At 43.8% G+C, this 57,671-nt stretch carries 46 protein-coding genes and 2 riboswitches (1 of these 48 cut by a window edge); of the genes, 23 read left to right on the top strand and 23 right to left on the bottom strand.

Features of this window, described 5'->3' with window-relative positions; all coding sequences use genetic code 11:
* Positions 1-105: 105 nt before the first annotated feature.
* Positions 106-265: riboswitch (glycine riboswitch) on the bottom strand.
* 54 nt (positions 266-319) lie between these two features.
* Positions 320-457: riboswitch (glycine riboswitch) on the bottom strand.
* Between the two features lie 235 nt (positions 458-692).
* The 5 genes from ACT3S4_RS00700 (at position 693) to ACT3S4_RS00680 (ending at position 6,139) form a co-directional block, all read left to right on the top strand.
* Positions 693-1,013, top strand: a complete 321-nt coding sequence (locus ACT3S4_RS00700) for a YcgL domain-containing protein (protein ID WP_045451381.1) — start codon at positions 693-695, stop codon at positions 1,011-1,013.
* Between the two features lie 307 nt (positions 1,014-1,320).
* Positions 1,321-1,962, top strand: a complete 642-nt coding sequence (locus tag ACT3S4_RS00695; RefSeq protein WP_444760188.1) for a hypothetical protein — start codon at positions 1,321-1,323, stop codon at positions 1,960-1,962.
* A gap of 370 nt (positions 1,963-2,332) precedes the next feature.
* Positions 2,333-3,196, top strand: coding sequence for an AAA family ATPase (locus tag ACT3S4_RS00690; RefSeq protein WP_444760187.1), 864 nt, complete (start codon positions 2,333-2,335; stop codon positions 3,194-3,196).
* 86 nt (positions 3,197-3,282) lie between these two features.
* Entirely contained in the window at positions 3,283-4,506 is a 1,224-nt protein-coding gene (locus tag ACT3S4_RS00685) for a vWA domain-containing protein (RefSeq protein WP_201560053.1), read from the top strand.
* Positions 4,507-4,942: 436 nt separating this feature from the next.
* Positions 4,943-6,139, top strand: a complete 1,197-nt coding sequence (locus tag ACT3S4_RS00680) for a globin domain-containing protein (protein ID WP_444760186.1) — start codon at positions 4,943-4,945, stop codon at positions 6,137-6,139.
* A 132-nt stretch (positions 6,140-6,271) separates the two neighbouring features.
* Here the strand turns inward: ACT3S4_RS00680 and ACT3S4_RS00675 are convergent, their stop codons facing one another.
* The 5 genes from ACT3S4_RS00675 to ACT3S4_RS00655 all read right to left on the bottom strand — a co-directional run bounded on the left by ACT3S4_RS00675 (position 6,272) and on the right by ACT3S4_RS00655 (position 13,252).
* On the bottom strand, positions 6,272-7,087 hold the full coding sequence (locus tag ACT3S4_RS00675) for a phosphodiester glycosidase family protein (RefSeq protein WP_444760185.1): 816 nt from the start codon (positions 7,085-7,087) through the stop codon (positions 6,272-6,274).
* A 64-nt stretch (positions 7,088-7,151) separates the two neighbouring features.
* On the bottom strand, positions 7,152-8,960 hold the full coding sequence (locus ACT3S4_RS00670; protein WP_444760184.1) for an FMN-binding glutamate synthase family protein: 1,809 nt from the start codon (positions 8,958-8,960) through the stop codon (positions 7,152-7,154).
* 207 nt (positions 8,961-9,167) lie between these two features.
* Positions 9,168-10,271: an RNA 3'-terminal phosphate cyclase gene (rtcA, locus tag ACT3S4_RS00665; RefSeq protein WP_201560050.1), complete on the bottom strand. Its 1,104-nt coding sequence runs from the start codon at positions 10,269-10,271 to the stop codon at positions 9,168-9,170.
* Positions 10,272-10,348: 77 nt separating this feature from the next.
* The gene (locus ACT3S4_RS00660) at positions 10,349-11,980 is read right to left on the bottom strand and encodes an LA2681 family HEPN domain-containing protein (RefSeq protein WP_201581605.1); all 1,632 of its coding nucleotides are present in this window, start codon (positions 11,978-11,980) and stop codon (positions 10,349-10,351) included.
* 39 nt (positions 11,981-12,019) lie between these two features.
* The gene (locus ACT3S4_RS00655) at positions 12,020-13,252 is read right to left on the bottom strand and encodes an RtcB family protein (RefSeq protein ID WP_201560048.1); all 1,233 of its coding nucleotides are present in this window, start codon (positions 13,250-13,252) and stop codon (positions 12,020-12,022) included.
* 296 nt (positions 13,253-13,548) lie between these two features.
* On the opposite strand from ACT3S4_RS00655, the gene rtcR reads away from it, so the two are divergent.
* Positions 13,549-15,258: an RNA repair transcriptional activator RtcR gene (gene rtcR, locus ACT3S4_RS00650; protein WP_201560686.1), complete on the top strand. Its 1,710-nt coding sequence runs from the start codon at positions 13,549-13,551 to the stop codon at positions 15,256-15,258.
* A 73-nt stretch (positions 15,259-15,331) separates the two neighbouring features.
* Here rtcR and ACT3S4_RS00645 read toward each other — a convergent pair whose 3' ends face one another.
* A complete protein-coding gene (locus tag ACT3S4_RS00645) occupies positions 15,332-16,159 on the bottom strand; it encodes an IclR family transcriptional regulator (RefSeq protein WP_201560687.1) in 828 nt (275 codons plus the stop codon).
* A 175-nt stretch (positions 16,160-16,334) separates the two neighbouring features.
* Here ACT3S4_RS00645 and ACT3S4_RS00640 point away from each other — a divergent pair, with 175 nt between their 5' ends.
* From ACT3S4_RS00640 to ACT3S4_RS00630, 3 genes are all read left to right on the top strand, one after another.
* Positions 16,335-17,519 (top strand): acyl-CoA dehydrogenase, encoded by a 1,185-nt coding sequence (locus ACT3S4_RS00640; RefSeq protein WP_444760183.1) that lies wholly within the window; start codon positions 16,335-16,337, stop codon positions 17,517-17,519.
* Positions 17,520-17,697: 178 nt separating this feature from the next.
* Positions 17,698-18,906, top strand: coding sequence for a CaiB/BaiF CoA transferase family protein (locus ACT3S4_RS00635; RefSeq protein ID WP_201560689.1), 1,209 nt, complete (start codon positions 17,698-17,700; stop codon positions 18,904-18,906).
* Positions 18,907-18,961: 55 nt separating this feature from the next.
* Complete coding sequence (locus ACT3S4_RS00630; protein WP_201560690.1) at positions 18,962-20,011, top strand: histone deacetylase family protein; 1,050 nt, start codon at positions 18,962-18,964, stop codon at positions 20,009-20,011.
* Between the two features lie 56 nt (positions 20,012-20,067).
* On the opposite strand, the gene ACT3S4_RS00625 is transcribed toward ACT3S4_RS00630, so the two are convergent.
* On the bottom strand, positions 20,068-20,838 hold the full coding sequence (locus ACT3S4_RS00625; RefSeq protein ID WP_201560691.1) for an IclR family transcriptional regulator: 771 nt from the start codon (positions 20,836-20,838) through the stop codon (positions 20,068-20,070).
* 262 nt (positions 20,839-21,100) lie between these two features.
* Here ACT3S4_RS00625 and ACT3S4_RS00620 point away from each other — a divergent pair, with 262 nt between their 5' ends.
* From ACT3S4_RS00620 to ACT3S4_RS00610, 3 genes are all read left to right on the top strand, one after another.
* Entirely contained in the window at positions 21,101-22,576 is a 1,476-nt protein-coding gene (locus ACT3S4_RS00620) for an NAD-dependent succinate-semialdehyde dehydrogenase (protein WP_201560692.1), read from the top strand.
* Between the two features lie 183 nt (positions 22,577-22,759).
* Positions 22,760-24,022 (top strand): 4-aminobutyrate--2-oxoglutarate transaminase, encoded by a 1,263-nt coding sequence (gene gabT / locus ACT3S4_RS00615; protein WP_250162745.1) that lies wholly within the window; start codon positions 22,760-22,762, stop codon positions 24,020-24,022.
* A 310-nt stretch (positions 24,023-24,332) separates the two neighbouring features.
* Entirely contained in the window at positions 24,333-25,775 is a 1,443-nt protein-coding gene (locus ACT3S4_RS00610) for an APC family permease (protein ID WP_045445480.1), read from the top strand.
* A gap of 97 nt (positions 25,776-25,872) precedes the next feature.
* Here ACT3S4_RS00610 and ACT3S4_RS00605 read toward each other — a convergent pair whose 3' ends face one another.
* From ACT3S4_RS00605 to ACT3S4_RS00580, 6 genes are all read right to left on the bottom strand, one after another.
* The gene (locus ACT3S4_RS00605) at positions 25,873-27,246 is read right to left on the bottom strand and encodes an NAD-dependent succinate-semialdehyde dehydrogenase (protein ID WP_444760182.1); all 1,374 of its coding nucleotides are present in this window, start codon (positions 27,244-27,246) and stop codon (positions 25,873-25,875) included.
* Positions 27,247-27,277: 31 nt separating this feature from the next.
* Positions 27,278-28,444, bottom strand: a complete 1,167-nt coding sequence (gene aguA, locus ACT3S4_RS00600; RefSeq protein WP_444760181.1) for an agmatine deiminase — start codon at positions 28,442-28,444, stop codon at positions 27,278-27,280.
* A 52-nt stretch (positions 28,445-28,496) separates the two neighbouring features.
* The gene (aguB, locus tag ACT3S4_RS00595; protein WP_444760180.1) at positions 28,497-29,366 is read right to left on the bottom strand and encodes an N-carbamoylputrescine amidase; all 870 of its coding nucleotides are present in this window, start codon (positions 29,364-29,366) and stop codon (positions 28,497-28,499) included.
* Positions 29,367-29,485: 119 nt separating this feature from the next.
* A complete protein-coding gene (locus ACT3S4_RS00590) occupies positions 29,486-30,979 on the bottom strand; it encodes a Na+/H+ antiporter NhaC family protein (RefSeq protein WP_020443104.1) in 1,494 nt (497 codons plus the stop codon).
* A gap of 203 nt (positions 30,980-31,182) precedes the next feature.
* Positions 31,183-32,559, bottom strand: coding sequence for an NAD(P)/FAD-dependent oxidoreductase (locus ACT3S4_RS00585; RefSeq protein WP_444760179.1), 1,377 nt, complete (start codon positions 32,557-32,559; stop codon positions 31,183-31,185).
* A 1-nt stretch (position 32,560) separates the two neighbouring features.
* Positions 32,561-33,904, bottom strand: coding sequence for a glutamine synthetase family protein (locus tag ACT3S4_RS00580; RefSeq protein WP_444760178.1), 1,344 nt, complete (start codon positions 33,902-33,904; stop codon positions 32,561-32,563).
* A 467-nt stretch (positions 33,905-34,371) separates the two neighbouring features.
* Here ACT3S4_RS00580 and ACT3S4_RS00575 point away from each other — a divergent pair, with 467 nt between their 5' ends.
* Together ACT3S4_RS00575 and ACT3S4_RS00570 are read left to right on the top strand one after the other, a co-directional pair.
* A complete protein-coding gene (locus ACT3S4_RS00575; protein ID WP_198330824.1) occupies positions 34,372-35,112 on the top strand; it encodes a gamma-glutamyl-gamma-aminobutyrate hydrolase family protein in 741 nt (246 codons plus the stop codon).
* Positions 35,087-35,845, top strand: coding sequence for a cupin domain-containing protein (locus tag ACT3S4_RS00570; RefSeq protein ID WP_201560696.1), 759 nt, complete (start codon positions 35,087-35,089; stop codon positions 35,843-35,845). The genes ACT3S4_RS00575 and ACT3S4_RS00570 overlap by 26 nt, the downstream gene beginning before the upstream one ends.
* Before the next feature lie 164 nt (positions 35,846-36,009).
* Here the strand turns inward: ACT3S4_RS00570 and ACT3S4_RS00565 are convergent, their stop codons facing one another.
* From ACT3S4_RS00565 to carA, 8 genes are all read right to left on the bottom strand, one after another.
* On the bottom strand, positions 36,010-37,359 hold the full coding sequence (locus tag ACT3S4_RS00565) for a glycosyltransferase (protein ID WP_444760177.1): 1,350 nt from the start codon (positions 37,357-37,359) through the stop codon (positions 36,010-36,012).
* 149 nt (positions 37,360-37,508) lie between these two features.
* Positions 37,509-38,381: a TIGR03915 family putative DNA repair protein gene (locus ACT3S4_RS00560; RefSeq protein WP_444760176.1), complete on the bottom strand. Its 873-nt coding sequence runs from the start codon at positions 38,379-38,381 to the stop codon at positions 37,509-37,511.
* 57 nt (positions 38,382-38,438) lie between these two features.
* The gene (locus ACT3S4_RS00555; RefSeq protein ID WP_201560698.1) at positions 38,439-39,707 is read right to left on the bottom strand and encodes a putative DNA modification/repair radical SAM protein; all 1,269 of its coding nucleotides are present in this window, start codon (positions 39,705-39,707) and stop codon (positions 38,439-38,441) included.
* Positions 39,708-39,831: 124 nt separating this feature from the next.
* Positions 39,832-40,446: a hypothetical protein gene (locus ACT3S4_RS00550; protein ID WP_201560699.1), complete on the bottom strand. Its 615-nt coding sequence runs from the start codon at positions 40,444-40,446 to the stop codon at positions 39,832-39,834.
* 184 nt (positions 40,447-40,630) lie between these two features.
* Positions 40,631-41,599, bottom strand: a complete 969-nt coding sequence (locus tag ACT3S4_RS00545) for a hypothetical protein (protein ID WP_227676036.1) — start codon at positions 41,597-41,599, stop codon at positions 40,631-40,633.
* Between the two features lie 484 nt (positions 41,600-42,083).
* Positions 42,084-42,560: a transcription elongation factor GreA gene (greA, locus tag ACT3S4_RS00540; RefSeq protein WP_045445504.1), complete on the bottom strand. Its 477-nt coding sequence runs from the start codon at positions 42,558-42,560 to the stop codon at positions 42,084-42,086.
* Between the two features lie 395 nt (positions 42,561-42,955).
* Entirely contained in the window at positions 42,956-46,225 is a 3,270-nt protein-coding gene (gene carB / locus ACT3S4_RS00535; RefSeq protein ID WP_314884702.1) for a carbamoyl-phosphate synthase large subunit, read from the bottom strand.
* Between the two features lie 161 nt (positions 46,226-46,386).
* Complete coding sequence (gene carA, locus ACT3S4_RS00530; RefSeq protein ID WP_444760175.1) at positions 46,387-47,619, bottom strand: glutamine-hydrolyzing carbamoyl-phosphate synthase small subunit; 1,233 nt, start codon at positions 47,617-47,619, stop codon at positions 46,387-46,389.
* Between the two features lie 437 nt (positions 47,620-48,056).
* On the opposite strand from carA, the gene ACT3S4_RS00525 reads away from it, so the two are divergent.
* Positions 48,057-48,593 (top strand): gamma carbonic anhydrase family protein, encoded by a 537-nt coding sequence (locus ACT3S4_RS00525; protein ID WP_055123928.1) that lies wholly within the window; start codon positions 48,057-48,059, stop codon positions 48,591-48,593.
* Between the two features lie 89 nt (positions 48,594-48,682).
* Here the strand turns inward: ACT3S4_RS00525 and ACT3S4_RS00520 are convergent, their stop codons facing one another.
* Positions 48,683-49,189, bottom strand: a complete 507-nt coding sequence (locus ACT3S4_RS00520) for a hypothetical protein (RefSeq protein WP_372862308.1) — start codon at positions 49,187-49,189, stop codon at positions 48,683-48,685.
* A gap of 211 nt (positions 49,190-49,400) precedes the next feature.
* Between ACT3S4_RS00520 and ACT3S4_RS00515 the strand changes: the two genes are divergently transcribed.
* From ACT3S4_RS00515 to ppnP, 3 genes are all read left to right on the top strand, one after another.
* Positions 49,401-50,102, top strand: coding sequence for an HAD family hydrolase (locus ACT3S4_RS00515; protein ID WP_444760174.1), 702 nt, complete (start codon positions 49,401-49,403; stop codon positions 50,100-50,102).
* Positions 50,103-50,218: 116 nt separating this feature from the next.
* Positions 50,219-51,314 (top strand): peptide chain release factor 2 gene (gene prfB, locus ACT3S4_RS00510; protein ID WP_157292386.1). Its coding sequence is split into 2 segments (ribosomal slippage): positions 50,219-50,290 and positions 50,292-51,314, totalling 1,095 coding nucleotides; the frame shifts between segments, so codons are not numbered across the junction.
* A 36-nt stretch (positions 51,315-51,350) separates the two neighbouring features.
* Entirely contained in the window at positions 51,351-51,635 is a 285-nt protein-coding gene (ppnP, locus tag ACT3S4_RS00505; protein WP_045445514.1) for a pyrimidine/purine nucleoside phosphorylase, read from the top strand.
* A 108-nt stretch (positions 51,636-51,743) separates the two neighbouring features.
* Here the strand turns inward: ppnP and ACT3S4_RS00500 are convergent, their stop codons facing one another.
* Complete coding sequence (locus tag ACT3S4_RS00500) at positions 51,744-52,196, bottom strand: GNAT family N-acetyltransferase (RefSeq protein WP_109590821.1); 453 nt, start codon at positions 52,194-52,196, stop codon at positions 51,744-51,746.
* Between the two features lie 187 nt (positions 52,197-52,383).
* Here ACT3S4_RS00500 and ACT3S4_RS00495 point away from each other — a divergent pair, with 187 nt between their 5' ends.
* From ACT3S4_RS00495 to clpB, 5 genes are all read left to right on the top strand, one after another.
* Positions 52,384-53,514: a DNA topoisomerase IB gene (locus ACT3S4_RS00495; protein WP_443548732.1), complete on the top strand. Its 1,131-nt coding sequence runs from the start codon at positions 52,384-52,386 to the stop codon at positions 53,512-53,514.
* Positions 53,515-53,727: 213 nt separating this feature from the next.
* Positions 53,728-55,452, top strand: a complete 1,725-nt coding sequence (locus tag ACT3S4_RS00490; RefSeq protein WP_444760173.1) for an AMP-binding protein — start codon at positions 53,728-53,730, stop codon at positions 55,450-55,452.
* A gap of 75 nt (positions 55,453-55,527) precedes the next feature.
* Entirely contained in the window at positions 55,528-56,319 is a 792-nt protein-coding gene (locus ACT3S4_RS00485; protein ID WP_109590815.1) for an SDR family NAD(P)-dependent oxidoreductase, read from the top strand.
* A 143-nt stretch (positions 56,320-56,462) separates the two neighbouring features.
* On the top strand, positions 56,463-57,053 hold the full coding sequence (locus ACT3S4_RS00480; RefSeq protein WP_444760172.1) for a L,D-transpeptidase family protein: 591 nt from the start codon (positions 56,463-56,465) through the stop codon (positions 57,051-57,053).
* A gap of 436 nt (positions 57,054-57,489) precedes the next feature.
* Positions 57,490-57,671 carry the 5' portion of an ATP-dependent chaperone ClpB gene (gene clpB / locus ACT3S4_RS00475; protein ID WP_444760171.1) on the top strand. 2,416 nt of this gene lie beyond the right edge of the window, so the window shows 182 of its 2,598 coding nt (coding positions 1-182); the start codon lies at positions 57,490-57,492; its stop codon lies beyond the right edge, outside the window.

Here is a 57,671-nt window from a genome sequence, read left to right as displayed (position 1 = left end):
TCATAGTAGCGAGAAGCAATATTGCAAGGTGCAAACATTGCAACCAAGGGTAGCACAGAAAAATAGCGCAATCCGCCAAACAGACGCTGAACGTCGGTTTAAGCAAAAGCCCTATCTGTCCTGTAACCTGAGATTTTCAACACGAACCATCATTGCACGTTTTTAAAAGCATCAGCCTTAAAAAACCAAATTAAATGATGTCGCATTTTCTCCCCTTCGGTGGGTAAGGTGTCGTCCGTCCTTACCGCTCTCCAGATTTGTTATGCCTTATGTTTGGGTGTGCTACGCAATTGACGGTAGACAGCGAAACAGTCGTGACATGTGTTTTTCAGTCCTTTTACCTGAGCGATTGGCAGGGTGGATGCGCCTTCGGTGGTCAAGTAGCAATTATCAGCGCCAGCTCATTAATATGAACGCACTTAATATTGTGCTCAAGACTCTCTCCTGAAAAACGCTTTTATTATGAAAGGTTCAAGGCGCTTTTACAAGTCATCTACGCGATTAAAATGAATAATTTTGGCAAAAATGATTTTTTGTGAGAATAATCAATACCGTATCGATAAGTAAAGCGTTTTACGGTTGGTAGGCAGTAGTCAATTTAGCATGAATGCCTATTGCAAAACGTAAAGCGACTACTGATATTCACCCAAAATATGCTAATCTATGGCGATAGTTTCTGATAGGTCATTATTATGCATTGTGATATTTATAAATTCCCCAAACATAACGATATGTATGTCTATATTGCCCGTCCTGATTATCCTGACGATACCGATGAGATTAAAGATTGGCTTGGCGTATTACCAAAAGATTTCCGTGCCAGTTTAGGGCGCAGTAAATTTGTGATGCACTTGGACTTAGCCAATACACCGACACTTGCGCGCGTTGATAAAGCAGAGGTACTGGCAAAATTACAGTCGCAAGGGTATTTTGTACAAATGCCTCCGCAAGATGTGATGCGCCGCCAAGCGGAATTACGTGCGCGTGAAGCACAAGACAATATTTATGATTAATGGGTATTTTTGAAGCGAGTTTTTAATCAGCCTCTTTTGGCTATGTTGCATGACAGCCAGCAAGAAAAAGTTTACGACACATTTGCGCTCATGCATTTTGGTAGAAAGTCGTGATAAACTAGCAGGCTATATGAGTGACAAGACAAAAAATACGTGGCGAGGCAAAAGGTCGTGTTTCAAGTGCTTATGTCTTAAGGGCTTTTGAAGATAATGTATTCGATATTATGGTTCGTTGAAACAGCACATTGTCTATCGTTAAGCGCGTAAACGCGCTGCACAATTTATAAACGCAGGTAACTACACACGCATGGACTGGTTAAAAGGTATTATAAACAGCTTACCGCTGGAAGCCATTAGTGATATTCTCGGCGAAATTGCTATTTGGTGGGGACAGCTGGTAAAAGACGTGCCACCCGCAGACTTACCGATGTATGCGTATCTGGGTGGTGCCGTTATTGTGTTGGTATTGTGGTTGCTGGTCGCTCGTATGCTGCCGCGGCCGTTGGGCGGTATGAGTTGGATGATATTGTTTGCTGTGTTATTGGCACCAGGTACTGCCCTTGGCGATCCAAGTGTGATTGCCCCCGCTAGTATCGCCGTGGTTTATGCGATTATGATGAAGGACACGGCTGGCGCGATTACCAATATGCTGCCGATACTCGTCGTGTTAGTGGTCGGCTTGTTTGTAGGCTTCGTTTGGCAGCTTATTCGCGGTGCTTTTGAGTCAAGTCTAGACAAAGCGCGTAGTCGTACTGCAGAAGATACACAATCTACCATGCAGCTGACGACTGGTAATTATTTGACAGAAGGCACGACTTTAACCGATCAAGCCACTGTTGCTGAACCGTCTAATAAAACGCCTTTAGCGGCTAATTCTAAAGCAGACGTTAGCTTAAAAAAAGACAGCAGTTTAGCTAAAAAGCCTAATATGGAAAAGCTTGATAAGTAGTAAAGTAATATTAATAAAGTGCCATCAGTAAAGTGATATTAAAATTTCGCTAGCGATGATTGGCTCTGTGCTTTGGGTTTATTGTAGCTACATAAAAGACGCTATCAATAAAAATACTGTGAATGAAAAGCACCATAAAAAAGACACCATGCGTGTCTTTTTTTATGAAAAAACGTTTTATGACTGTGCCGACCAACCGTCAATAGGCGTTCAAGGTATCTATTATTTTTCAACAACTGCGAACGCATGAGTATTTTGGCAATCAATCATGCTGTGCTAATCTAAATGATTATTTATTTGCCATCAATTGCCTTTAATTCTTTTCTGGCTCTTGATAGCCCTAATCTATAACAATAACTGAGACTTGATTATGAGCACGACTGATAAAACGAAAAAAAGCTTTACTGGTACGCAAAATTATATTGCCACTGACGATTTGCAGTTGGCGGTCAACGCCGCGATGACGTTACAAAAACCATTATTGATTAAAGGCGAGCCGGGCACCGGTAAGACATTATTGGCGGAGGAGGTCGCTGAAAGCTTAGGGATGCCGCTGATTACGTGGCACATCAAGTCAACCACTAAAGCGGAGCAAGGGTTGTATGAGTACGATGCCGTATCGCGCTTGCGTGACTCGCAACTGGGTGATGATAAGGTGTATGAGATTGGCAACTATATCAAGCCCGGTAAGTTATGGGAGGCATTTACCAGTAACGAGCGCAGTGTGTTGCTGATTGATGAAATTGATAAAGCCGATATCGAGTTCCCAAATGACTTGCTTCATGAGCTCGATAAAATGTCTTTTTATGTTTATGAGACAGGTGAGACCATTACCGCGGCACAGCGTCCAGTGGTTATCATCACCTCGAACAATGAAAAAGAGCTGCCAGATGCCTTTTTGCGTCGTTGTTTTTTCCATTATATTGACTTCCCAGAAGAAGAAACCATGCGTCAAATCATTGACGTGCATTTCCCTGATATTCAAGAAAAGCTGGTCAACGATGCGCTCGATATTTTTTATAAGCTGCGCAATGTTCAAGGGCTTAAAAAGCCACCATCAACGTCTGAGCTGGTTGATTGGTTAACGCTCCTACTGGCTGATGATATGGCACAAGCAGAGCTGGAAGAAAATTTGCGTGGTGAAAAATCCATTCCACCGTTATATGGCGCACTGCTTAAAAATGAAGCCGATGTGAGCTTGTTGCAACGCTTTGCTAATATAATGCGCCGTTAAACGAAAGACTATTTTCAAAATGATGACACGCCCTAATAAAACGGCTTCACTTGTCACCATATCAGCCAATAAGCGATGCGACTCTTATGTTTATCAAATTGTTCTATACCTTACGTACTTATGGTGTGCCAGTCAGTACGCGTGAGCTGCTTGACCTAAATGCCGCGTTAGATCAAGGGCTGATGATGCAGCCGCATCCTGAAAATCCAGAGCTGTCTACCTTTGCCAGTCGTGAGGATATGTACCGACTGATTCGGCTTTGTATGGTCAAAGACGAGCGCCATTTTGATAAGTTTGACCGAGCAATGGCAGATTATTTTGAAGGCGTCGACAGCCTGGATATGGATGAGCTATTGGCTAAATTAACGGACATTCCTAAAGAGTGGCTTGACTTAAAATTAGATCCAAAAAACTTAACCGAAGAGCAGCGCCGACTGCTCAAAAAATACGGCTCGTTAGAGGAGCTAATGAAAGCGCTTGAAGAGCGTCTTAAAGAGCAAAAAGAGCGGCATCAAGGCGGTAGTAAGTGGGTTGGTACAGGCGGTACATCGCCATTTGGTGCCTATGGTGACCATCCAGAAGGCGTGCGCGTTGGCGGTGAATCGCGTAAACGTAGCGCGGCTAAAGTCTGGGAGCAGCGTAAATACCGCAACCTTGATGATGACAGTCAGCTTGGTACCCGTCAAATTCAAATGGCACTACGAAACTTGCGCCAGTTTGCCCGTACTGGTAGCGCCGATGAGCTAGACATTCATGAGACTATTAAACGCACGGCAAAAAAAGGCGTGCTCGATATCCATATGCAAGCTGAGCGTCGTAATCGCGTCAAAGTATTGATGCTGTTCGATGTGGGCGGCAGTATGGATGTCCATGTTGAAGCCTTAGAAAAGCTATTTTCAGCGGCTAGAAATGAATTTAAAACCTTAGAGTTTTTTTATTTTCATAACTGTTTGTATGACTATGTCTGGAAGGACAATAACCGTCGCCATAGTGCGCCGATGCCTACCTTTGAGCTGCTCAATAAATACGGTCGCGAATATCGCGTTATCTTCGTCGGTGATGCGTCAATGTCGCCATATGAGCTGATGACAGTTGGTGGCAGCGTTGAATATATGAACAATGAGGCGGGTACTGTTTGGCTTAAGCGGGTGCTCGCGCATTTCGATAAAGTCGCTTGGCTCAACCCTGAAGATCCAACATACTGGCAATATACCCAAACCATCGTTGAAATTAAGAAACTATTCGACAATAAAATGTATCCGATGACCTTACATGGGGTAGAAGAGATGACCAATTATCTAGCGCGTTAGTTTTGACGTTTGGATAAAGATACGCCCTAATTTATAAAACCTGTTAATCCACATATTTTTTGATAATAGCAGCCGTTATGACAGCATAGCGGCTGCTTTTTAGTCAAAAATAATCAGTTTTGCAGTCATACGGCATTGGTATAAGTAGCAAAATATGATAACATTCATTTTAAATGAATCTTATAGAAGCGTTTTGACTGGTTCGGCGAAAAATTTGATGACAAGAATTTGATAATCGTTTGTAAAAATCAGTCGTCGTTGCTTATTTAAGCACTTCATTTTCATATGTTAATCAACCAATCAATGTAATGAACTTATGCCATTTTCAACCATTTTAGTAGCAAAAAAGCGCGTGCAAGTACTACATTCAGTAGACTACACGAGTTTGACGGTGCTCCTCAGATATTTTGGAATTGGTATTAATAAGAGAGACAGTATGGCTTCATCAAAGACTTTAGAAATCGTCACCGCAACTGTTCCCGTCCTTGAAGAGCATGGAACGGCAATCACCACGGTGTTTTATAAAAATATGTTTGAAGAGCATCCCGAGCTGTTGGACATCTTTAACGAAACCAATCAAAAATTGGGTCGTCAACAGACGGCTCTGGCGACGACCGTGTTAGCCGCTGCTAAGCACTTGGATAAATTGGCGACGTTATTGCCACAAGTCACGCAAATCAGCCACAAGCATCGCGCGTTACAAATTTTGCCTGAACATTATCCTATCGTTGGTAAGCATTTAATCGGCGCAATCAAGGAAGTGCTGGGCGAGGCTGCCAATGACGATATCATCAATGCTTGGACTGAAGCTTATGATGAGATTGCCTCAGTATTTATTCAGATTGAACATGGCATGTATGAGGAGGCGATGTGGCAGGGTTTTGCGCCTTTTGTAGTGACTAAAAAGGTAGCAGCTGCTACGGATATTGCGGCTTTTACAGTTGTACCAGCCAAGGATAATGCAGAAAGTCATCAACAGATCGACCTGAGCAAATTGACTTTAACAGCAGGTCAGTACATCACGGTGAAAACAGATCCAAAAGACAGTGACCATGTTGCGCTACGTCATTACTCTTTGTACTCTGCTAGTACCGATGCAGGCATTCAGTTTGCGGTCAGACGCGATAATCGCAATGAGCATCATGGTTTGGTCTCAAACTATATGCACGACCAATTAGAAGTGGGTGATACGGTTTTATTATCGGCACCAGCAGGTGACTTTGCGCTCAATCAAGACTTGTTACAGCAGAATGAGATTCCGCTAGTATTGATGAGTGCGGGTGTTGGTGTAACTCCTGTGCTATCTATGTTGGAGGCACAAGTATTAGCCAATCCAAAACGACCTATTATCTGGGTTTATGCTTGCCAAAATGATGCGCATCACGCTTTCAATACTGAAGTGGAGACGCTGTTAGAAAAGGCTGAGACTGTAGAAAAGCATATTTTCTATTTTGAGTCTGGACAACTATTAGATGAGGCGTGGCTTGCTCAATTACCTAAGCCTGCTGATATTTATGTCTGTGGCTCGATGCCATTTATGGAAAGCATGATCGATGGGCTAGTGACGCTAGATCACGGTGTTGATAACGTTCATTATGAACCGTTTGGTCCCAAGATGAGTTTGGGCGGTTAATTTTAGCTATTGTTAGCCATTAACTGTTGCTATTAATAAAAAAAGCACTTGGATGACAAAGTCGTCTCAAGTGCTTTTTATTCAGTGCGATTTATCTTATTTTTATCACTATTTGAAAAATGGATACATCGCCTAATCTTTATTGTCAACCAATCCAACCATCACACCCATCTCTTTTTTATCATGCTTATCAATGCTGGGCGCATATAATGCCGAAGCAATCCCGCCATCTAAAAACAGAGCATTCGGACAGTTTAAGTCATTCTTAAACAACGATGCAAATTGATAAAATGTCACCGGTTCATCGCTACTGACAAATTTTATGTGACCGTCATCACAAACACCTGCGCCATTACGAATCTTGAGTGAAGTACTATCAGGATTAAATTGCGGATGTATCTCGTTATTGATAACCAACATAGGACCTGATTGGGTGGCATACCAAGGCTGTGCCTTACTACTGTTAAGCTGATCGTCAAAGGCGTTACTTTCCGTAATTTGCACGTTGCCCAATTTATCCCACCACATCACGCCATTGGGCAGTAAATGAAAATTGCCACCGCCTTCTTTGAGATTTAGCGATTTGATCTCTTCACCATCAATGATGGTATAACCAATCGGTGCATAATTTTCGTTATACATACCTGCATTCATAGCAAAGTTAAGTGCTTGATTTTTTGGTAAAGTCGCTAATAACGTATCAAAGGTAAGTAATGGCTGCGTACTATCAGGCTGCTGCCAAAATAATTTTAATGAGTAGCGACCACCTATCAAGGCTTGAGCGTCAATGCTACAAACACTATAAGAAAATGGTGCATCCTGAGTCTGGCACGACCAGTTTTGTGTCTTGTTGTCAGCAGCATCAGTGCTTATCGGTTGGCAAGCACTGACACTTAGCAAGAGTAGGACGACTGCTCCTAAAGGTAAGGGAAGAGCGAAATTTGGCATCAATCATCTGTCTTTTTGATAAAGAGTAAAATATAAACGCTCATGGATAGTGAAATACTAATCACTATTGCTCATCATTGCTAAGTGGAACATCGCGAAAAGTATTGTTGACGTTACCGATTAACTGCCCACCGCCAGTGATACTCGCAAAGTTGCCAAGGCTCTGTTCCACCGATGTGGTGGTTTCTCTGCCTTTATCCCGTGAGTCTTTATTATAAGCAATGAGGGCGTCATCATTGGCTAAAAAGCTATCTGGGTTCGCCATGACCCACATCTGATTAAACACATCTGCGCGGGCGCTATTATTGAGTAGCGCTCCCTTATCGGTAAAATAAAAGAACTTTGACAATAGTTTTATCTGCCCATCATCGAGGCGGCGCGCGATATGATACGGTTGTAATTGGCTTGGGTGTTGTAAGCCGACTGCGCCAACGATACTGGCCAGGGATTTCAGAGTGTTTTTATGGAAGCTTGCGACGCGCTCAGCTTTGCCCGGTACATCCAGCGCCTTTTGACGATACGGGTCTTGGGTGGCAACGCCCGTCGGGCAAGTGTTGGTATGGCACGAGCGTGATTGAATACAGCCAACGGCAAACATAAAGCCGCGCGCTGAATTACACCAGTCTGCGCCCAAGGCAATCATACGGGCAATATCGAAACCAGAAACGATTTTACCGCTCACGCCAAGTTTGATCTTATCGCGAATGCCTGCGCCGACCAAAGTGTTGTGTATTAATAAAAATCCTTCAACCATCGGCATGCCGACATTGTCCATGAATTCGACAGGAGCCGCGCCAGTACCGCCTTCTGCGCCATCGATGACGATGAAATCAGGGTAGTTATCGGTTTCAATCATGGCTTTCACAATGGCCATAAACTGCCAAGGCTGACCAACACAAAGTTTGAAGCCCACAGGTTTGCCGCCTGACAACTCGCGCAGTTGTTGCCAAAAAGCGACCAATTCTCGCGGGGTACTAAAGGCTGTATGCGACGAGGGCGACACACAATCTTGACCTGTCGGTACTTGACGGGTATCAGCGATTTCTTGGGTGATTTTCTCCGCGGGTAGCACGCCACCTTTACCAGGTTTTGCCCCTTGAGATAATTTGATTTCAATCATTTTTACTTGTGGATCAACCGCTTTTTCGGCAAAAGAATGCGGGTCAAAATTGCCACTATCATCACGGCAACCAAAATACCCTGTACCTAGCTCCCAAATCAAATCACCACCGAACTTGCGATGATAAGGGCTGATAGCCCCTTCACCCGTATCATGAGTAAAGCCGCCCATTTTTGCGCCTTGATTGAGCGCCATAATCGCGTTAGCCGATAAGCTACCAAAGCTCATCGCCGAGATATTAAATACCGACATATCATGCGGCTGTTGACAACGCTCACCGCCAACCATAATACGAAAATCTTTGTTTTCTAGAGGTTGGCTAATCGCTGATTGTAAAAACCATTCTTTACCATTGGTGTATAAATTATCTAACGTACCAAAGGCGTTAGTGTCGCTAACGTTCTTAGCACGTTGGTAAATTAGCGCCCGCTGCTGGCGTGAAAACGGTACTTGCTCTTTGTCATTTTCTAGTAAATATTGACGAATTTCAGGACGAAAATCTTCAAGCACATAACGAATATGTCCGGCAACTGGATAGTTTTTCAAAATAGCATGCTTTGATTGTATGACGTCATAAATCCCCAAGCATACCCCAAATCCACCGAGAATAATTAACCACCAATTTAGCAATAGTAGACCTGCTAAAAATATTAATATAGCAGCGCCAAAGGTGCTATAGCGCAGCAATAAGCCGACCAAATACGGAGAGTTGGTTTTAGGTTCAGGATTTAGATTGGTACGAGATTGGGGCATGGCTACACTCAACAGTAATACATAAATATTAAAAAGGTGACAATGATTCAAAGAGAGAGTAGGGCAAAAACCACCCTCTTATGACCATTATTGTTAGACACTGACAAAGCGCTCAGATTTATCGCCTACATCATACACATATGATATCACTGCATAGCAGTAATTGGGTAACAGAGTGCTACTGTTGATGTTGCTAGTGGCGTGATTTTAACAGACAACTTGTACCAAAGTTTTCTGCTCATCGATCACTGTAAGCTGAATCTCAACGGGCAAAAATTGCTGAATGAGCCATGCTTGGGTTTCAGCGTGCTTACTAACGACACGCGCGGTAAACTCGCCACCGCCTGCCAACGCCAACGGTAAGAGTAATTGGTCGGTTAAGTATTCATCGACCAGTGAGTCGGTGTTAAATACATAACGTTTGACTAAGCCTGATAAACGACAACCTATCTTTTCCGCCGAGCTGCGTTTTTCTCCTAGTAAAGTGAACACCTCGGCATGATGTTCTTTATGATTTCGGGTGTCAGAAACCTCATGAGTGACTTGTGCATAGCAGCTATTGCCTTCACCGATACCTTGTAATTTAAAACTTTTAGTCGTAATTAGTGTCTTATCAATACCTGCTTCAACCAATGATGCTTGAGCACTGGCAAGCTCACGTTTGCAAATATCGTATTCTAAATTTAATGTATTCGCAGCCAGCTCTATGCCGATAAGCTCTCCACGCTTGGTTAGCTGTAAGGGTGGCGTATTCGCACGGCGCATAAATGGCGTTATCGTCGCTTTAATCATGCCGCCACCAATAGGCGCAAACCCTGCTTGCACGCATTCGATACCCACGTGCATACCCAATTTCGCTAATGCAGGGACGAACGCTTGCTGTAGGAAGTCCGTGGTTGGCGCGAGTGGATTGTGCGTGCCGCCTTTTATTGTTACGGTTGATACCGTTTGTGTGTTGGTATTGGCAAAAAGTAGGGCAGGGAGTAGCGTTTGTAGCACGAGACTTGTACTGCCAGCTGAACCAATATCAAAATGGTAATCACCAGATTGAATCGCATTAGGTGCAAAGCGAAACGATGAGCTACCCAACGCTGCACCTGCCACGGTAGCGTCTGATATTTGCTGCGAGGCTTGTACGCACATCAAGTGCTGACGCATCAATCCAGATTTAGCTCTTCCAGCACGAATATTGGTGATCTCGATTGGTGTGCCTGTGAGCATCGATAATGATAGGGCAGTGCGAATGATTTGCCCGCCACCTTCGCCTGTACTGCCGTCGATTTTTAGGGTTTTGGGCTTTGTTTTAGTCATGAGTATTTATTATCTTTATTGGCAAATGAGTAGGGCCTCTGCGAGCTTCATTTTGGTACTCTCTTATTCTTCATTTTCTAAGTATATTTTTTTTGTTCAAGAAACTTATTTTGAATTAAAATATCAGGGATATTGTTAAGAGCTTCCCTCTCGGCTTTGATCCTAACTGCAAAGACGAAGGAAAAAATGGCTGAACGTGTCAATTGCAGGACATGCTCGGCGCTCTCAACAAATTCGGACTCTGAAATAAAAACTGGTTCTTCATAATAGGCTAATGAGGTTTCAATATCTTCAGGTTTTTCATTCTCATAAACAAATACAAAACTATGCTCCAAGGCATTTCGCCACTGCTTGTAAAAACTAAGCTCACCTTCTAGCTTGTGATTTAAATCACAAGCTATGCTATATAAACCAATCAAACCTTCATTATCATAAGCTTCGAACTTTTGACGTCTGTCTTCGTTTTCAAGTTCCCAAAAGGTATGAAAGTATGAGGGCCTGACTTTACCTTTATTGGTTTTAAGTTGTAAATCAAACAACAAAGCAATGGCATTACCTATCTTATCTAGTATACCAAAGCAAATTCGAAAAGCAGTACGAAGCTTTTCGATGTTTGTTCCTAGCAGCTCGTTGTCATATAGCTCCGCATAGCAAGCATCATCGTCAATATCGTTATCTTTCTTATCAGATTGATGTTCATACAACATTAATCTGGCAAGACCAAATTCGGATTTAAGCCTATTTAGTACCTTCTCCATCGGTAATATAAAATCTCCAGCAACTGCTCTAGTGGGCACTGGGATATTCAAGTTATCACGCGCACTTCCATGACACTTACAATATAAACCATGTTCACTAAGGCTTAAAAAATTATCTAAACACCATCTACGATATTCTGACAAAGATTGATATTCCTGTTCGTCTAAATGTTTGTCATCTTCTATATCTATACCCAAATCCAAACAATAATCTTCGATCTCTTTTTTCGTGTGTTTAGCCTTATTGAAAAAGTTATTTTGCCAGTCATAAGGAAATTCACTCGAAACACTAGCATGATAATAGCCTTGAGCTACCTCTTTATATTGTTGGATCGAGAATACTTCTGTAATCTGATTTAATAGTGCTAAACATTCACTGCGATTTACCCAAGATTCTGGAATGTCTAATCCCATACAATTGACCTTGTCAAACAAACTTAATGCTTCTGAAAATCTATACTGCAGATATAGATTTATTCCCATATTAACCATAACCTGTGGCGACAAAACATCTTTATTTTTTCTACGAATCATAGTTGCTTTGAGAAGTAATGACCCTACTTCTGAAAATCTTTCTATCTTACTGACATCAGTTTTACAGTAGTTATTGGAATCACTTTGAGTCAAATTACCTTTAGCGTTTGCTAAGCAGTAGTAATAACTATCACGAGTTAAACAGTGTTCAAAGCTATTAGACTCCATTATTTCCAATCCGATTTGAGAAGACTCTAGGTTGGAATCCCTATTACCTAAATCAACAAATAGTCCAGCAAGTCTAAAAAATGCGTAGGAAAAACTAGGGTCACTGAGATCATGGACTTTTTCTAGAAGCTCCTTTAAATATAAGCATAACTTATAGCTTTGTTCAAACTGCCCTTTATTAATCATTTCAGATGCATTATCTAACTGCAAGTTTGTATATATAAGCTTAGACTGGATGGAATCTTCCATAATTTTATCCTTGTGATATTAGAAAATAATAGTTCCTACCTATCCTTTAACACAAACCACCTGACGCAAGGTATGTACCACTTCTACCAAATCACTTTGTGCTTGCATCACGTCATCAATATTTTTATAAGCCGCTGGAATCTCATCAATCACATCCGCGTCCTTTCGGCATTCTACGCCCTCGGTCTGCGCGATTTGATCGGCGACCGTAAATACCTTTTTCGCCTCGGTACGTGACATGATACGACCTGCACCATGTGAGCAAGAGCAAAACGATTCTTCATTCCCTTTACCGCGCACGATGAACGATTTGGCACCCATTGACCCCGGAATGATGCCGTACTCACCAACGCGGGCACGGACAGCACCTTTGCGGGTCACAAATACTTCCTCGCCATAATGTTGCTCTTTTTCCACATAGTTATGATGACAGTTCACCGCTTTTACGGCTGCATCAAACGGCTTAGGTATGATTTGGCGTAGCGCTTTGATGGCTTTTTCCATCATGATTTCACGGTTTTTAAAGGCAAAACGCTGCGCCCAACCCACCGCAAACCAATAGTCATCGAAATGCTCTGTACCCTCGGCAAAGTAGGCCAAATCTTTATCTGGCAAGTTGATAAACCACTTGCGCATGTCCTCACGTGCCAGCTCAATAAAGTAGCGACCAATGGCATTACCCACACCGCGTGAGCCTGAGTGCAGCATGATCCAAACTTGGTCAGTTTCATCAAGGCACACCTCGACGAAATGATTCCCCGTACCCAGCGTACCCAAATGATTAAGGTTATTGGTATTTTTTAGGCGAGGGTGCTTTTGGGTTATATAATTAAAGTCATCAACCAGCGTTCCCCAACCGTTCATTACGGTATCATCAGGGTTTGCCCATGCGCCAACATCACGGCGTGACCCGCGACCACGCGTTTTACTACGACCATGTGGAATGGCTTTTTCTAGTTCGGTACGCAGACCAAGCAAGCTATCTGGCAAATCGTTTGCGGTTAGGGTGGTTTGTACAGCCATCATTCCGCAGCCGATATCGACGCCAACGGCTGCCGGAATAATCGCTTCTTTGGTGGGCAGTACGGTACCAATAGTTGCACCAATACCGACATGTACATCGGGCATCACCGCAAGCCATTTATATACAAACGGCATTTTTGATGCTTTGATCAATTGGTCGTGCGCTTTTGGATCAACAGGCACGCCCTTGGTCCAAAGTCTGATAGGCGTTCCGCCGTCTTGAATGATGTTATGAGTGGTTGGTTGCATGTCGTTGTCCTTAGCAGTGCAAAGTTTGTTTATTATGAAAGATGATGCTTACTTTATATAATGCTAAGGGTGTGCCAAGTTTTTAATATACTCAAAATTTAATCGTAAGTATTTGATATTAATGTTTTAAATAATATTATTTTTATACATCTAAAGTAGGTTAGTGAAAATATTGAAAAATAAATTTATAAAATATTCTATTAGTATAGTATTTATTCTATATATTAATATTTTTATCCTATAACGCTCATACTAAATTTTCGTACATGCACCAATATTTTGGATGATTGAACCTTATGTCTAACAAAACCGCCGTCATCGGCTTCCTCGGCACTACCTTAGACAATGGCTTTAATGATAAGCGTTGGCAACGTTGGCGACCAACCGTCAGTTTGGGGCTGCATGACGAGCTACTGGTCGATGAGCTGCATATCTTATATAGCAAGCGCGATAAGCGCCTGTTTAAAATAATTGTCGATGACGTGGCACAAATTAGTCCGAACACTACCGTTATTGGTCATCATGTGGCGCTGACTAGTCCGTGGGATTTTGCAGACGTTTATGCTGAGTTGTATGATTTTGCCGCAGGGTTCGATTTTCAGGATAGTACCGACTACTTACTGCATCTGACCACAGGTACGCATGTGGCGCAGATTTGCTGGTTCTTGTTGGTAGAGGCGGGCTTTATTCCCGCTGATTTGATTCAGACTTCCCCTTGCTCAAGACCTGACCAAGCTGATCCGCAAGGTCGCTATCAAGTGATTGATTTGGACGTCTCGCGCTATGATGGCTTGCGTGAACGTTTTGAGGCAGAAAAACAGCAACATTGGCAAACCTTGCAAGCCAACTTAGTCACCCAAAATGCCGCTTATCAAAAGCTCATCTCCGATATCGAAAAGGTCGCCACCCGCTCAACTGCACCCATATTATTGATGGGCGCAACAGGGGCGGGCAAGTCGCAACTGGCAGGCCAAATTTACGCGCTCAAAAAAGCCAAAGCCAGCAGTACGCAAGGCAAAAATACGCTTGATATATTCGTGGAAGTAAACTGCGCCACCCTGCGTGGTGACACCGCCATGAGTGTGTTATTTGGTCATGTCAAAGGTGCCTTTACGGGCGCTGCGACGAGTCGAGATGGGCTGCTAAAATCAGCTGATGGTGGATTGTTGTTCTTAGATGAAATCGGTGAGTTGGGGCTTGATGAGCAAGCGATGCTACTAACCGCACTGGAGGAACAGTGTTTTTATCCGCTTGGCAGTGATACGCCGATTAGTGTGTCGTTTCAGCTAATGGCAGGCACTAATAAAGATTTGCGACAAGCAGTCGCTAATGGTGAGTTTCGGGCAGATTTATTTGCGCGTCTCAATACATGGACGTTTTTTTTGCCATCACTCAAAGATAGGTTGGAGGATTTACCTGCCAATATCGATTATGAATTGGCGCGCTTGGGCAGCGAGCAGCAGCAGCACTATCGATTTACCCCAGAAGCAAGACAGCGTTATGAAGCTTTTGCAATGAGTGCGGATGCGACATGGCAAGGGAACTTTCGTGATTTGACCGCCAGTATGATTCGTTTGACTACACTTGCTGAGAGTAAAGTCATTCGCAATGATGACGTACAAGCGGAGATTGAACGCTTAACGCATCTTTGGGAATTGCCCGACATTTTAAATGGCTCTAATAGCTTAAATAACGGTAATGTTAGGACTAAAAATAGCCTAAGCAATAACAGCCCCGATACTAGTTTAAATAGTGACACCATTGAGCAGGGTAGCCATCATATTTTACTCCAATATCTCGATGAAGAGATTCTGACAACTATCGATCCGTTTGATGCGGTGCAATTGGCATATGTGATTGAAGTGTGTATCAGCCATAAAAACCAAGCGGCGGCTGGCCGCTATCTGTACGCCAACTCACGCGATAAGCTAAAAAGCCCAAACGATAGCGATAGATTGCGGAAGTATCTGCTGAAGTTTGGTTTGAAGTTTGATGAGCTAAAATAAAGCATCTTTCATAAGACAAAACCCATCACCTAAGCCATGATGCTTGTACTATAGATTTATCATTTGTTCTCTTTTAAACACCACTGCCAATCCGCTCCGCCAACGCCTGCAATTTTGGCACAATCATCGCTGCATATTCTTCTGATTCCCAGTTGGCACTTGGTACACTGGCATTGAGCGAATATGCATATTGTCCAGTCGCAACATCAAAAACTCCAACCGCTACTGCCAATATATCAGTAGAAAACTCCCCATCTGATATCGTATAGCCATGCACTGCATAATGCCCTGCAGCGCTGGCTAGGGCGGTTTGCGCATGGGTGTAATCTTCTGTAGATAAATGCTCTTGTAAATTATTATGAATCACCGCCTGTCTCGCTGGCGAGCTAGCCGCATAAAAAGCGCGTCCAATAGCAGTGCGAGCGACGGGCACAGCTGAGCCAACTTGCAAATTGACTGATAAGCGAGCAGGGCTACGACAACAAGCGTGATAGCGCATTTCTCCTTCAACCTCGGTTGCCAAGTTTACTGATACTTCATTCTTACTAGCGAACTGCCGTAGCAACGGCTCAGCTACCGCTACCATGTCGTGGCGACTCCATGCGGTAGCACTTAGACGTACAGCACTACTGCCTAGTTGATACTGTCCGTGCTCGGTCATGCGTAAAAATCCAAGCGTTATTAATGTGTGAATCAGGCGAGTGATGGTCGCTTTTGGTAGGGTAGTCATCTGACATAACTGTTGATGACTAAGCTGCTCATGATGCTCAAAGGCTGATAACAAAGTCAGTCCACGCCCCAATGCAGTCACGAATTGTCGGTCATTATCTTCTTTACTCTGCTCAAGGATGCTATTCATTCGAGTCAGTAATGGTAGAGCTGCTGATATATTTTTTGTCATTTTATGCTCATTTTTTTGGATAAAGGTTTACAGCGACCCGAAACTTTGTTTTAATGAATTTAAATTATGAAACTAAGTTTCGCACAGCGGAATTAGTAAGTCAATAAACTATTAAGTTAATTTATTCATTAATTACTAATCGTCGGTCAGGATGACTGATATCAAGGAGATCCACATGGCAACATCTAAGCGTCCAAGTTTCGATTGGGAAGATCCGTTTTTATTACGCGACCAGCTGACTGATGAAGAGCGCATGGTCACGGACAGCGCTCGTCAGTTTTTTCAAAAAGAGCTGATGCCTGGCATTATTGAGGCCAATCGTAACGAGAATTTTGACCGTAATCTCATGCGTCAAATGGGTGAAATGGGTCTGCTTGGTGTGACGATTGAAGGTTATGGTTGTGCCGGTTTATCTAGTGCTGCTTATGGTTTGATTGCTAAGGAAGTAGAAGCAGTCGATTCAGGTTATCGTTCGGCGATGAGTGTGCAATCAAGCTTGGTGATGCATCCTATCCATGCATACGGTACTGAAGAACAAAGAGAGAGATATCTGCCTAAGCTTGCGACTGGCGAATATGTCGGCTGTTTTGGTCTAACTGAGCCAGATTCGGGGTCAGATCCAGCCTCAATGTCGACTCGCGCACGAGCGGTTGACGGCGGTTATGAGCTGACGGGTAATAAGATGTGGATTACCAACAGTCCTATCGCTGATGTGTTTGTCGTTTGGGCAAAAGACGATGCTGGTGAAATTCGTGGTTTTATCTTAGATAAAGGTATGAAAGGCTTATCAGCGCCGAAGATTGAGGGTAAGTTTTCACTACGTGCTTCAGTTACCGGTGAGATTGTGATGGACAAGGTATTTGTCCCTGAAGCCAATGCTTTCCCAGATATCCGTGGTCTAAAAGGACCGTTTGGCTGCTTAAATAAAGCGCGTTACGGTATCGCTTGGGGTGCAATGGGCGCAGCTGAATTCTGCTGGAAAGCAGCACGCCAGTACACGCTAGATCGTAAGCAATTTGGTCGCCCACTTGCCGCAACGCAGCTGGTACAATTGAAGCTTGCCAATATGCAGACTGAGATTACCTTAGGTCTACAAGCGGCGCTACGTGTTGGTCGTCTGATGGATGAAGACAATGCTGCGCCTGAGATGATTTCACTCATTAAGCGTAATAATTGTGGTAAGGCGCTCGATATCGCGCGTATTGCTCGTGATATGCATGGCGGTAACGGTATTTCGGATGAGTTCCACATTATTCGTCATGTGATGAACTTAGAAGCGGTTAATACCTATGAAGGTACGCACGATATTCATGCGCTCATCTTAGGTCGTGCGCAGACAGGCATTCAAGCGTTTTATTAATTAATGCTGGTGAATAAGTGCTAGTCAGTTTTTAGGCTATCAACGTACGTTACTGTTTAGTTTTGTGATAAGCAATAGCGTACGTTCTTCAGTTGTTCTTCATGATTTAACTACTGAAAAATTACATCCTGAAGAACAATTTTATTGTCAAAAATACGCGATACAATAAGGGATTATTATGATGGATATGGCTAATACACCAGAGGGCGCATTGCATGGTATCAAGGTGCTTGATTTGTCGAGAGTGCTGGCTGGCCCTTCTTGTACTCAAGTACTTGCTGATCTTGGTGCCGAAGTCATCAAGGTTGAGCGTCCTCATATCGGTGATGAAACGCGTCATTGGGCACCGCCAGTATTCAGTGATGATACCTCCGCTTATTACGCCACCATCAACCGCAATAAAAAATCCCTCACTGTTGATATCACCACGCCAGCAGGGCAGACCATCATCAAGCAACTCATTGCTGATAGCGATATTGTCGTTGAAAACTTTAAAGTAGGCGGTTTAAAAAAATACGGCTTAGATTATGACAGTCTAAAACAAGACAATCCCCGCCTGATTTATGCGTCATTGACAGGGTTTGGTCAGACGGGGCCAGATGCCGCGCGCCCTGGTTACGACTATATTATTCAAGGGTTGTCAGGACTGATGAGTATCACTGGGCCAAGTGATGGCGAACCGCATAAGGTTGGCGTGGCAGTGGTTGATTTGTTTGCAGGCTTACAGCTGACCATTGGTATCCAAGCCGCTCTATTGGCGCGTCAACATACTGGACTTGGACAGCATGTCGATGTGGCATTACTTGATAGTGCGCTTGCCATGCTGGCTAATGTTGGTATGAATCATTTGGCATCAGGTGAAATCCCACCAAGACTGGGCAATCAGCATCCTAATATTGTGCCTTATCAAGTGTTTGCAGGTCAGGGGGAGGCGCACTTTATCTTAGCTTGCGGCAATGACAGTCAGTTTGCCAAACTTTGTGATGTGCTTGCAGTTGATTGGCATACCGATGAGCGCTTTAGGACCAATCCACAACGCGTTGCCAACCGCGAGCTGCTGTGTGATGAGCTGAGTAATAAATTTGCCGAGCAACCACGCACTTATTGGTTAGAGGTGTTGGATCAAGCAGGTATTCCATGCGGAGCGATTCATAATGTCGCTGAAGCATTGGCCATGCCGCAAGCACTGGCACGCGAGATGGTAATTGATTTTGCCAAACAAGGCAGCCCTGTTCGAGCACTTGGTAGTCCAATCAAACTATCTGCATCACCCGTCACTTATCGGTCACCGCCACCGAAGTTGAGCGAGCATACTAATAGTACGCTTGCTGATTTGGGCTATGACAGCGAGATGATAGCCAAGCTTAAAGCCGATGGGATTGTTTAGTTAGGCATCAAGAAAAGCGCCATTGGAAAAAATGTTGAACAAAGGAATGTTAAGCATGAAGATATATAGCCATGAAAATCTAAGTCTACATAGACCATTACCTTATTTCTCTTATGGAAAGATGCATGAGCCGTTAGAGATACCAGAGCGTATGGTTGAGTTCTTAAAAGCACCAGCAGCGTTAGGGTTAGAGGTGACGACAGCTACTGATGTCGGCATTGGGCCTATATTAGCGGTTCACGATTTTGGTTATGTGGCTTTTCTCAAGCATGGCTATGATGACTGGATGGCAATTGAAGAAGATCTAGGCGCGCAGGTACAGACGGGGATTTTTGTGCCGTATGACAATCCCGGTATCGGTATCATGGCAAAAGCAGCAAAGTATCAAGCGGATGATAGCGCGCCTATCAGCGAGCATTCTTGGACATCTATTTATTGGTCTGCGCAGACTGCACTCAATGCGGCTGAAGCATTGCTGAACGATGATTTGTCAGATACCGAGCGTGCCGAAAGTCATATACAGCTTTGCTTCTCACGGCCGCCTGGTCATCATGCTCGCAAAAGCGCCGCTGGCGGATTTTGCTATCTAAATAATGCAGCCATCATCGCTGAACATCTGCGGCAAAAATATGCAAAAATCGCCATCATAGACACCGACATGCACCACGGACAAGGTATTCAAGAGATATTTTATGATCGCAGCGATGTTCTTTATACCTCGGTTCACGGTGATCCGGTTAACTTCTATCCCGCAGTGACAGGGCATGCGTTTGAAAGGGGCACAGGCGTGGGTGAAGGCTATAACATTAACTTCCCGATGCCGCACGGCACCGATGAAGCTGGGTTTTTTGAGTATGTTGATAAATCTATCGAAGCGATGACGCTATTTGACCCTGATGTCATTGTGCATGTCTTAGGTTTTGATGTTTATGAGAACGACCCAGAAGCGAGATGTGCGGTGAGTACGAAAGGATTTAAAATATTGGCACAAAAGATGAAAGCGCTAAACAAACCACTGATTGTTTTAGTCGAGGGCGGTTATTACTTGCAAAAGCTCAATGACAATTTGCAAGCATTTTTATCAGGGCTTATTTCAGAAGATTAACAGTTATCACCAAAATAACTGAAAGAGTTTGAAGTAAGCAAGAAACTAGCAGCGTTTTAACTTGATTTATTATCGATAAAACCCAAACGCTGCTCAATTTGCTGCGCCAATTCAATCAATACTGCGCTGACCTCAGCACGCTTGGACTCATATTCGCCTTGCAAAAAGCTAACCGCCATACCCGCAACGGCATTGCCTGACGCATTGCGAATATAAGTACCCAAACAATACATCCCTTCGCGAAGTTGTCCATCATCGAGTGAGATGCGACTGTTTTGAATGGCGGTCAACTCGGTGGACAAATCGCTAAAGTTATCGACACCGTGTTGGGTAATAGGTGCGGGGAAACCAGTAGCGTAGATAGATTTTATACTGTCCATAGAGAATGTTGAGAGCATGGCCTTGCCCGTGGCAGAGAATACCGCTGGTACGCGAACACCAGCGCGAAAGGTAAAGCCAAGCGGGGCAGGCGCTTCATGACAGGCCAAAAATACCACTTCACCTAAATCAAGCTTAGATAAAGTAACTGTATGTTGAAGAAGAATTGGATACTGGACAATGAGGTCTTTAAATAACTGGATGACGCCTTGCTGCTGTTCATACTTACCTGCCCAATACATCAAATAAGAGCCTAAATGAAAGCGGCTATCGCTGTCTTTATAGATGACATGCTTAGCCAAAAGACTTTGCAAAATATTGTGGGTTGAGCTACGTGGTAGATTGAGCTCTTTAGCAATATGAGCTGCGGTTAAAGGCTGCGCACTATCAGTAATTAAATCTAAAATCTGAAAGGTTTTGTCCAAGGCAGGAACGGCAGTTGAGCTCATAAGGAACCTATAAAAGTCAGTAAAATTGGGAAAATATAAAAATAACGCGATAAATCATCATTAAAATGAGAATAGGGGTTGCAAATGGCTGGCTATCATTCTTATAATGATGTCTCATATATAGAATAGATGTTCAGTATATTGAACGCTTAACAAGTTATCAATAATTATTTAAATCATAACCTTCTATTGATTGTTATTCACTTATCGCTATAAATCTGCGAATCCTATTTGCAAACCTCAATTGACAAGGAGCGTCACAATGTCACAACTGTCACAGTCTACGCTACAGCTATCGAACCCAGATCTACTTAAACAGCAGTGTTTCATCAAAGATGGCTGGTATGCCGCTAGTGATGACTCGACTATTGATGTGAGCAATCCTTTCAACGGCGATATCATCGGTACGGTACCAAGCCTAACGACCGACGATGTGAACGACACGGTTACCGCCTCTCATGAAGCCCAGATCCTTTGGGCAGCCAAAACCCCGAAAGAGCGTGCTGAGCTACTACAAAAGTGGGCAGACCTCATCGATGCCAATAAAGAAGACTTGGCTATCATTATGACCGCTGAGCAAGGCAAACCTCTAAACGAGTCGCGCGGTGAAGTGGGCTATGCCAATAGCTTTATCCGCTGGTTTGCTGAAGAAGGCAAGCGTGTTTATGGCGATGTTATCCCTGCCAATCAGTCACAACTGCGCCATGTGGTACTCAAACAGCCCGTTGGCGTTTGCTCGGCGATCACGCCTTGGAATTTCCCAGCAGCGATGATTACCCGTAAAGCCGCGCCAGCATTGGCAGCAGGCTGCACGATGATTATTAAGCCTGCGACTGAAACGCCATTTTCTGCATTAGCACTGGCTGCCTTGGCTGAACAAGCAGGTATTCCAGCAGGCGTTATCCAAGTAGTGACGGGCAAATCATCAACCATCGGCGATATCCTAACGGGCGATGTACGCATTCATAAGCTTTCATTCACAGGCTCTACCGAAGTCGGTCGTACCTTGATGGCTCAATGTGCGACAACCATCAAAAAACTATCGTTAGAGCTGGGCGGTAATGCGCCATTTATCGTCTTTGATGACGCTGATCTGGAAAAAGCAGCTGAAGGCTTAATCGCCTCTAAATATCGTAACGCTGGTCAAACTTGTGTTTGTGCCAACCGTGTCTATGTGCAAGACAGCATTAAAGATGAATTCCTAGATGTGTTTGTGAAAAAAGTCGCTGAATTAAATGTCGGTAACGGCATGGATGAAGGCGTGGATATTGGTCCTTTGATTAATCAAAAGGCGCTAGAAAAAGTGCAAGCGCTACTTAAAGATGCTTTAGACAAAGGCGCGACGCTTATCGCTGGCGGCAGCACCAATGACGCCTCAGAGCTTACTTACAATCCAACGGTCATTACCGATATCAGTGCTGAGATGGATATCGCGCACGAAGAAATCTTTGGCCCTATTGCGACTATCTTTACCTTTAAAGATGAAGCAGACGTCATTCGTCAAGCCAACGACACGATTTATGGCTTAGCTGCCTATTTCTACAGTGGCAATTATGCACGTTCATGGCGCGTCACTGAAGGTCTTGAATACGGCATTATTGGTCATAATACTGGTCTGATTTCTACCGAGGTCGCCCCATTTGGCGGTGTCAAGCAGTCTGGCTTTGGCCGCGAAGGCTCAAAATACGGCATCGAAGAATATGTCGTGACTAAATACTGGTGCTCTGACGTCAGCTAATCGTTTAGCGACATGCGCTCTCTTTTAAGGTTTTAATTGTCACACCGTATCGAACGGGATTCAGCACCATGAATCCCCTCTATAGCTAGCAACTAGCAACTGTTAACTATTAGATAAACCATTCCTCAAAACCGCCATTCAATCACTGGCACTTATGTTAAAAATAAAGAAAAGGACATTCCCATGACGACTACCAATAAATCACTACTTGAGCGCCGTAAAGCTGTGTTACCAACAGGACTTGGCGTTGCCTATCCCATCTTTGCAGAAAAAGCCAAAAACTCAGAAGTTTGGGATGTTGAAGGCAATCGTTATATTGACTTCGTTGGTGGTATCTCAGTACTGAATACTGGTCACAGCCATCCAAAAATTACCCAGCGCGTGCATGAGCAACTCGACAAGTTTACCCATACTGCGGCGCAAATGATCAACTACGAATGCTATGTGGATCTTGCCGAAAAACTTTGTGAAAAAGCGCCTATCAGCGGTGAGAAAAAAGCCTTCTTTTTAACGACTGGTGCAGAAGCCGTCGAAAACTGTATCAAGATTGCTCGTGCGAAAACTGGTCGTCCAGGTATCATCTCTTTCGTTGGTGGTTGGCATGGTCGTACTTTAATGTGCATGAGTTTGACAGGTAAAGTGCTGCCGTACAAAAAGAACTTTGGTCCAATGCCAGGCCCTGTATTCCATGCGCTATTCCCAGCTGAAGAGTTGAATGTCACAGAAGCACAAGCGCTGCATAGCCTTGACATGATTTTCCAAGCGGATATCGATCCTAGCGAAGTGGCGGCGATGATTATCGAGCCAGTACAAGGCGAGGGTGGTTTCCATCAAGTAACCCCATCATTTGCCAAATCTCTACGCGATATCTGTGACGAGCATGGCATTGTCTTGATTTTTGATGAAGTGCAATGTGGTTTTGCCCGTACGGGTACGTTGTTTGCCACCGAGCAGTTGGGCGTTGAGCCAGATCTAATGACCAGTGCTAAGAGCTTGGCAGGTGGTTATCCTATCTCTGCCGTTATCGGTCGCGCTGATATCATGGATGCGCCGCAAGTCGGCGGTTTGGGCGGTACATACTCTGGTAATCCACTGGCTTGTGTGGCTGCACTCGCTGTCATGGAAGTCATCGAAGAAGAGAACCTACTTGAGCGCAGTATTGAGATTGGCGACAAAATCGAAGCCTTCTTAAAGGGCTTAAACTTAAGCAGTATCGGTCATATTCGCCATAAAGGCGCGATGCTCGCGTTTGAATTAATCGATAGTGATGGCAAGCCTGATGTGGAAGCGACGACTAACCTAAAAGCAAAATCATTTGAGAAAGGTTTATTATTAGCGTCTTGCGGTATGTATGGCAATGCCATTCGCGTGATGGTGCCATTGACGGTTGAAGATGAAGTGCTCCAAGAAGGTCTAGATATTATCAAAGGTATCCTAACCGCTTAATAAGTATTCAGTATTTATTTATAGTGAAATACATCACTTTTAATCAAGCCTCGATCTTGGTTAGAAGGCTATTTTTAATAGCACAGCAAGATTGCCCATATGGCACTCGCTTTGAGTACATTTTTTACAACGGCGCCTTGCAAGTCAAGACGCCGTTGCTGTTTGTACTATTTGAATATGAAACAAGTAGTGCCTAACAGCTTCGATCAAAAGGTATATATGATAATTATGATGGGTACTATCCCACTAAACAAAAGATAGTGTGACCGTCAAGGGTTAACACGGATGACACACAGACAAGGAGCAGGTTATGTCTGAATTAAAAAAATCGTTAGGGACGCTAGATATTATCGCCTTAGCATTCGGTGCTATGGTTGGTTGGGGCTGGGTAGTCTTGGCTGGTGGCTGGATTTTATCTGCCGGGACGTGGGGCGCAATGCTGGCGTTCTTGATAGGCGGTTTGGCAGTGATACTGATTGGTGTGACGTATGCCGAGCTTGCCGCATCGATGCCGATTACGGGCGGCGAGCATACCTATACGCATAGAGCACTGGGGGTAAATGTCTCCTTTATCTGCTCATGGAGTATTTTATTTGGGTATTTTTCGGTGGTCGCGTTTGAGGCGGTTGCCTTGCCGACAGTCGTAGAGTATTTTATCCCTAATTACAATCAAGGATATCTCTGGACCATCGCTGGTTGGGATGTTTATGCCACTTGGGTGGGCGTTGGGATGCTGGGCTCAGTCATCGTCACTTGGCTAAATATCCGCGGTATGGAAGTCAGTGCCTGGTTCCAAAAGACCGCCGTATTGGGCATCTTATTTGTTGGTACGTTGCTGTTCATTGGCGCAGTCATGTTTAATCCTGAAGGCTCAAACTCAGTACAAGCACCTGCATTTATCGGTGGTATTGGCGGTATGATGGCCGTTATTGTCATGGTGCCGTTTATGTTTGTCGGCTTTGACGTTATTCCGCAAGCGGCAGAAGAAATTGATCTGACTCGTCCTAATATTGGTAAATTTTTGATTTTATCGATTGTCGTTGCGGTAATGTGGTACGTGGGTATCGCTTGGAGTGTTGGCACGACCTTGCCACTCTTACAAGCCGAAAACTCAACGCTCGCCACTGCGGATGCGATGACCAATGCTTGGCATGGCAAGTGGGCAGGTATTTTATTAGTCATTGGCGGTGTGCTGGGTATTTTATCAAGCTGGAACGCCTTTTTGATTGGTGGTAGCCGCCTACTTTATGCCATGTCAAAAGCACGTATGTTGCCCGCATTTTTAAGCAAGCTGCATCCAAAGTATAAGACGCCGTCGAATGCCATTTTATTGATCGGTGGCTTGGCGACACTAGCACCCTTGTTTGGTCGTAAAATGCTGGTGTGGATCGTAGATGCTGGTGGCTTTGGTATCGTTATTGCTTATACCTGTGTCGCTATCTCATTCTTAGTACTCCGCTACCGCGAGCCTGATATGGTACGCCCATTTAGAATACCAGCAGGTAAGCTTGTTGGCATGGTCACGATTGCGCTAAGTTTTGGAATACTCATGCTGTATATGCCAGGTATGCCATCCGCGCTAACCCCTATCGAGTGGTGGATTTTCTTTGGCTGGACAGTCTTAGGTATTGCGCTATATGGTTATGCAAGGGTGAAATATCCAGGTATTAGCGAGTCAATTATGGCAGAAGAACTACGTGAATTAAAAATCGTCAATCAGTTGTGGTTAAAAGACAACCCACCTAAGCAATAGTTTTTTCGATGGGTTATTTTTTAATAACATCAACTTTCAAAAAAAAGCCTAACAGTCAATGTTAGGCTTTTTATTGTTCTAAAAATCGCTCTGTCGATTACGACTTATCACGAATCAGTTTATAATTTAAAAACTCAGTGATACCAAGGGTGCCAAGCTCGCGACCAAAGCCTGAGCGTTTAACGCCGCCAAACGGGGTATTGGCTTCGCTACCAGAAGGCGCATTGATAGTGACCATACCGACTTCTAATTGCTCAGCAATCTCAGCGGCTAGCGCAGCATCTTGCGTTTGAATAGAAGCACCAAGTCCGAAAGGCACATCGTTAGCTATCTTGATGGCATGATCGATATCACAAGCTTTATAGACGACCGCCACAGGACCAAATAGCTCCTCACGATAAACATCCATGGACTCAGTTACATCTGTCAATACCGCAGGCTTAAACCACGCACCCGGCTTGTCTTTGACCATGCCGCCTTCGACCAATACGGTTGCGCCTGCTTGAATGGCGCTATCGAGCTGTTCTTGCAAGTTAACTGCGGCTGCCTTTGAAGACATTGGACCAATGAAAGTACCTTCATCAAGTGGATCAGCAAGTGTCATATTGCTTACGGCATTAGTAAACCCTTCAACGAATTTATCATAAACAGATTCGACGACGATAAGGCGTTTGGCAGCATTACACGCTTGTCCTGTATTGCCAAAACGACCAGAAATAGCCCCTTTTATAGCTTGTTCGATATCAGCATCAGCTGCAACGATAAAGGCGTCTGAACCGCCAAGCTCTAGCACGACTTTTTTCAGCGCGCCGCCTGCTATTTTAGCAACTGCTTGCCCAGCTCGCTCTGAACCTGTTAGCGAAACGCCTTGTACGCGGCTGTCTTCGATGATTGTTGCCGCTTGCTCATTGGTGGCAAACACATTGTTATAGACACCCTCAGGTAAGCCGGCATCTTTTAGGATATCAGCGATGGCTTCTGCAGTCTTAGGACATTGCGGCGCATGCTTTAGAATAACGGTATTGCCTGCCATAAAGTTTGGCGCGACAAAACGTGCCACTTGATAGTGCGGGTAGTTCCACGGCATGATACCTAATAAAGCGCCCACAGGACGTTTTTCTACCGAAGCTGACCCTGAATCAACATCAATGGTACTAGGTGCTAGTAGCTGCTCAGCGTTGTCTGCATAGTAGCGATAGATATCGGCAACTAGACCGATTTCACCTCTTGCTTGTGCAACGGGCTTGCCCATCTCATTGGCAACGACGCGGGCCAGCTCATCTTGACGTTCAAGATAGATATCGGCAATTTTATGAAGTATGGCACTGCGTTCATCCAATGAAACCTGACGCCAGTCTTGATAAGCGGTATCGGCTTGTGCAATAGCGTTCTGGATGTCCTGCTCAGTTGCCGTAGGGTAGGTGGCTTCTACTTCGCCAGTGGCTGGATTATTAACTTGATAATCGCTCATAGCTATGTCCTTTTTTAAAATATTATTGGGTTCAAAATCCATTTGGGTCTATATTTTTATGCGGGTGCTTTTGGTTAATGTTTTTAATTGATGATTTTGGCTGCTGCTGAGTAATACAGTGAATATTACCACCGCCAAAGACAACCTCCTTTGTGCGTACTCCCACTACCTGATGCTGAGGAAATACTTTTTCAAGCTGCTCGATGGCTAATGAATCATTTTCATCATCATATTGCGGTACGATGATAGCCTCATTACAAATTAAAAAATTGGCATACGAGGCGATACAAACATCACCAGTCTGACGCGCCTTGGCATCATCAGACTGCTCAATATCATAGTTCTCAGGTAAAGTAACAGGTTGCTTGGTACAGCAAAGCTTATGGACTTTTAGGCGGCGACCTTTGGCATCGGTCATATTTGAGAGCTGCTCATAGGCTTTTTGTGTTGCTTTATAAAATGGATGCTCAGAATCATCAGTGTATAAACAAACCACTTCACCAGGGCGCGCAAAGCAGGCAATATCATCAATATGACCAGTGGTTTCGTCAGGATCGATACCGTCATCAATCCACAGTACTTTTTGCACATTGAGATAGGCTTTTAACTTGTCTTCAATTTGATCTTCGGTTAGGTGCGGGTTACGCCCAGGGCTGAGCAGACACATGCGCGTGGTCAGAACCGTGCCTTCACCATCGACATGAAATGCACCGCCTTCCATCACAAAGTCATCCGTTCGATAGCGTTTGATACCTAGATGGTCACATAAGCGTTCAGCCAGCTTATCATCGTAATCCCACGGCGAGTATAGTCCGTCATAGTCGCCGCCCCATGCATTGAATGTCCAATCACAAGCGCGTAGCTCACCTTTATCATTGATTAAAAATGTCGGGACAGTATCACGCGCCCACGCATCGTTGCTGGGTATGGATATGACATCGATGTCAGCAGGTAGACTATCGCGGCATGATTGATAATCATCAGGATTGACCAGTACGCCAACCTCACAAAATCTGTTGATTGCCAATGCAACATCAGCATAAGCTTTCTGAGCAGGAGCGGCTTGCTGTCGCCAGTTATCAGCACGATATGGCCATACCATCCATATTTTTTGTATAGGCTCAAATTCTGCTGGCATGTAAAAGCCGTCTTGTTGTGGTGTTGAGCCAGTGATTAATCGGTTCGGTAATAATGACATATAGAGCACCTTATTTGACGATAGCGCGAGTGAGCTTGCTTGTTAACAAACTTTATCCATGAGTCAGCAACGTGCCATACGTCGATGGACGACGATCACGGAAAACGCCCCATTGCTGACGTTCGATAGTCAGTTGATCTAAGTCAAAAGTCGTACTAAGTATCTCTTCTTTATCTTTAGATGCTTCTTGGATGATCTCACCGCGAACATCCGTGATAAATGAGCTACCGTAGAATGCCATGACGCTATCGTTTCCGTTTTGAGTAATTGTCTCAGTGCCAATACGATTGGCTGCTACGACTGGCATGAGATTAGCGGCAGCATGACCTTGCATACAGCGCTGCCAATGACCTTTTGAGTCGATGTCCAATGTTGGCTCATCACCAATCGCAGTCGGATAAAACAGTATTTCTGCACCCATTAATGCCATGCTACGAGCACACTCCGGGAACCATTGATCCCAGCAAATACCGACACCGATTTTGGCATACTTGGTTTGCCAAATCTTGAATCCAGTATCGCCGGGGGTAAAGTAGAATTTTTCGGCATAAGGAATGCCATCTGGTATATGCGTTTTACGATAAGTGCCAAGTATCTCGCCATCGGCATCAATCACGGTCACGCTATTAAAAAAGGTATTGCCTGATTTTTCATAAAAGCTAATCGGCAATACTACCTCTAAGTCTTTAGCCAACTGTTTGAAGTGATTGATGGCCGCATTATCCTCAACTGTGGTCGCAAGGGTAAAGTAATCAAAGTCATGAACTTGGCAGAAGTAAGGCGTTTCAAACAACTCTTGTAGCAAAATGATATTGGCACCAGCGTTGGCGGCTTTGGTGACCAACTCAGTCGCAGTGGCAATATTTTGTTGTATATCCCAACCACATGCCATTTGAGTCGTAGCAACGGTAACATTTCGCATGATTAAATCCTTATCGTATTTATTAGTGAGTACCATATAAAAGGCTTGTTTTTATTGACTAACGAATAATCTCTCATTGCCCGTTAGTCAATGATTACAATAATAGCGTTAAGGTTGGCTTAAGCCATCATATAACCCAATCCTAAGAAGGTGACGACGGATAAACCCGCACCGAGCATGGCATAGGGGAACTGGGTAAAAGCGTGCTGCATGGGGGAGCAGCCAGCGCCTTGCGCGGCAAGTAGCGATGAATCACTAAAGAAACAAGCATGGCTACCAAATGATGATGCTGATAACAATGCGCCAATCATAAGAGGAGTGCTAACGCCTAGTGCAATAGAGATTGGAAAGACAATCGGCATGGCAAGGACATACAGCCCCCAGCTTGATGATGTGGCAAAAGTTAAGAAAGCCATGACGGCAAAGATGACGGCAGGGAAAATAATAATCGTCATATAAGGCGTGATAGCTTCAATCACATATGAGGTCATGCCAAGCTCATCATTGATGGCTTTTAAGAAAAAACCGCCGATGACAGTTGAGAGCGGATAAAGCATGACTTTAAAGCCTTTAAAGATGGCTTCAACTTGCGTCTCAAAACTTAAAATGCCTTGCATCCAATAGACAACGACGGTCACAAAACAGGTCAATAATGCACCGCGTAAGAGATCGATTTCGAAGTAGACCGTCGAGACAATTAACAAAATCATTGGGAAAGCAAAGTTTGCGATATTGGCTTTGAACGACAGCTTACGCTTGGCTTGGACGTTTGAGATCAGTTGCTCTTCGACAAAGGCTTCAGGAACAGGATTACCCGCTTTGGCGCGTGCCTCGGCTTTTTTCATCGGACCCCAGTCACCCAAAATGCCATAGGCGACCAAGAATACAATCAAAAGTGCAAACCAAGCATATGCCATATAAGGAATCGCGCTGATATAAAGCCCAATACCTTCGCCATCGCCAGCCACACCGTTTTCTTCTAAAAGACCGGCAAAGTAGACCGCCCAAGTAGAAATAGGCACGATAATACACATAGGGGCGGCAGTTGAATCGACGATATAAGCAAGCTTCTCACGAGAAACATTATAGACATCAGTGAGTTTTTTGACGGAGGTTGATACGGCTAGACAGTTTAAATAATCATCAATGAAGACCACGACGCCCAAAGCAAAGGTGGCCAATAATGACTGACGGCGCGACTTAATGATTTTTTGTAGCCATTCACTAAAGCCATCTAGACACCCACTAATCTCAAGCAGTTGAATGAGACCGCCCATCAGACCGCAGACAAGAACAATCCAAATAATGGTCTCATTCCCTAGCACCATCGACATGTTGTCTGCAAAAGGGGAGACCAAATCAAAAGGATTGAGCATCACAAGGCCAGCGACACAGCCTGCGATCATGGATTCAAATGGTCGCCTAGAGACAATGGCAGTGACTAATACTAGTAATGTTGGTAGTAAAGATAAGGCGCCCCAAGATTGGTCTGGGGCACGGCTGGTAGATAGCCAAGCAAAAGCCAGATAGATAACGACGGCTACTATGACGGTGAGAAATACTCGCTTATTATGATACTGTCCTTCGACCGCATCATTGAGCTTCATGTTCATATTTACGCTCCCTGTAAAACCTCATTGTTTTTTTAAACAAGCTCTATTCTATGGTTGACGCGCGACAGACAGTAGGACAGTAGCGAATCAACTGTCTATCGCGCCCTATCACAACAATCCGTTGCTATGATAGGTCACTGTAACGACCGCTTTTAAAATAAAAATACTTTATTCAATGTTTATTATTCAAAGTTTTTATGCGTTTACATGCCAGTGGTGTCTTTTAGCGCATACCACCATGAGCCCATGACAGAGTAAGGGACTCGCAGCGCTCGACCACCTGGGAATGGAATCCAAGGAATTTGTGCAAAAGCATCGAACTCTTTGGTTTTACCATTGATGGCATCGGCTAATATTTGTCCAAATAGATGCGAGCCTGTCACGCCATGACCACTATAACCATGGGCGAAATATACTCGCTCATGTAGTTTGCCCATTTGTGGTACGCGAGAAAAAGACAACGCAAAGTTCCCACTCCACGCATAGTCAATTTTGACATCACGTAACTCTGGAAAAATCTTAGTCATGTTTGGTCTAATTTTAGCTGTGATGTCGGCGGGGTCTTGACCACCGTAGACTGTACCACCGCCAAATAACATGCGCTTGTCTGCTGAGAGGCGATAGTAATCCAAAATGTAGCGGACATCTTCGACACAAACATCGGTTGGCAGTAACTGGTCTGCTAAATCACCCAGCGGCTCGGTGGCGATAATTTGCGTCGATACAGGCATGACACGGTCAGTCAGTTTAGGGATGACTTTATTGAGATAGGCATTGCCGCATAGCACCGCTTGCTTACAAGTTACGGTGCCAAACTCTGTGATGACTTTGATAGCATCGTCAGCATACTCAATATCAACCACTAAGGTGTTTTCGTAAATGGTGCCGCCGCCTTGCTCAATGGCCGCTGCCTCACCTAGGGCAAGATTCAATGGATGGAAGTGTCCACCGGAGTGATCGATGACTCCGCCCACATAGGCATCTGATTTTATATGCTCTTGGATACCGCGCTTATCGAGCATCTCTCGATCATGCATACCATGGCTCTCCCACAGTGCATGCGTTTCTTGCAAGTCTTTTAGCTGCCCATTATTTAATGCCGCAAAAATGTTTTTTTCTTTAAGATCACAGCTGATATCGTAGTCTCTAACAAAACGACGAATGATTTTGCCACCACGGGTCACGAGCTGACCGACGAAATCTGCATTTTCTTGACCATAAGACTTTTTGATTTTTTGTAGGCTGGCATTTAGACCATTGACAATTTGACCGCCATTACGACCTGATGCGCCCCAACCAATTTGCGCGCCTTCCAGTACCACGACTTCATGGTCGGTTTCAATGAGGTGCAGGGCAGTGGATAAACCACTATAGCCGCCGCCAACCACACATATTTCCACTTGGATGTCATTTTTTAGCGTTGGTCTATCCGGCTTAGGATTACGACTGGCCGCATAATAGCTATCAGGATATTGCCCTTTATCTGAATAATGCGGAATATTACGCGTGTTGTTAGACGGCTGGTTTTGGTTCGTTGCTGTGTTGCCGTTTAAATTGCTACTTGAGTTGCTATTTGACATATCAAACATCCTGTAAATAGGTGAGGTATTCAAGGTTGGTCACTTGCTGAGCAAAGCGTTTGGCTTCTTGCTTTTTGACGGCGATCAACAGCTCAATCATCTCGCTTGGGAACAGCGAATCAATCACATCACTGCTTTCAAATTTGCGAATGGCGGACAGCCAGTCTAGTGGCAAGGTCTTAAGTTCTGCTTCGTCGTAAGTAATGCTATTAATGGGTTCTGGCGCTTTCAGCTTGTTTTCGATGCCATAGAGCATACCTGCCAGTACCGCACTACAGACCAGATAAGGATTGGCGTCAGCACCAGAGACACGGTGTTCAATACGGCGTGCTTTTGAGTCACCACCAGGGATACGTACTGCCGCCGTGCGGTTTTCATAACCCCATGACACATTGTTTGGTGCTAGCGTACCGGGTGTAAAGCGGCGATAAGAATTCACATGTGGGGCAAATAACAACGTGCAATCTGACATGGTCTTTAACAATCCGGCGACTGCATGGCGCAAGATATCTGAGCCTTCATCTGACCCATCATCAAAGACATTATTGCCGTCTTTATCTAATAAGCTGCAATGCACATGAAAACCATTCCCCGATTGTAGACCAAAAGGTTTTGCCATGAATGTCGCGGTGAGTTTACGGCGAGCAGCGACGGCCTTGACGACCTGTTTGAACAAAATAGCATCGTCAGCGGCTTTTAGTGGATCGTCTACGTGTAATAAATTAATCTCAAACTGACCACAGCCATTCTCTGCCAACGCGGCATCTGCTGGGATATCGAGCTTTTTGCACTGTGCATAAACTTCGTCTAAAAATTCATCGAATTGTAATAGATCATTAATACTTAAAATTGAGGTTTTATTCAGTCTTAGCCCGCTTTTGGGGCGGATAGGTGGTCTTGGGGTTTCGCCTTCAGTATAGTCAACCAAATAAAATTCCAGCTCAGTGGCCATCACTGGAGTCAAACCAAGCGCTTTGAATTTTTTGCTGATGTAATCTAAAACGTGTCTGGCGTCACCGTAATAAGGTTCGTTGTTTTCTGTATAAAGCCAAACGGGCAATAGCGATGAAGGCGCACTGGTATTGAGAAGTGGATAGGCGGCACGACCCGTAGGACGGGCAATGGCATCTATATCGCCATTACATTGAGAAGACTCGATGACATCAGCACCCCAAATATCAACGCCCAAAATAGATAAAGGCAATCGTATCGCACCGTTTTCTGCTTTTTCCATTTGATTGAAAGGGATGCGCTTACCACGAAGTAAGCCATTAATATCACCTGCCGCAACATAAACGTATTCTGTGTTGTTTGCAGATTCGACCATTCCATTGGTTGTCGTCATGTCTATTCTTCCTATGAATTTTTAGAATTACTGGGATTATTGTCAATACGGATACTGCTGGCGCATCGTCTTTTAGTGATATTTATAACCAATGCTTGGTAAAACAGCGATTGATTACGTTTTATTTAAACAGTCTTTATGTGTCTCTTTAGGTTTCTCAAAACAGATTTTATTAATAATATAAATTCTTTAGATTTCGCTGTTCTTAGCCCTTAACATCGAGATATAAACGTCAACCCTTGTTTAATGTCTCGCTGATGACTTCCAATATATGTGTGAAAAATATAGTTGTCAATTTTTATTTAAAATTATCTTAAATTAATACATTTATTCGATTTTATTATTAATATCGGCAATATTGAAGTTTATAGTTTACATTTTATGGGATGCTGTGTTAAATTTCAGCTAAACAAAGGATTGAGCAATATAGACGATGAGGTCTATTTGTTATAACTAGGGAAGACGGTATGAAAAATTCTAGACCTATTATTGCTATTGTTTCTTGTCATAAGATGGTTGATGGACAGCCAGCACAAGCGGTGTATCAAAAATATATCGATGCCGTGAATTTTTATGGTGGCAATCCCATACTGCTGCCAAACACTGCTGCCGATAGCGAAAACTTTGAGGCGCTACTGAATATCGCAGATGGGATTTTGTTAACGGGCAGTTATAGTAACGTGGCACCAACGCGTTATGGCGCGACGCATATCGAAGCGAAACAAGACTTGGGTCGTGATGAGCTGAGCTTTAAATTGTTGGATTATGCAGACAAGACTGGCACTCCATTACTGGCGGTTTGCCGAGGTTTGCAAGAGATGAATGTGCATTTTGGTGGCACGCTACATCCTGATTGGCGGGAAGTAAAGGGGTTTTATGAGCCACATTTAGAGGACAATACTCAGCCACTTGAAGTGCAGTATCAGCCAGTTCATGACGTGATTATTCAACCAAATGGCAGGCTTGCCGCCTTTGGTGAGAAATGGCACGTTAACTCGCTACATAAACAAGCAATTAATAAAGTAGGCGCGCGTTTATCAGTTGAGGCTCTAGCGCCTGATGGTTTGGTCGAAGCCATCAGCTTGTTGCAACATCCATTTATGATTGGTGTACAATGGCATCCTGAGTTAAATTATGCACAAGACGACTTGTCCAAATTTCTATTCACGGAATTCATTCACTATGCCAGCAAACCCCAAACTGAATAGCACTACTGAAGGCAATGTAGACAATGCTAGCACTGACATTGATATTAATAACAGCATTGACGCTGATGTTGCCAGCGATAAAGCGGCTGATATCGATACAGATGACGACATCAGTGGTGATGATGAAGATGAGCTGACAGACTCTGAGAAAGCGATGTCAGCCGAAAATGACGAGTCGCCAGAAGAGGATATCGGTAAAAAGATCAATCAGCTGCGCCTCGCAAAAGGCTACTCGCAACGTAAGCTTGCGAAATTGTCGGGATTAACCAATACTTCTATCAGCTCCATTGAGCGCAATAAAGTCAGTCCAGCAGTGAATACGCTAAAGGCAATTTTGGCGGTATTGGGTTCTGATTTGACCACGTTTTTTAGTGATGAATGGAAGGAGCCAAAGGCGAGAGTCGTGGTAACGCCGAAGGATTTGTTGGAGCTGAGCGAACCGAGTAGCAGAGTGTCACTAAGACAGGTATATAACTGTAGCACTACCAAGAATTTGGGTTTTTTGATTGAGGTGTATCAACCGAACAGCTCAACGGAAGAAAAAATCGCCCACGAAGGTGAAGAGATTGGCACCGTTATTGAAGGCAAAATTCTTATCCGTATCGATGAGACGACGTATCTCTTAAACCAAGGGGATAGCTACGTGATTGATACCATTCGCCCGCATACTTTTATCAACCCTACTGATGGCGTGACTCGCATTGTTAGTGCGCACACCCCGACGACTTATTAGGTGAGCATTTTAATAGCCATTTAAGTTGATGTTTAAATAGCCATGGTGATTTCACGCGCTGCTTCTAAAAATAGAAGCCGCGTTTTTTTTGTATGAACTAATTCATTTTGAAAACACGCCCCAGCAAGCTGTTAGATATTAGCCTAAGTAACAAAGTTATAGGCTTACAGGTCTTTATGATTTTGAAGCGTGTCTGAGTTAGTAGGCGAATTTGAGGTACTCATCGCTTTAGGTTTTTCTTTGACAAGCTTTACTTTAGTTTGTTTATCGGCTGGTGCAAGCGCGACATAAGCAGACTCAGGCTTCTTACTAGTGGGTTTAGAGGATTTTTTTAGCGTCTTTTCAATTCTTTTGACAGCAGCGGCATCGCTCGCAGCTTGTTCCTCTGCGAGCGAGTCGTCGTATAAACCTTGGTAGACAGCGAGGGTTTCTTCAATCATCTCACGCATGGTGAATTTATTGGTCATTTCAGGGCGTGTGATGCTTTCTAATTGATTTCTCACGGCTTTACATAGCGCATTGGCATTGTATTTTTTGACCAGCCCTTGTGGATATAGCGGTTGTAAAATCTCACTAAATGCTGCCTGATCCCAACCAATAACGGGCGTGCCTAAATGAATCGCTTGTAAGGCATTGATGCCGATTGATTCAGGCTCATTCGCAAGCGCCATGACGATATTGGCGGCTGAGAGCCATTCACGCATGTCATTACGTTTGCTACCTACATAAGTAATTCGATCAGCCAACCCCAGTGTATTAGTGCGTTGGCGGAAATCTTCGTGTGCGACATCACCATCTCTATAATCATCATCCATGATAATGACGTGGATGTTAGGGAACTGCTCTTGCAAGTTGCCCAAAATATCAATCAGCCATTCCTGACCATATTCGTTACCAATAATGGTTGGAAATACCAGCCACTTTTTATGCTCAAGCTCAGGATATTCAGCAAAAGTATGCCGTAACCAATAAACAGACGGATTATGACGATAAGGATAGCGGCGCGTATCGATACCACGGTAGATGCGTTTGATGACTTTGGGGTCTGCATCTTCTCGGCGCAGGCCTTTTTTTAGATAATTGGTCACACTATCGGAGACGGTAATGATGGTATCGACATCGAGTAGGGCTTGAGAATATTTATTGATCGGATAAAAACCGTACATGGTTGACACTAGCTTTGGTATCCGCTTGACGCGGGCGCGGCGCAATGCCAAATGCAGTATCCATGCAGGTGTGCGTGAGTGCACATGGATCACGTCAGGGTCGTACTCTTCAATTAAACGCCGCAGCGCCGTGACTTGTAGTAACGACAGCCAAGACTTTTTATTCATGTGTAGCTGATGATAGTTATTACCATCACGCTTGAGGCGTTTGACCAGATCATTATCTTCATCGGCGCTAGAGACGATGATGGAGGTATGGCCATTTTTGACCAATGCGCGTCCAAGATGAAAAATACCGCGCTCGGATTCATCATGCTTTAAAGACGATAATAAGCGCATAACTTTCATAATGGCATTGGTGACCAGTTGATAATAACAAGTGGCTATTGTCAGTTAAAAGCTGCCAAAACTCAACCATCAAGATAAAAACATAAGGTTATATGGTCGAGTTTCTAAGAGAGAGACGTATAAAGGCTTGAATCGAAGGATAAAAGTCGTTAACGACGTTTATGTAAATGCTCAGCATTTGGCAGTACTTGTTTTTCGCTTAAGTATTTCCAATAGCGCTGCGGCAAGTATTGCTTATGCAAACGTGGGTTTTTACGCTCTTTGATATTGACGTTGGTAAAGTAACCTTGCCAAAATTTTTGATAGCGCTGCTCATCCTCGCTATGAATACTGGCAGGATTGCGCAGCACGTTATCATCTAAATCAGTAATGGTTTGCAGGGCAGCGGGGCGTTTAGGCGTACTTTGGCTTTTATCATAATAAATGCCATAGCCACGGGATAAATCATAAATCGCCCAGTGTTGGTCTTGGTAGCGCTGCCGAAAATGCTCGCCAATCAAAGGCAAGACATTAAAATCAGGCTCCACTCGCGCAAAATAGATATCGTCAGTAGTATGCTCAAAACGTACAAAGGCTTCCATACGATGTTTCTCACGACCGACCGATTTGACGGTTTGCACCAGCTCTAAGACATTGAGATTACCTAAGTCTTCCATAATATGGCGGCTAGGGTAGTCAATGGCATATTTGACCGCTTGAAATAAAATCGTACCAATATCATCCTTCTCTGATAAAAATCCCCAAAGTAAATTGCGCATGCCTGAACGACCTAAGCGCTTATTCAGCTTTATCAGTACACGTTCGGCATTGTCTTCATCGGTAGTAACGCTAGTCGCTTGTGCGATTAATGAAGGTACATAGCAATCTTGAGCGATTAACTGTAGAGAATCATCGTTTTGCAGTTTATTGGCATAGACATAAAATACCGCACTCAGCCAACCCTCAAAACTGGGCTCATAAAGCACAATGTTGGGCGTTAAGTGACCGACAGTATAGTCGTGGCTTTGCAGCAGTTGTGACATCTACACTCCTATTTATAATAGTAATTATTGAAACAATGCTAATTACAACAGTGCTATTTAAAACAGCGCTAGTTGACCGTTGCGTTGATCTTTATATTTGGTCTGCGTCTGTGCCAATACATATTGCCGGAAGTTATCACGCGTTAAATGCGCTAAATGTTCGTTCTTACCTGTCGTCGCGATAAAGTATTTAGCGCGATTGACCGCCGCGCCCATCTTTTTCAGATGATAAAGCGTCAACTGATTAAACTTGCGCGCCTTTACTATTTTTTTAGCCGTCTTAGTACCAATGCCCGGGATACGCACAATCATCTCATAGCTTGCGGTTTGAATATTGACCGGAAAATGCTCACGGTGGCGGATTGCCCACGCCAGCTTTGGATCGCAGTCTAAATCTAAAAATGGCGAGTCAGGTTCAACGATTTCATGCGCGCCAAAGCCATAAAAACGCATCAGCCAATCTGCTTGATACAGACGGTTTTCACGTATCATCGGCACAGGCGTTCCAATCGCTGGCAAGCGACTGTCGGACAACATCGGTACATAGCCAGAGTAGTAGACACGCTTAAGCTCGTATTGTTTGTAAAAATGACTCGACAGCTGAATCACTTGCAAGTCAGTCTCGTTACTCGCGCCAACAATCATCTGACTAGTCTGACCTGCTGGCACAAACTTAGGCGCTTTTTTATGGGTTTTACGACTTTCTTTGATAGTAATGATTTCAGTTTTAACGGTTTCCATCGGTGCTTTTAATTCATCATGTGATTTTTCTGGGGCGAGCAGTGCCAGTCCAGATATCGTTGGAATCTCAATATTGACGCTGAGACGGTCGGCATACAACCCAGCTTCTAACAGTAATTCTTTGGACGCGCCGGGAATAGTTTTGAGATGAATATAGCCATTAAAACGCTCACGAGTACGTAATGTCTTCGCGACCTCGACCAGTCGCTCCATCGTATAGTCCCCACTTTTAAAAATACCTGAGCTGAGAAACAGCCCTTCGATATAATTACGACGATAAAATTGCATGGTCAAATCGACGACTTCCTCGACACTAAAAGCGGCGCGCGGGGTGTCATTACTTTTACGTGAGGTGCAATACGCGCAATCATAAATGCAGTGATTGGTCAGCAGGATTTTAAGTAAGCTGACGCAGCGACCATCTTCGGTATAGCTGTGACAAATACCAGTTGCAGAAGCATCGCCAAGCCCACCGCCTTGGTTTCTGCGCGTACCAGCGGAGGATGAGCAAGAAACATCATATTTAGCAGCATCCGCTAAAATATTGAGCTTGCCTTGTAGCCGTTCATAATTGATGGTGGCCATAATAGGAGATTACCAATTCATTTATAGGCTATTATTTTAGCAAATAGGCTTGTAAGTCACTGGAATTATTGAAGAAATATTGATTTCATGCGACAACTGTTGTCGTGCTATTTATGAAATTTTTTTAATTATGAGAGCAGGGATTAGGCAACGTTTGAACCACTTTTTCTGAGAAGTATTCTTTGACAATGAGACGTCCTTTTTTATCAAACTCGACGTTGTACTTGGGGTAAGCTGCAAAAGCGTCAGGGTCATAGGTTGAAGGAAAATCGATTTCTTTATCTGAAAAAAATCGGCTAGCCGTCCATAATTGTTTATCATTATTATATCCAACGCTACACCGACTGTTTAGGTCAAAGGTGAAATAACGGCCAAAGTATTGCTCCTTGCCGCCACGACCAAATAGCATGTTAGCACCGCACGGATTGCCACAGCCGATATAGACATGATAAGTATCTTTATCGATTTTTTTGAGCGAAGTATGGTTCCAGCTGTAATGACCTATTCCATCCATAAGCACGGTTTCTATTACTTCGCCATTATTTAACGTTTCGCTTTTAAGGATATAACCATCATCGCAAAATTCATTATCGTTCTTAGTTATATATGCAGTACAAATTTTCGACATATAAAAGCTAGCGTCAAATTCTGGTTCGGCAGCCTCAGCCCAAGATATAGAACTCAAAATACAGCCATAAATGATAAAAGCCAATGAATAGAGAGGAGTAAATTCATACATGGAAATAATGGCCGGATATTTGTTTTGAGTTAATAGCACTATAGCAAAAGATTGGTTGTTAAGGAATAAGGTACACTCATCAAAAAGGTCTTGCTGACTAAGAAATTAGCCGGCAAGACCTTTTATTAATTTTAAGATTTATTAAATAACAATATTTTCAAATCTAAACTTTAAAATCTAATTTTTACTGAACCTTTGCACGTATAACAACCGTTTGCGGTGCGTTAGCAGGAAGATCTACCAAGTTCCATTTGAGTCCAGAGTAATTTTCTGTGATGACTACAGTGTTGCCAACTTGTTGGATAGTCTGATAACTGTCGCCGCCTGTTGTCGCAAGCGTTGGTAGTGGGCTATTCAATGATACCAATTGCACGCCATTTGGCAGTGACACCATGGCATTGATGTCAGTGACGGGTTGTGCCGTGGTATTGGTATAAGTGGTGTGGTATTCGATGATGTCGCCAGGTGCGATATGGTTCGCAGGTACAGCTACTTCGCGACCATCTTTGTTTTTTAATATTTTCATCACTTTGGTTTGTGCATTCACCACGTCAGGCGTACTAAAGGTCGGAGTCAGTTGCAGAGCATCTAAAGACGTAGATACTATTTGCGTCGTTGCAGGTTGGTTGGTCACTATGGTTGTCGTTGGCGTATTGATGACTGGCAATTGGGTAGCCGTCGTCACAGGCAATACTTGTGTCACGCTAGTCGTCGGCACAGCTATGACATCAACCTTGCTTGTTTGATTGGTCATCTGGTTAGTCACAGGTACGGTCGTAACCGTGGTGCTGCCTTGGGTAACGACCGTATTGCTCGCACCATTACTGGCGACTTGGCGAACCTTATAGCGTGGAACGTTAGTTACTTGAGTCACCGCATAAGGCATGCCGTCTTGCATAGTGATGCCGTGTGGTGTCGCTGTAATGGTCGCGGTTTTACCGTCAGAATACTGCTCAACGACGGTAGTGCTACTACCAGCAGACGAAGTGATGGCGATTTCAGGCGCAGCATGTGCGGTAGATACCGTCAATAAAGTGCCTGCTAAGATTGTTGGAATAGCAGTGCTTATCACGCTTTTTTTGACGAGGCTATGCTGGGTAAACGCCCTCTTATTTATAGTCAGTAACGCTGGCATATCGATGTGTATGGTCATAATAGATTCCTTTAAAATAACAGTAAATAAAGCCGCTAATGTAGTAGCAGAAAGCAAAGCGTAAAAAATAACGCTTAGAAAACAACACCTAGAAAAGAAAAACCCCCGTCAAATGAGCATGTAAACCATGTCAAATAACGAGGGTAAAGATACTAATGATAGCCAACGTTCGCTATCCCTCCATCATTATTTTAGTCAGTTGCTAAGCACTGATGTCTAATGCTTAGAATAAGACACTTGTAATAGGCACAAGGCTCAGCATCTATACTCGAGCAATTATGCGCTAAAACAAACAGACTAAAAAAGCAGCGTTGTGTAACTTCTGCTCTATTCATAATGAGGTTGTGTACTACTTTCTACGCTCATTTGCTAGGCGAATTGCCAGCTGATTCGCGTTAAAATACTTCTGTTATCAAAACCTTTTTATTTATCAAAGAATTGCTATCAAAGGCTTTCTATCCAGATATTTATCAAATCAGGAAAATTAATCGTAAATCACTTTCATGATTTCGTATTCGACCACGCCTTTTGGCGTTTCAATACGTGCTTCATCGCCTTCAGACTTACCAATCAAACCACGTGCGATCGGTGAATTGACTGAGATTTTACCCGCTTTAAAGTCTGCTTCGTCATCACCAACGATTTTGTATTGTTTTTCTTCTCCGGTGTCCATGTTTTCGATAACGACGCTCACGCCGAATATCACACGACCATCTTTTGGTAATGTTGCAGGATCAATCACTTGCGCGCCGCCAAGTTTGGCTTCGATATCACGGATACGCGCTTCACAAAAACCTTGCTGCTCACGAGCAGCATGATATTCAGCATTTTCTTTCAAATCGCCATGTTCACGGGCTTCAGCGATAGAAGCAGTGATGCGTGGACGGTCGATACTTTTTAACTGTTTTAATTCGGCTTCTAGAGCCGCATGTCCTTGCGGAGTCATGGGATAACGTTGCATGTTTTTTCCTTAAACCAATAACACCACACCATCTCCTACTCTTAGTGAATAGTGAGATGGTGTCAGTGTTGTTGCAATGAATATGTGAAGATATAAAAAGAATGAGGTTTAGACTGCGTAACAACTAAACACGCGCTTATCTGTGAGCATGGATACACTGACAAACAAGACACTTTAACCTTACGTAATAAAAAGCATAGTCGCAGTTTAGCCACTATGCTTTTTAGGTCTATCTTTTTAAAACTTTATTTTTTTAAAGTACTGCTTTTTTAAGCCGTACGTTTTTTTAAAGCCCTATTGTTATATGAAAATCGATAACAAGTTTTGCATCCGCTGTTAAACAAGCGTTGCCATTATGCTTAATCTACTGAAATTATGCTGCTAAGTCAATAGAGCTAAGCAATAGTCTTTGCTTGTTCGTGCAAATCTTGTAGCTTATAGACCTCAAACGGTAGGTCAATGGCATAAGATTTACAAACCGCGTCTGCCGCCCCTAAAGTCGTCACATAAAATACTTTACCTTGCAGGGCGCTACGGCGGATAGAGAATGAATCCTCTTGTGCCTGTTTGCCTTCAGTGGTATTGATAATAAGGTCGATTTTACCATTTTTCAAGGCATCGACGATGTGCGGGCGACCTTCGGTAACTTTATTGATTTGCTTGCACTCAATACCGGCGTCGCTCAATATTTTTTGCGTACCAGTGGTTGATACAATGTTAAAACCAAAGTCGACAAGCTGGCGAGCGATAGGGGCGATTTGTGCTTTGTCACTATCACGTACTGAGATAAAGACAGTTTTGGTTTCGCCTTCGGTCGGTAGACCTGGCAGACGCTCATTACTACCGATAATGGCTTTATAAAATGCTTCGCCAAATGTTTTACCGACGCCCATCACTTCACCGGTTGATTTCATCTCAGGGCTCAAGATTGGATCAACTCCAGGGAATTTAGCAAACGGGAATACTGCTTCTTTGACCGCGAAAAATGCTGGAACAATTTCAGTGGTAAAGCCTTGGTCTTTCAATGAGGTGCCAGCCATACAGCGCGCCGCGATTTGCGCTAAAGAAGTACCAATACATTTAGAGACAAACGGCACGGTACGGGCAGCGCGAGGGTTCACTTCTAAGATATAAATCGTTTCACCTTTTACGGCAAACTGTACGTTCATTAAGCCGACAACACCAAGCTCTTTTGCCATGGCGACCGTTTGCGCGCGCATCACATCGCACAGCTCATCAGACAATGAGTAAGGTGGCAATGAACAGGCTGAGTCACCAGAGTGCACGCCTGCTTGTTCGATATGCTGCATGATACCGCCAATCACGACGTCTGTACCGTCGCTAACGCAGTCGACATCGACTTCGATCGCATCGTCTAAGAAGCGGTCTAATAGTACGGGCGCTTCGTTTGATGCTTGTACCGCGGTACGCAAGTAGTGTCTTAATTCATCTTCGTTATAGACAATTTCCATCGCGCGACCACCAAGTACATATGATGGGCGTACAACTAGAGGATAGCCAACGTCTTTTGCCTTGACCAAACCATCTTCTAAGCTAGTCGCTAAAGCATTGGTTGGTTGGATAAGATTCAGCTGTTGAATCATATGTTGGAAGCGTTCGCGGTCTTCTGCGCGGTCAATTGCATCAGGGCTAGTACCGATGATTTTGACGCCAGCAGCTTCAAGGGCACGGGCTAGTTTCAATGGTGTTTGACCACCAAACTGCACAATCACACCATCAGGATTTTCGATACGGACGATTTCTAACACGTCCTCTAACGTGATTGGTTCAAAATACAGACGGTCAGAAGTGTCATAGTCGGTTGAAACCGTTTCAGGGTTACAGTTGACCATGATGGTCTCGTAGCCGTCTTCGCGCATAGCAAGGGCTGCGTGTACACAGCAATAGTCAAACTCGATACCTTGACCGATACGGTTAGGACCGCCACCGATAACCATGATTTTCTTGTTATTCGTTGGGTTGGCTTCACATTCGCTATCGTAGGTTGAGTACATATAGGCGGTGCTGGTGGCAAATTCTGCCGCGCAGGTATCGACGCGCTTATAGACTGGATAGACGTTTAAGTCCCAACGCTTTTTACGTAGTTGCTTTTGTGAGACACCAAGGAGTTTTGCTAAACGCAAATCTGATAAACCTTTACGCTTAAAGCTGCGTAAGTTCTTCTCAGTTAAACCACCAAAACCCAATGCTTTCACCGTTGCTTCAGTTTTCACGATATCTTCGATTTGTACCAAGAACCATGGATCGATTTTGGTTAAGTTGAATACTTCATCGACGCTCATGCCAATACGGAAAGCATCGGCAATATAATAAATACGTTCAGGCGTTGGAATAGTTAAGCGATTGGTAATCTCGCTTCGTGCTTTTTCAATGCTTAGATTACCGTCTTTGATAGCAGCAAAGTCAATTTGCTCATCAAAACCATCATTGCCAGTTTCCATACCGCGTAAGGCTTTTTGCATCGATTCTTGGAAGTTACGACCAATCGCCATGACTTCACCAACCGATTTCATTTGTGTAGATAACACACTATCGGCTTGTGGGAATTTTTCAAAGTTAAAACGTGGAATTTTTGTGACCACATAATCAAGGGCAGGCTCAAAGCTCGCTGGCGTTTTGCCACCAGTGATATCGTTTTGCAATTCATCTAGCGTGTAACCAATTGCCAGTTTTGCCGCGATTTTGGCAATCGGGAAGCCCGTCGCTTTTGAGGCTAGGGCAGACGAGCGTGATACGCGTGGGTTCATCTCGATGACGACCATACGACCAGTGTCAGGGTTAATACCGAACTGAACGTTTGAGCCGCCGGTTTCTACACCAATCTCACGCAGTACTGCCAATGAGGCATTACGCATGATTTGGTATTCTTTGTCGGTCAAAGTTTGTGCTGGAGCAACGGTGATTGAGTCGCCCGTGTGCACGCCCATTGGGTCAAAGTTTTCAATGGCACAAATGATGATGCAGTTGTCGTTTTTGTCACGAACCACTTCCATCTCGTATTCTTTCCAACCGATTAATGATTCATCGATGAGCAATTGATGGTTTGGTGATAAGTCAAAGCCGCGCTCACAAATCTCGATAAATTCATCGCGGTTATAAGCGATACCGCCGCCTGAGCCGCCCATGGTGAACGACGGACGAATGATACACGGATAGCCCATTTTTTCTTGGGTTGCAAATGCTTCTTCCATGGTCTCAGCGGTTTCAGCGCGTGGACATTCAAGACCGATACGCTTCATTGCTTTATCGAACAAGTTGCGATCTTCCGCCATCTCGATAGAGTCCTTGGTCGCGCCAATCAATTCGCAGTTATACTTGGTCAAGACGCCATGCTTGTCTAATTCTAAGGCACAGTTTAGCGCCGTCTGACCACCCATGGTTGGCAAGATGGCGTCAGGGCGTTCTTTGGCAATGATTTGCTCAACGGTCTGCCAAGTAATTGGCTCAATATAAGTCGCGTCCGCCATGGTAGGGTCAGTCATGATAGTCGCAGGGTTTGAGTTGACCAAGATGACACGGTAGCCTTCTTCTTTTAGTGCTTTACAGGCCTGTGCACCCGAATAATCAAACTCACATGCTTGACCGATGACGATAGGACCTGCGCCTATGATAAGAATGCTTTTTATGTCGATACGTTTTGGCATAGTTAGGGCTACCTTCGTTTGGGTGATATTTTGAGTAATCTGTATTTTAACGATATGTTCGATAATGCTTATCGTGTTTGCTGGGTGCAGCTTGAAGCATCATTTGTGCTTCAAGCTTTATACTTATATTTATTCTCTGTTTGCGGTTAACTATTGATAAGTTACGCTTTCGCCGCTGCCATCATCTCTGCAAACTTATCAAATAGCGGCGCAGCATCATGCGGGCCAGGGCTGGCTTCTGGGTGACCTTGGAAGCTAAAGACCGGCTTATTGGTCAGCTCAATCCCTTGGTTAGTGCCATCGAATAACGAGCGATGCGTCGATTTAACATTAGCAGGTAGCGTGTCTTCATCAACCGCAAAACCATGGTTCTGACTGGTAATCATAACCGTGCCAGTTGCTAAGTCTTGAACTGGATGGTTGGCGCCGTGATGACCGGTTTTCATTTTAATGGTGTTTGCGCCGCTAGCTAGACCAATCAACTGATGACCTAAGCAGATGCCAAAGGTTGGCACATCAGTTTTTTCAATGATATGACGTACGGCATCGATAGCATAGTCGCAGGCTGCAGGGTCGCCAGGACCGTTTGATAAAAAGATACCATCTGGGTTCATCGCCAGCACATCTGCGATAGGCGTTTGTGCAGGAACGACGGTTACATGACAGCCGCGGTCAACCAGCATACGCAGGATATTGGTTTTGCTACCGAAATCATAAGCGACGACATTGTATTTAGAATCGATATGCGTACCCAACTGCTTGAAAAATCCGCCTGTACCGCTATCATGACTGCCAATGGCATCACGGTTAAGTAGGGTATCTGATAAATCCCACGTACCTGCTGTCCATTCGAACGTCTCTTTAGTACAGCATTCTTTTGCCAAGTCCATGCCTTCGATACCAGCAAATTCTTGTGCCAATTTGATGGCTTGTTGCTCGTCAGCAGCGCTGATTGTCTCGCCGTCTGAGGCGGTCATAATACAGCCATTTTGTGCGCCTTTATCACGTAGTAGACGAGTCAATTGACGGGTATCAATCTCAGCGATTGCAACGGTATCGTTACGTGATAAATAATCGCTTAATGATTCTGAGTTACGGAAGTTTGAGGTGACCATTGTAGCATCACGGATGATGAGACCATCTGCCCATACTTGATGACCATTGCCAGACTCAGTGTCCTCGCTATTGGTACCGGTATTGCCAATGTGCGGATAGGTTAGGGTGACCAGCTGGCGCGCATAACTTGGGTCGGTTAGGATTTCTTGATACCCTGTCATGGCTGTATTAAACACCACCTCACCGACACGATGACCGAGACTGCCGATACTCACACCGCGAAAAATCGTACCGTCTGCTAATGCCAAAATTGCTTGTATTTCTGCCGATGAATTCAAGGTTTGCCTCCGCTGTTATTAGTGAGTGCCATGATTTCCATGATTAAATGTTAGATTAGAAATGGTTTTTTGTATCGCAAAAATTGCTATTAATGGATACTAAAAAATACCTAAACCCAAAATTTTTCCACAAAAAAGCGAGAAGACATTATTGATGGAAACTACAAAACCCACTAGATAGTGAATAGGTAACTTGCATCATGTCCGCTCGCTTAGGCACAGATTTTGCGCATTATATACAATATGCCCGCAGATAGCCAGCCGATTTTTAGATTGAAAAGTATGCCTTTAATTATTAGCCATTAATAGCGCTGGATTTTCCCTTTTGGCTTTGCCACAATGGACAGCAAATCAAGATATCTGGTTTTCATGATTCGCTTTCATGACTAATTTTCATGATTGACCTATTTCATTACTATATATAACAAGGAGCCGTTATGATTTATCAATATTTAGACAAGGTGCCCAAATTCGCGGTACCTTTTAATGGTTGGGTCGCAGACTCAGCACGAGTGATAGGTGATGTCTATTTGGGTCATCAAGCTAACGTGTGGTTTGGGGCAGTGATTCGCGGTGACAATGAACGCATTCATATCGGCGATTATAGTAATGTGCAAGAAAACAGCGTCATTCATACTGATGCAGGCATTGAGGTCAAAATAGGTGATTATGTTACCATTGGTCATTTAGCGATGCTGCACGGCTGCGAAGTCGGTGATAACAGTTTGATTGGTATCGGTGCAGTGGTATTGAACAATGCCAAAATTGGTAAAAATTGCATTATTGGTGCTAAGGCATTGGTCACTGAAGGCAAAGAGATTCCAGACAACTCACTCGTCATGGGTGCGCCTGCGAAGGTGGTCAAAACCTTAACGGACGAGCAAGCCGCCATGTTGAAATTATCAGCGATGCATTATGCGGAGCGTTGTCAAAAATTTAAAACGGGCTTAACAGAAGTGGCCATGCCTGATTAAGCAGAAATTTATAAAGCATCCGCGAACTGTCTGGTATTGATCTATCGTTTTTATATACATCATGCAAACGTTTTTTACATAGAGAAGCTTTATACCATCAGCATCATGACCAGCCAAATGATGGCAAAAATGATAATACCAATAATCAGTCCGCGAAAAATATCGTGGCGTATAGAATAGTCATTAAGGTAAGCGTTATGATTGGCTGTTTCGTTGATGTTGAGCGCATTGACGCTTTCAGCGCCAGCATTTTTACCAACGATAAAACCCATGATTGCGCCTACGACCAACATAAATGGGGTGAATAACCAAAAAACGTCGCCATTACCTATACCAGCTATTGAGCGAATAACCACGATAGCAAGATCGATCAGTAAACCGCCAACGCCGTACATCACACCATTTAAGAGCGCATACAGTATACGGTCGAAAGGTGATTGATAGCTTTTACCCAGCTGACGTTGTCTGATTTCTTTGATTGAACGGGCAGGGCGACGCGTTTTACTTGGCAAAACAGTTTTGACATCAGGCGCTTCCATGCGATTCTCTATTTTTATGATGAAGTAAGCAAAACAGATACTAGGGCGTATCACCATTTTTAGCACCATTTAGGCGCTTTCGTTCAGAGTGAGGACACAGCCTAACCACAAGTTATATAAATAAAGTTACCATAATTTTGTTTGGTAAACAGTAGCATTCACGAAAAATTATTGAGAAATTTTTCATATCATTATTTATCTATAAAGCGGAAGTTATTAAAAACCAGTTTTATTTCTGTCCTTCAACAAACAATAATAAGGTCTCATTATGCAGGCAACACAAGCGAAACTTTTTCCAAAAGAGCTGGCACTTTTTGATTTAGACCATACTTTGCTCGACGTCGATAGCGACTATTTATGGGGCGAGTATATCGTCAAACACGACCTCGTCGATGAAGCGCCATACCGCACGGCCAATCAAAAGTTTTACCAAGACTATATCGAAGGTACGCTTGATGCGACGGAATATAATGAATTTGTGGCACAGTTTTTAAGTAGCTTGCCGATGGATAGATTGCATGAGCTACGAGAAGACTATATTAAAAGTGAAATTGAGCCGCACATACGCCCAAAAGCGATGGAAGTGCTCTGTCAGCATGTTGAAAAAGGTCATGAGGTGGTGATTATTTCTGCAACCAATGATTTTGTGGTATCCGCCATTGCCAAGCGTTTTGGTATCGAAGGTGCCAATGTGCTATCGACACCGCTTGAGATAAAAAATGAGCGCTATACGGGCAAACTTACTGATAAACCAAACTTTAAAGAGGGTAAGATTTACCATCTTAATAAATGGATAGATAAGCAAAAATCAGCGGGTGTTGAGTTTGATAAAACTTATGCTTATTCAGATTCCAAAAATGACATTCCGCTGCTTGAGTGGGCGGATGTGGCTATTTGTGTGTCACCTGATGACGCGCTGCATGCGCATGCGTTAGCCCATCGCTGGGCGGTTGAGGATTGGTCGATTTAGGCTGTTTAACGTTATTTAATATAAAGCCAGTCATAATTAGCCAACTATTTATTGTCAATCTCATTTAAAATAGCGCCATATCAGTGAGATATTTATTTAAAAAGACAGGAAACCTTATGGAAATCAATCCGTATCAAGAACGAATCAAAGATTTATCAGAGCGTGGGCAGGACTTGCGGAGGTATCTTTGACTTCGATGGTAAGCAAGAACGCTTAGAAGAAGTCAATTTAGAGTTAGAAAACCCCGAGCTATGGAATGATCCAGAGCGTGCGACTAAAATTAATAAAGAAAAAAGCCAGCTTGATGGCGTCATCGATGTTGTGGTGTCGCTTGAGAGCACATTGGAAGATGCGTCTGCCATGCTTGAGCTGGCGGTAGAAGCAGAGGATGAATCCTTGCTGGCGGATGTGCAAGCAGAGCTCGACAATGCGGAGAAACGCGTTGCTGATTTAGAGTTCCGTCGCATGTTTAGTGGTGAGATGGATCCTAACAACTGCTACTTGGATATCCAGTCGGGTAGTGGTGGCACCGAAGCGCAAGATTGGGCAGAGATGCTGTTGCGTATGTATACACGCTGGGCGGAATCGCATGGCTTCAAAGTTGAAGTTATTGAAGTGTCTTCTGGTAGCGTGGCTGGTATTAAATCAGCAACGATTGAGATTAAAGGGGATTACGCTTTTGGTTGGTTACGTACCGAAATTGGCGTGCATCGCTTAGTCCGTAAATCACCATTTGATAGCAATAACGGTCGTCATACCTCGTTTGCTGCCGTTTTTGTGTCGCCTGAAATTGATGATAATATCGAGATTGACATCAATCCAGCAGATTTGCGTATCGATACTTATCGCTCATCGGGTGCGGGTGGTCAGCATGTGAACACGACCGATTCTGCGGTACGTATCACCCACGAGCCAAGTGGCGTGGTGGTCACTTGTCAGAATGAGCGTAGCCAGCATGGGAACAAAGCGACGGCGATGAAGTTGCTGCGTGCCAAGCTTTATGAGCTTGAGATGCAAAAACGGATGGAATCTCAGCAAGCGGTCGAGGATGGCAAGTCAGACGTTGGCTGGGGCAGTCAAATTCGCTCTTATGTACTTGATGACTCGCGTATCAAAGACTTGCGTACTGGCGTTGAAACCTTTAACACTGGTGCAGTACTCGATGGCGACCTCGATCAGTTTATCGAAGCGAGTCTAAAAGCAGGATTGTAAAATAAAATAGTAACTAATATTTAATTAAGGAAAATTATGCCAAGCGTTAACAGTTATTTTGATAATAAAGTCACTTCTATTGCCTTTCAAACGGCAACTAAGCCTGCAACAGTTGGCGTGATGGAGATTGGTGAATACGAGTTTGGTACCAGCGAATTTGAAACCATGAGTGTAGTCAGTGGTGCATTGACGGTCAAATTGCCAGAAAGTGATGAGTGGCAAACCTTTAATGCAGGTGAGCAATTTACCGTTGAAGCCAATCAGAAGTTTCAAGTAAAAGTGGCAGTAGAAACGGCTTATTTATGTGTTTATGGTAAATAAGCATTTTTAGAGTAGTAGTCAACAGATTAACGCCAAGTGTTTAACGCTTGGCGTTTTTTTATGGTTGCATTTTGAGATAAATTTGAGTCATAAAGTATTGGACAACCATTATAAGTTTTTACGATATTGCACCATGTCTGTTTGAGTGGCGATTGCGTCATAGAGTTTGCGCGCCGTGGTGTTGCCTTCTTGTGTCGTCCAATATACACGGTTGCAGTTTTTACTACGAGCGAACTCATATACCTTTTCAATCAGTACTCGTCCTACGCCTTGTCCGCGTACCTGTTCATTGATATATAAATCTTCTAAATAACAGCATTCAGTGATATTCCAAGTATTGGGATGTAGCACCACATGGGTTATACCTACTAACTTGCCGTCCTGCCAAGCACCAAAACCATAAATCGGCACGTTACTATCGAGCAAACTGTGCCACGTGTTTTGGGTGGTACTTGATGGCAAACTGGTCTCATAAAATTTTAGATAGTTTTGCCACAAAGGTAACCAAAATTCGTAATCGGCTTTAGATAATGCTGCTATCTTTATAGAAGTATTTTTCATTGTGTTTTATTCAAATTAAATTGTTATTGTTATTGTTATCAAATTATGGCTCATAATCTCATTATTTAGAACCCTTTTAAGCGTGTTTTTTTACACATCAATTACACTTTGCTCGTGGCAAATAAACAGCAAAAACCATCGCAATTCATTATGCTAAAACGACTATTTTATCAATCGAGTATGTATTATGGCGACGCTAAATGACCAAACAACCACGCAAGACATACGCCATGATTATGAAAAACTCGCTCGCCTTGCTAATCTGCGCTATGTCAGTGATGATGAGATTGGGTTTACGCGTAGGCGTTGGGGGCGCGGGTTTACTTATAAAGATGCCACAGGCAAAACGGTCAAAGACAAAGCCTTGCGACAGCGTTTTAATGCGCTAGTGATACCGCCGATGTGGTCAGAGGTTTGGATATGCCAAGATGATACAGGGCACTTGCAATCGACGGGGCGCGATGATAAAGCACGAAAACAATACTTATATCACCCTGAGTGGGATCGCGTACGTGATCAAGCCAAGTTCGATGCCATGATAGGCTTTGCTGAGGCGTTGCCAAACCTGCGTGCGCAAGTCGAAAAAGACTTGAAAGCCAAATCATTATCCCGTGAAAATGTCTTATCAGCAGTGGTCAAACTATTAGAAACGACCTTGATTCGTATCGGCAACAGCCGCTATGCCAAGCTCAATAAGAGCTATGGTTTGAGTACTCTACGCAGTAAGCACGTGAGCGAAACTGATAACGGACTGGCGTTTGATTTTGTCGGTAAAAGTGCCAAAGAGCATCATATAGAGCTGCAAGACGAGCGTTTGATTGAGATTGTACAGGCATGTTCTGAGTTACCTGGTTATCAGATTTTTAAATATTTGGATGACAAGGGTCATAAACAAGTCGTCGACAGTCGCGATATCAACGACTATCTACGCACGCATACTAGCGGTCATGGTCGTGACTGTGAGATGCATAGCGGTAATTTATATAGCGCAAAGGACTTTCGTACTTGGATGGCCAGTGTGCTGGCAGCAAGCTACCTTTATGATGAGCTACAAACCAAGTCTGGCAAAGCAATTTTATCCAGTGAACCTGATAGTAAAGCGCGTCAGCAGCTGGTGACTGATATGGTAAAAAGCGTCGCTGATGAGCTGGGAAATACGCCAACGGTGTGTCGATCTTCTTATATTAATCCCATTATTATAGAGCGCTTTTTGGCGGGGCAGTTCTTTGAACCTTATAAACAAGCGCGCCGTGGACGTACTAAACAGCATCAAAGTTATGAAGAAAAGGCGCTGCTGGGATTTTTAAGTGGCTGCTGAGTGCTTTGAAATGAAGTTCCATCAAGAGTTTGTGATCGAATCATAAAAATGATACGTTATGTATTGAAATAAATATTAAAATGCGTTACTAATAGAGTCTATGCACATTGATATGTGCAACAAGCAGAAAAAACAGTTGCTAGGATATGCCTGCTTTTCTGCTGACAATTCTCTTATTTCGCCCGTTACCTGCTATTGCTAAAGGATTAGCTTATGAACACCTCTTCTACAGACCCATCAGTTGTAAATACCACTTCAAATCATACTGCACACCCGTCAATGAGCTACAGCGATTACTATCATAACTTTGATATGAACGCGCTATTGACAGAAATATTTGGCGAGCATTTAGATGACCGTTTAAACGCTTATATGGCGTGTTGCGGTCGTCATGTGCGTGATGGTCGCGGTGATAATATTGCACTGGTGCATGAAGATACGTCGGGCAATGTAACGCGCATGAGCTTTGCTGAGCTTGATAAGGCAAGTGCACAAGTCGCCAATTTATTGTTGTCTTATGGCGTACAAGTTGGTGACCAAGTGGCAACCATGCTACCTCGCACTCCTGAGCTGCTCACCATTGTACTCGCGACTTGGCGAATCGGTGCGGTTTATCAGCCGTTATTTACCGCCTTTGGCTATGATTCGATTAAGTATCGGATGGACAAAGCCAATACCAAAGTGGTTTTTACCAATCAAGAAAATCGTGGCAAGTTTGACGACTTGGCCAAACAAACCAAAATGGTGCTGGTTGGTAGCAAGGTAGATGCGCAAAGCTGGGGTGATGATAGCTACGCTGAAAAGGTCGCAACGCAGTCGCAAACGGTAGACGCGGTTTCATTAAATACCGATGCTCCCTTCCTGCAAATGTTTACCTCGGGTACGGTTGGTAAATCAAAAGGCGTTAGTGTGCCGCTAAGTGCGCTCTCAGCGTTTTATCTCTACATGCGCTATGCGATTGACTTGCGAGCGGATGATAATTACTGGAACATGGCTGATCCCGGCTGGGCATACGGTCTTTATTATGCGATTACAGGACCTTTGTTATTAGGGGTAACAACGTATTTTAATGAAGCTGGCTTTGATGCACAAAATACCCGCGACTTTATGGTACGTCATAAGATTAGTAATTTAGCGTCCTCACCTACAGCGTTTCGGATGATGAAATCGAGTGGCGTGTTTGAAAAATCTCACCATGATAATAGTAATGACAATGAGGCTAAACTATCATTGCGCTGTGCCAATTCAGCAGGCGAGACCTTAAATACCGAAGTGGTCAATTGGGTGGAAACTTATCTAAACTGCAAAGTCTGCGATCAGTACGGGCAGACCGAAACGGGTATGACTTGCTGTGAGCACCATGCATTAGCACATGAATGTCCAGTTGGCTCGATGGGCATGGCGCTACCGGGGCACACATTGGTAGTGTTAGATGATGATATGAATATATTAGCTGATGGTGAACAAGGACAGCTTGCCGTAGTGGTCAGTCAATCGCCCGCGTTTTATTTCCGTGGTTATAGCTGGAACGAAAAAGACGCCTTCGCTGATGATTACTATTTAACAGGCGACGTGGTTGAGCGTCACAGTGATGGCAGCTATTGGTTTTCAGGGCGTGATGATGACATTATTATCACCGCAGGTTACCGCGTAGGGCCTACGGATGTGGAGAATACCGTGCTCGAGCATGAGGCAGTTGCAGAGTCAGCGGCAGTTGGAGTGCCAGACGAAGTGCGTGGTCATACCATTAAATCGTATGTGGTGCTAAAAGACGGTATCGAAGGTGCGGACGAGATTGCCAAAGAGATTCAAGACTTAGTCCGCAGACGTCTATCAACTCACGCTTATCCGCGCGAAGTTGAGTTTGTAAAAGAGTTGCCAAAAACCCCAAGTGGTAAAATTCAGCGCTTTTTGCTGCGCAGTTTGTCTACGGCTTAATGAAGCAATGCACTCATATCGTCAGGTTAAGATAAAAATCGATGACTGATAAAAATATTAATAAAAGGAATAATTATGAACATTGAACAACGGAGCTTTTTGGTCACAGGCGGTGCATCAGGTTTGGGAGAGGCAGTGGTTCGTGCTATTGTCAAGCAAGGCGGTAACGTCGTCATCGCAGATCTTAATGAATCAGCTGGTCAAGCGTTGGTGGCGGAACTAGGCGATAACGTTCGCTTTACACGCTGTGATGTGACCAGTGGTGATGAGGTGCAAGCGGCTGTGGATACGGCTGAAAAAGAATTTGGCGGCTTACAAGGGTCTATCAACTGTGCGGGCATCGCTGTGGTGCAAAAGCTGCTGGATCGTGATAATAACCCAGCAGATCTCGATAATTTTAGTCGCGGCGTCAATATTAATCTTGTCGGTTCTTTTAATGTCGCGCGTTTGGTCGCAGCCAGTATTGCAAAGCGTGTAGCAAATGCCAATAACGCAGACAGCCCCATAGAGAAGAACGCTGATAATGGCGTCATTATTAATACGGCTTCTATCGCAGCTTTTGATGGGCAAGTAGGGCAAGCAAGCTATTCATCGTCAAAAGCTGGTGTCGTCGGTCTGACTTTACCGCTAGCACGTGAGCTGGCACGTCATGGTATTCGCGTCATGACTATCGCGCCGGGCGTCTTTGCCACACCGATGATGGAGACTATCCCTGAAAAAGCGCGCGAACAACTAGAGGCAGGCGTACCTTATCCTAAGCGTCTGGGCAATCCCAATGAGTTTGCCAAGTTGGTCATGCATATCATTGATAATGCCTATCTCAATGGAGAAGTCATTCGCTTAGATGGCGCGATTCGTATGGTGTAATGGTATTAACGAAGTTTTTATGTTCAAAAGTTCCTAATGTTATCCATGAAATTTTCACAAAAACTGGCATGGTGCTTTGGTAAATTAATAGCGTGGTATGTTGCCATTTCACTCTTTAACGCCAAACGGAGTTATTAAAGCCTATGTCATTTTTTTCTCTACATTTTAGCAAAAAGCCGCGTCGATTGTTCGTTGTGATAGGACTGGGACTGACCACCATTATGAGCAACAGTGCGATAGGGTATGTCAAAACAGCCTCCTCAGATACAAAAAGTACAGGCAATAATGGTCAGCCTATTTCCAGTACGGTGGTTATCGATAAAGTTTTTGTCGATAAATCCGATCGTATTTTGCAGCTATTGAGTGGTGATAAAGTCATTAAGTCCTATCGTATTGCGCTAGGGGATAGTCCAGTTGGTCATAAACAGCAGCAAGGCGATGAGCGCACACCCGTGGGGGCGTACATCTTAGATTATAAGAATGAGAACTCTATTGCCCATCGCTCCATCCATATAAGCTACCCCAATGCTGCTGACAAAGCTCGGGCACGATCACGCGGTGTTCATCCTGGTGGTGATATTATGATTCATGGGCAGATGAACGGCTTCGGTCATCTAGCGTGGATTAACCAACAACGTGATTGGACCGATGGTTGCATTGCGGTCACTGACAATGAGATGGATGAGATTATGGCGGCAGTTAAGGTTGGTACATCGATAGAAATTGTAGAATGAGTGTTATGTTAATGCTGGCTATCGTGTAGTAAATTTTTAGCAGTTACTAGCGCATTAGAATCTCTGCTATAGCTCTCTCTTGCTTGCCTTTCATTGTTGAGCAAGCTTCTCTTTTAGTTATTTTTTTTATTTATCCTCTTGAAATACTCTCTTAGTGTGCCTATTGATAGTTTGTGATAATATCATTGCTATGGGTAAGGTTTTTACCTATATAAAATCTTACTATTTTTCAGTATTTACTAATAAGTCATAGATATTGATTGACAACTTGCATAGGTAGGTTGAAATCTTGTATGTTATACCCTATATATATAACAACTAACGGTGATTGATACGTGGTAAAGTTGATGATAAACGTGATGTTTTAAACGTCGCTCTTTTATCATTTTATGTTGCATCCACTGACTGAAAATACTAATTATAAAAGGACACAATTATGAGGTTCGAAAAATTTACCCAGAAACTACAATCAGCCATTCAAGAAGCACAGAGCTTAGCATTAGGACGTGACCATACAGGTATTGACCCTGTGCATCTGCTTGCAGTATTGCTACAAGACGAGTCTAATCTATCTATTTGCCAACAGGCAGGCGCGTCTATTCCTGCGCTAAAAAATGG

The organism is Psychrobacter sp. AOP30-A2-5 (genome assembly GCF_052378115.1).
GTDB lineage: Bacteria > Pseudomonadota > Gammaproteobacteria > Pseudomonadales > Moraxellaceae > Psychrobacter.
This window is presented reverse-complemented; position numbering and strand designations above follow the sequence as displayed.

What these genes read in the sequence shown, in the direction of transcription:
- ACT3S4_RS00700 (WP_045451381.1), top strand. Translation starts at nt 693, where the DNA reads ATGCATTGTGATATTTATAAATTCCCCAAACATAACGATATGTATGTC.
- ACT3S4_RS00695 (WP_444760188.1), top strand. Translation starts at nt 1,321, where the DNA reads ATGGACTGGTTAAAAGGTATTATAAACAGCTTACCGCTGGAAGCCATT.
- ACT3S4_RS00690 (WP_444760187.1), top strand. Translation starts at nt 2,333, where the DNA reads ATGAGCACGACTGATAAAACGAAAAAAAGCTTTACTGGTACGCAAAAT.
- ACT3S4_RS00685 (WP_201560053.1), top strand. Translation starts at nt 3,283, where the DNA reads ATGTTTATCAAATTGTTCTATACCTTACGTACTTATGGTGTGCCAGTC.
- ACT3S4_RS00680 (WP_444760186.1), top strand. Translation starts at nt 4,943, where the DNA reads ATGGCTTCATCAAAGACTTTAGAAATCGTCACCGCAACTGTTCCCGTC.
- ACT3S4_RS00675 (WP_444760185.1), bottom strand. Translation starts at nt 7,087, where the DNA reads ATGCCAAATTTCGCTCTTCCCTTACCTTTAGGAGCAGTCGTCCTACTC.
- ACT3S4_RS00670 (WP_444760184.1), bottom strand. Translation starts at nt 8,960, where the DNA reads ATGCCCCAATCTCGTACCAATCTAAATCCTGAACCTAAAACCAACTCT.
- rtcA (WP_201560050.1), bottom strand. Translation starts at nt 10,271, where the DNA reads ATGACTAAAACAAAGCCCAAAACCCTAAAAATCGACGGCAGTACAGGC.
- ACT3S4_RS00660 (WP_201581605.1), bottom strand. Translation starts at nt 11,980, where the DNA reads ATGGAAGATTCCATCCAGTCTAAGCTTATATATACAAACTTGCAGTTA.
- ACT3S4_RS00655 (WP_201560048.1), bottom strand. Translation starts at nt 13,252, where the DNA reads ATGCAACCAACCACTCATAACATCATTCAAGACGGCGGAACGCCTATC.
- rtcR (WP_201560686.1), top strand. Translation starts at nt 13,549, where the DNA reads ATGTCTAACAAAACCGCCGTCATCGGCTTCCTCGGCACTACCTTAGAC.
- ACT3S4_RS00645 (WP_201560687.1), bottom strand. Translation starts at nt 16,159, where the DNA reads ATGACAAAAAATATATCAGCAGCTCTACCATTACTGACTCGAATGAAT.
- ACT3S4_RS00640 (WP_444760183.1), top strand. Translation starts at nt 16,335, where the DNA reads ATGGCAACATCTAAGCGTCCAAGTTTCGATTGGGAAGATCCGTTTTTA.
- ACT3S4_RS00635 (WP_201560689.1), top strand. Translation starts at nt 17,698, where the DNA reads ATGATGGATATGGCTAATACACCAGAGGGCGCATTGCATGGTATCAAG.
- ACT3S4_RS00630 (WP_201560690.1), top strand. Translation starts at nt 18,962, where the DNA reads ATGAAGATATATAGCCATGAAAATCTAAGTCTACATAGACCATTACCT.
- ACT3S4_RS00625 (WP_201560691.1), bottom strand. Translation starts at nt 20,838, where the DNA reads ATGAGCTCAACTGCCGTTCCTGCCTTGGACAAAACCTTTCAGATTTTA.
- ACT3S4_RS00620 (WP_201560692.1), top strand. Translation starts at nt 21,101, where the DNA reads ATGTCACAACTGTCACAGTCTACGCTACAGCTATCGAACCCAGATCTA.
- gabT (WP_250162745.1), top strand. Translation starts at nt 22,760, where the DNA reads ATGACGACTACCAATAAATCACTACTTGAGCGCCGTAAAGCTGTGTTA.
- ACT3S4_RS00610 (WP_045445480.1), top strand. Translation starts at nt 24,333, where the DNA reads ATGTCTGAATTAAAAAAATCGTTAGGGACGCTAGATATTATCGCCTTA.
- ACT3S4_RS00605 (WP_444760182.1), bottom strand. Translation starts at nt 27,246, where the DNA reads ATGAGCGATTATCAAGTTAATAATCCAGCCACTGGCGAAGTAGAAGCC.
- aguA (WP_444760181.1), bottom strand. Translation starts at nt 28,444, where the DNA reads ATGTCATTATTACCGAACCGATTAATCACTGGCTCAACACCACAACAA.
- aguB (WP_444760180.1), bottom strand. Translation starts at nt 29,366, where the DNA reads ATGCGAAATGTTACCGTTGCTACGACTCAAATGGCATGTGGTTGGGAT.
- ACT3S4_RS00590 (WP_020443104.1), bottom strand. Translation starts at nt 30,979, where the DNA reads ATGAACATGAAGCTCAATGATGCGGTCGAAGGACAGTATCATAATAAG.
- ACT3S4_RS00585 (WP_444760179.1), bottom strand. Translation starts at nt 32,559, where the DNA reads ATGTCAAATAGCAACTCAAGTAGCAATTTAAACGGCAACACAGCAACG.
- ACT3S4_RS00580 (WP_444760178.1), bottom strand. Translation starts at nt 33,904, where the DNA reads ATGACGACAACCAATGGAATGGTCGAATCTGCAAACAACACAGAATAC.
- ACT3S4_RS00575 (WP_198330824.1), top strand. Translation starts at nt 34,372, where the DNA reads ATGAAAAATTCTAGACCTATTATTGCTATTGTTTCTTGTCATAAGATG.
- ACT3S4_RS00570 (WP_201560696.1), top strand. Translation starts at nt 35,087, where the DNA reads ATGCCAGCAAACCCCAAACTGAATAGCACTACTGAAGGCAATGTAGAC.
- ACT3S4_RS00565 (WP_444760177.1), bottom strand. Translation starts at nt 37,359, where the DNA reads ATGAAAGTTATGCGCTTATTATCGTCTTTAAAGCATGATGAATCCGAG.
- ACT3S4_RS00560 (WP_444760176.1), bottom strand. Translation starts at nt 38,381, where the DNA reads ATGTCACAACTGCTGCAAAGCCACGACTATACTGTCGGTCACTTAACG.
- ACT3S4_RS00555 (WP_201560698.1), bottom strand. Translation starts at nt 39,707, where the DNA reads ATGGCCACCATCAATTATGAACGGCTACAAGGCAAGCTCAATATTTTA.
- ACT3S4_RS00550 (WP_201560699.1), bottom strand. Translation starts at nt 40,446, where the DNA reads ATGTATGAATTTACTCCTCTCTATTCATTGGCTTTTATCATTTATGGC.
- ACT3S4_RS00545 (WP_227676036.1), bottom strand. Translation starts at nt 41,599, where the DNA reads ATGACCATACACATCGATATGCCAGCGTTACTGACTATAAATAAGAGG.
- greA (WP_045445504.1), bottom strand. Translation starts at nt 42,560, where the DNA reads ATGCAACGTTATCCCATGACTCCGCAAGGACATGCGGCTCTAGAAGCC.
- carB (WP_314884702.1), bottom strand. Translation starts at nt 46,225, where the DNA reads ATGCCAAAACGTATCGACATAAAAAGCATTCTTATCATAGGCGCAGGT.
- ACT3S4_RS00525 (WP_055123928.1), top strand. Translation starts at nt 48,057, where the DNA reads ATGATTTATCAATATTTAGACAAGGTGCCCAAATTCGCGGTACCTTTT.
- ACT3S4_RS00520 (WP_372862308.1), bottom strand. Translation starts at nt 49,189, where the DNA reads ATGGTGATACGCCCTAGTATCTGTTTTGCTTACTTCATCATAAAAATA.
- ACT3S4_RS00515 (WP_444760174.1), top strand. Translation starts at nt 49,401, where the DNA reads ATGCAGGCAACACAAGCGAAACTTTTTCCAAAAGAGCTGGCACTTTTT.
- ppnP (WP_045445514.1), top strand. Translation starts at nt 51,351, where the DNA reads ATGCCAAGCGTTAACAGTTATTTTGATAATAAAGTCACTTCTATTGCC.
- ACT3S4_RS00500 (WP_109590821.1), bottom strand. Translation starts at nt 52,196, where the DNA reads ATGAAAAATACTTCTATAAAGATAGCAGCATTATCTAAAGCCGATTAC.
- ACT3S4_RS00495 (WP_443548732.1), top strand. Translation starts at nt 52,384, where the DNA reads ATGGCGACGCTAAATGACCAAACAACCACGCAAGACATACGCCATGAT.
- ACT3S4_RS00490 (WP_444760173.1), top strand. Translation starts at nt 53,728, where the DNA reads ATGAACACCTCTTCTACAGACCCATCAGTTGTAAATACCACTTCAAAT.
- ACT3S4_RS00485 (WP_109590815.1), top strand. Translation starts at nt 55,528, where the DNA reads ATGAACATTGAACAACGGAGCTTTTTGGTCACAGGCGGTGCATCAGGT.
- ACT3S4_RS00480 (WP_444760172.1), top strand. Translation starts at nt 56,463, where the DNA reads ATGTCATTTTTTTCTCTACATTTTAGCAAAAAGCCGCGTCGATTGTTC.